Here is a 54,705-nt window from a genome sequence, read left to right as displayed (position 1 = left end):
TACCTCACCGGGGAGGAAGGGCGACCCGTCGGGTCGGCGCAACGCCACCAGTATTCCGGTCACCGACTCCTGCGACCGCAGGGGCACCGCCACGGTCGGGCCGTAGTCCGCCAGCACGCTGCCCGAGCCGCCGAGCAACGTCCCCGAGGTGGGGGCCAGCACCGCTGCTCGGCTGTCCAGCACCTCACGGAGCAACGGGTCGTCACCGCTGATGTGGCGACCGACCAGTCCTGCGCGGTCGGGCCCGCTCTGGCCCCGGATCGTGAAGTCCCCGCTGTCCGGCTCCGGACCGAGCACGATCATCGTGGCATCCGAGCCGGTGAGCTCCAGGGCGCGCTGCGCGATCAGGTGCAGTGCGTCGTCGTCCGTCGCCCCTGACAGCAGCTCACTGCGGATCTCCGCCGAGGCCTCCAGCCACTGCTGGCGCAGCCGGGTCTGCTCGAAGAGGTCCGCGTTCTGCACCGCGATCCCCGCGGCCGCGGCCAGCGCCCGCACGACCGCCTCGTCCGCGGCGGTGAACTCACCGCCCCCGGCCTTCTCGGTGAGGTACAGGTTGCCGTACACCGAGTCACGAACCCGGACGGGAACGCCCAGGAAGGACCGCATCGGCGGATGGTTCGCCGGGAACCCCACCGACGACCGGTGGGTTCCGAGGTCGGCCAGGCGCAGCGGCCGTGGATCGAGGATCAGCTGCCCGAGCAGCCCCTTCCCCTGCGGCAGCGGGCCCATCGCCGCCCGGGTCTCCTCGTCCAGCCCGACGTGCAGGAATCGCGAGAGCCCGCCGCTGGGGCCGAGCACTCCGAGCGCGCCGTAGCGGGCGTCCACCAGGTCGGCCGCCGATTCGACGATCCGCCGCAGCGTCGCGTCGAGTTCCAGCCCTTCCCCGACCGCCATCACCGCGTCGAGCAGCCCCTGCATCCGGTCGCGCGTGGACGCCATCTCCGTCAGCCGGTCCTGCACCTCGCGCAACAGCTCGTCCAGCCGCAGCCCGGACAGCATCTGTGCCATGGCCGGGCGTTCCCCGGCATCCGGGTCGGTGCTGTTCAACGCCGTCCTCCTCGTCTCTCTCCGACGAACGTCACCGGATGGAGGCGTTCCCGCACCCGGCCAGTGTGCCGAGGCCCATGACCCCGGGAGAAGGGTCGTTCGTCCGTATCGATGCCAGAGCTGCACGGGGACAGTCGACGCACACCCGCTGCGACCCGCACGGACTCCTTCCACGACCCGGGGGCGCCACGATCATGACCGACATCCCCTCGACCCTCGGCCTCACCGGTGAGCAGGTCGAGCACGTCCTCGCGACGGCGGGGCGAGCCCCGTCCCTGCACAACGCGCAGCCCTGGCTGTTCCGGTTGCGCACGGACGTCATCGAGCTGCACGCGGATCCGCGGCGTCGTCTCCCGGCCGTCGATCCCGACGACCGGGAGCAGCGCATCGCCTGTGGGGCCGCCCTGTTCACCCTCCGCCTCGCCCTGCACGGCCAGCATGTCCGGCCGATCGTGACCCTGTTCCCCGATCCGGCCCAGCCGGACCTGATCGCCGCCGTCCGCCATGGAGGCACGCGGGCCGCCACACCGGAGCAGCAGCGTCTGCTGCGAGCCGTCCCGCTGCGGCGCACCAACCGCCATCCGTTCACCGACGCCGCGGTCACCCAGCAGGAGCTGTACGCCCTGCGCCGCGCCGCCCTCGACGAGGGAGCGTGGCTGCACGTCGTCGACAGTGCCGGTGACCGCGCCCAGGTGCGGCGGCTCGCCGTCCTCGCCCATCAGCAGCAGGTCGCCGACCCCGCGTTCACCGACGAGCTGGAGAGCTGGACGGGAACCGGGCCCGATCGACGCGACGGCGTCCCCGCCTCGTCGGGCGGCCCCCAGCCCGCCCCGCAGGACCGCTGGGTCCTGCGTGACTTCAGCGCGGGCTCCGCACCCGACCGGGTACCCGGCAAGGACTTCGAGCAGGACCCGATCATCGCCGTCCTCACCTCCCACCTCAGCGGACAACGGGCCGAGGTGCAGGCCGGCCAGGCTCTGCAGCGGGTCCTGCTCGCCGCCACAGCCGACGGGCTCGCCGTGTCGTTCCTCTCGCAGATCGTCGAGGTGCCCGGCCCCCGCGACCAGCTGCGCATGCTCATCGGTGCGACCCGCCCACCGCAGGTCGTGCTGCGCATCGGCCGTGGCTGGCCCGTCATGGCGACGCCACGGCTCCCCGTCGCCGACCTGATCATGAACGAACCGTCCCGCCGGTCCTGAGGAACCGCGGGATGCGGCTCCCCGGGGCGCCGGACGGCCGCGAACCGGCGGCCAGGTCCACGGAGCTCGCAGCGGTGGTCGGTCCGGTGCCGTCGGGCGTCTCCGGCGGCCGTCACCCGGGGTCGGATCGCGGGTCGGCCCCGGCCGGGACGACGACCACCGGGCACGTCGCATCACGCAGGCAGCGCTGGGCGACCGAACCGACCGGAAGGTCCTCCATACGGCCGCGCCCGTCGTGGCCGACCACCAGCATCACCGCCCCCCGCGACCGGACGACGAGGGCGTGTGCCGCCTCACCGGCCACGGCGTCGACGTCGAGCGGGACCAGCCGGGCGGGCGGGTCCATGCCACCCACCACCTCGTCCACGACCCGCCGGGCACCGGCGAGCACGGCGCTGCGCAGGTCGACCGGTGACGTGCCCGCCTGCGCACGGTCCGGCACCGCTGCGCCCGGTGTCGCCGCGTAGGCCGCCACCACTTCCACGCGACCCTCGCGCCGTGCGGCTTCGCGCACAGCACGGGCCAGCGCGGCCCGGGCCCCTGCGGAGCCGTCCATGCCCACCACGATGCGTTCACCCACGCTGTCCACGCTCCTCCTCGTCCCGCGCAGCAACCGGCGTACCCCGGCTCCGGGCCGGTGCGGCGTGCGTCCTGGTGTGACGGTTCCGCGGTACGGGACGTCACGGCCAGTACCGAAGGTCCCGGCTCGGGCGGACCGGGGACACCGCCCGCCACCTCCGTCTCCGCCCGCACCGGGCCGCACGACCCACCGATGCCCCGCAGAACGGCCCGCCCGGGAGGGCGACGGCCCGTGGCCCCGGACGCCCGGTGTGGCGAGGCTGGGTACGGAGGTGCAGAGCATGCCGATCAGGTTGCGGTGCTGGTCGACAGCCGTGTCCTCGATCCCGTCCGGGGCGCCGCGTCTCACGTCGGGAGCGCACGCAGGTAGGGATCCTCGGGTGCTGTGGCAACGACCCGGGCCCGCAGGTCGACCGCGTGCGCCGCGCCCGCCGCCCATACCAGCGGGTTGATCTCCGCCTCGGCCAGCTCGGGCAGCTGCTCGGCGAGCCAGGCCATCCGCGTGACGGCGTCACCGGCGGCCCGGCGCAGCTCGGCGGCGTCGCCGCGGTCGAGCAGGCCGCTCGCCGCGTGGAGCCCGCCGAGCATCTCGTCGAGGTCGGCGGCCGTCGCCGGCACCAGGCAGTGCGCGCGGTCGTCGACGAGGTCGGTGGTGGTTCCGCCGAGCCCCAGCGTCACCAGCGGACCGCACAGCGGGTCGCTGGTGACCCCGACCAGCAGCTCCAGGCCCGGCGCCGCCATCGGCTGCACGACGACGCCGCGCAGCCGGTCGGTGAAGTCCTCCTGGAATCGGGCCATCCCGACCCGGATGCTCCGCGGCGAGTCCAGGCCCAGTCGCACGGCCCCGGCCCGGCTCTTGTGCACGACGCCCGCCACGTCCGCTTTCAGCGCCACCGGCGTGCCGTACGCCTCCCAGCGGCGCACCGCCTCCTCGGAGGTGTGCACCACGGCCGTCGGGACGAGCGGCAGCCCGGCCGCGCGGGCGAGCTCGACCGCGCGTGCCGGGTCGAGCCAACCGCCGTCCGGGTTGTCGGCCAGCACCGCGTCCACGATCTCGCGGGCCCGCCCGGGGTCGACCCCGGACGGCACCGGGGCCGGGGCGTGGCGGCGACCCAGCCACCGCGCCCGCTGCACCGCGCCGGCCAGCGCCCGCACGGCGGTGGAGGGATCGGCGAACGAGGGGGTCCACGCGGCGGGGCGCGGGCCGTCCGGGTGCGGCCGGGCCACGGCCTCGGCCTGCCCCAGCCGGACCGCGACGACGGGGCGGGCCGGACGGCCGTCCAGCACGGCGCCGAGACCGTCGAGCGGATCCCCGAGCGCGGTACCGGCCGAGATCGCGACGACCGCGTCGACCGCGGGGTCGGCGAGCACCGCCTCGATGACGCGGCCGAACGTTCCGGGCGCCACGGTGGCCGTGGTGTCGACCGGATTGGTCACCGCGGCCGTGTGCGGCAGCATCCCGCCCAGCACGGCGCGGGTCGGTTCCCCGAGCGGAACGACGTCGAGGCCGTGGCGGGCGCACGCGTCGGCGGCGAGCACCCCCGCCCCGCCCGCGTTGCTCACCACCGCGACCCGCGGACCGGTGGGCAGGGGCTGCGCCTGCAGCAGCGCGAGGAGGCCCACCAGATCGGTGAGGTCGTCGACGGCCAGCACCCCGGCCTGGGCGAAGAGCGCATCCCGTACGACGCGGGGAGTCGCGGTCGCTGCGCTGTGCGACGCGGCCGCCCGCCGACCGGCGTCCGAGCTGCCCGACCGGACGGTCAGCACCGGTGTGCGCCGGGCCAGCCTGCGGGCGAGCCGGGAGAACTGGCGGGGGCGCCGCATCGACTCCACGTAGAGCACTGCGGCACGGGTGCGCCCGTCCGCGGACCACCACAGGAGCAGGTCGTCGGCGTTGACGTCCGCGCTGTCGCCGGTGGACACCGCCGTCGAGACGCCCAGCCCGAGCCGGTCCAGCGCGGTGGCCAGCGCGATCAGCACCCCGCCCGACTGGACGGCCAGCCCGATCGGCCCGGCGGTCAGGGGTGCGGCGAAGCTCGCCTGCAGCCGCACGGCCGGGTCGGTGTTGACCAGGCCGAGGCAGTTGGGGCCGACCATCCGCATGCCGTGCCGTGCGACCGTGTCGGCGAGGCGCCCGGCGAGCACGGCGTCGTCGGTGACGCCCGCGGTGATCACCAGCAGGGCGCGCACGCCGCGGAGCCCGCACTGCTCGGCGACCTCGGGGACGGCGGCGGCCGGCACGCAGAGGACGGCCAGGTCGACGTCCCGCGGCAGGTCCGCGACCCGGGGCACGCACGGCACGCCCGCCACGGCGGCGGAGTGCGGGTTGACGGCGAACACCGGGCCGGTGAAGGCGCTCTCGACGATCCGGCGCAGCACGAGGCGTCCGACGGACCCCGCCCGGCGCCCGGCCCCGATCACGACGACCGACCGCGGCGCCAGCAGCGGGTGCAGGCTGGCCACATCGGCGCGGGACGCGCGCTCGGACACGGCGTCCAGGTAGCGCTCGACGTCCGGCCCGGACTCCGTCGAGCACGGCAGGTCGAGCTCGACCCGGCACACGTCCCCGTCCCGCTCGGTGTGCATCGGCAGCCCGCTGTCGCGCAGCACACGGAGCATGTCGTCGTTGACCGCGAGGACGTCGGCGACGAGCCGGTCGACGCCCTGCGCCCTGGCCGCGGACACCAGGTGCTCCAACAGCAGCGACGCGACACCGCGGTGCTGCTCGTGGTGCGCGACGGCCACCGCGACCTCGGGCGCGACACCGTCCGGCTCCCGGCGGTAGTGCGCCACACCGACCAGCCGGTCACCGCGGAAGGCGCCGACGGCGGTCGCGTCCCCGGCGACGACGACGTCGGCCACCTGCCCGTCGCCCACCCGGGAGGCGGTGAAGAAGCGCAGGTAGTGGTCGTCGCGCGGGAGGTCGCGGTGCAGGGCCTCGACGGCGTGGTGGTCGGTCGCGTCCAGCCGGCGGATCGCGACGTTCGCGCCGTCGGCGAGCAGGGCGCGGCGCTCGGCCGGTCCGGTCATACCCCCACTCCACCCGGCGCGATCGCGCAGGCGGCAGGGCCGACCGACCCGGTCGGGGGGGACCGTCGACCTCGGATCGACTCCGGAGTCCCGTCGCGGTCGCGGTGTCCTGCGCCCGGCAGAGCCCCCCGCCGGGCACACCGGGACCTCCGGCCCTTCCGGCTCCGGTCGGCGCCGCGGCACGCTCGGTTCCGGGTCGACGGAGGGACGAGGTCATGGACACGACGGCGCTGGTGGAACGGGTCGAGAGCGCACTGCGGGTGAACCGGGTGTTCGGCGAGCCGGTGACGGTGGACGGGGTCACGGTCATCCCGGTGTCCCACGTCGGCGGCGGCGCGGGCGGCGGTGAGGGACGCGAGGTCCGCGCCGACGGGGAGACGGCCCCGGCCCGGCCGTCCGGCGAGGGATCGGGCGGCGGGCTCGGCTGGACCGGCCACCCCTGCGGCGTGGTCGTGCTGCGCGACGGGGAGGCCAGGTGGCTCCCTGCGCTCGATGTGAACCGCCTGGTCAGCGCCGTCGCAGTGGTGCTGGTCGCCGGTGCGCTGGCGGTCCGCGCGTTCGCCCGTCCGCGGAGCTGACCGTCACATGGCGACCACGACGAGCACCCTGGGCGCGCTCACCGTGACGAGCGGCCCGGCCGGGGTGCCCGCCTGGGTCCGACGGTGGTGCCGACGCTGCGGGGTCCCGCTCCGCGGAGCCCCGGAACCCGGCCGGCAGGCGGCCGCACTCGCCGGTGGCGGGGCACTGCTCGTGGCCCGCGGCCACCAGGAGCAGCCCACGCGCCCCGTCGTCGTCGCGGCCGTGCGTGACCTGCCCGCCGACGGCCCGGTGCTCGCCGCCGCCGCGGAGGCGGCCGGCCACCTGGACGGCAGCGTGCTCGCGGTGCACGCCGTGCCGCTGTCGTTCGGGGAGCGCAGCGTGGGGCTGGGCGAGGCCGTACGGCACGGACTGCGCCTGCTCGACGAGTCCGCCGACGTGCTCGGCCGCACGGGGATCCCGGTCGAGGTCCGCCTGGTGCGCCGGTGGCCGCACGAGATCGTCGGCGCGGAGGTCGGTGCGGACCTCGGCGCGGGCCTGCTCGTACTGGGCTGTGCCCGCCGCGACCCGCTGCAGCCCTTCGGCCCGGTCGTCCGCAGCGCCCTGTGCCACGCGCCGTGTCCGGTGCTGGTCGTCCCCGGCCACCCGTGAGCGGTTCCCCTGCGGCCGGTCGTCCCGGGCTCTCCGGACGTGCCCGGTCGGGTCCACCGACCCTGGATCACCGTCGACGCGCCGCGGAGGCTGGCCGGGTGCTGCACCACGACACGCGACCCCACGCCACGCACCTGGACGCACTGCGCACGGTACTGGTGGCCTGGGTCATCGCCGGGCACGCCCTGATGGGTTACTCGGCCGTGGGCGGCTGGGCCTACGACGAGGTCCACGAGGTGACGTTCACCCCCGCGGCCGAGCTGGTGCTGGTCGCGCTGCTCGGCCCGACGGGCCTGTTCGTGATCGGCGTGTTCTTCTTCGTCTCCGGGCTGCTCACCGAGTCGGCGCTCGCCCGGCACGGCGCGGGCGCCTACGTGCGCAGCCGCATGCTGCGGCTGGGCCTGCCGTGGGCCGCGTCCGCGCTGCTCGTCTGGCCCGCCTCGGTCTGGCTGGCCTACACCGCGGCCGGGCGCGACGTGTCCTTCCTCTGGGTCCTCACCCACCGCCAACCGCTGCTGGACTCCGGCTCGCTCTGGTTCGCGCTGGTGCTGCTGGTGTACTCGGTGGCGTTCGCGGCGTGGTACCGCCTGTCCGGGCCGCCGGCCGCCGCGCCGCGCCCGCTCACCGCGGCGCACCTGGGCGGCGCCGCCGTCGCCGTCGCGCTGGTCTCGTTCGTGGTCCGGCTGGTGTTCTCGGCGCGCAGCGGGCAGGTCGGTGACCTGCACCTGTGGCAGTGGCCGCAGTGCGCGGGCATGTTCGTCCTCGGGGTGGCCGCGGCCCGGCGCGGGTGGGTGGCGCAGGTGCCCGACCGGATCCGCCGCGGCTGCGGGGTGGCCGTGCTCGCCGTGCTGGTGCTGCTGCCGGTCGCGGCACTCGCCTCGGGGGTGCGCGACGTCGCGCGCGACGCGGGGCCCTACCTGGGCGGCTGGAACGCGGCGGCGCTCGCGACCGCCGCCGCCGAGGCGGTGCTGGTGGTCGCCGGGTCGGTGTGGCTGGTCGGGCTGGCCGGGCACCACGGCCTCGGGGCCGGTCCGCGCGCCACGGCCCTCGCCAGGGCCGCGTTCCCCGCGTTCGTGGTGCAGGGCCCGGTCCTCATCGGCCTCGCCGTGCTGCTGCGCCCGCTCGACCTGCCGGCGGAGGTGAAGGCGCCCCTGGTCGCGGCGGCGGCCCTGTGGGTGTGCTTCGGGCTCGGCCGGGTCGTCTCCCGGCGGCGGGACCGCGCCCGGCCCCCGGCGCAACGGCCGGTCCCCGGTGCCTGAGCGGCCGGCCGGCGCGATCCACCACGTCGACTTCGGCGGGTCGGGCCCCGACATCGTCCTGGTGCACGGGCTCGGCGGCTCCCACCTGAACTGGGACCTGCTCGCACCCCGGCTCACCGCTCACGGCCACGTCCTCGCCCTGGACCTGCCCGGCTTCGGGCTCAGTGCCCCGAGCGGCCGGGCGGCGACGGTCGACCGCAACGTCGGCGTGCTGGAGGCGTTCGTCCGCACCCGCACCCGCCCGCCGGTCGTGCTCGTCGGCAACTCGATGGGCGGCCTCGTGGCGGTGCTGCTCGCGGCCCGCTCCCCCGGACTGGTGCGCGGCCTCGTGCTGCTCGACCCGGCGCTGCCCGCGCCGTCGCGGGTGCTCCGGTCCCCGGCCGCGGCGGTGGAGCTGCTGCTGCACGCGGTCCCCGGCGTCGGCGAGCGCGTCCGGGCCGCGCGACGGCGCAGGCGGGGGCCGCGCCGGACCGTGCACGACACGCTGCGGCTGTGCGGGGTCGACCCGGCCCGGTTGCCGCCCGACCTCGTCGAGCGGTCGGTCGCCCTCGCCGCCGGCCGGTTCGACGTCGCCGGGATGGACCGGGCGTTCCTCTCCGCGTCGCGGTCGCTGGCCTGGGCCCTGCTGCGGGCGCGCCGGTACCGCACGGCGCGGCGGGCCGTCCGGGTGCCGGTCCTGCTCCTGCACGGCGACCGGGACGCGCTGGTGCCCGTCTCCGCGGCTCGGGCCGTGGCCGCGCAGCACCCGGCGTGGCGCTACGTCGAGCTGCCGGGGGCGGGACACCTGCCCCAGCTCCAGGAGCCGGCGACCGTCGCGCGGCTGGTGGGCGGGTGGCTCGACGGGCTCCCCGGGGAGTCAGCGGCGGCGGACGGCCCGGCCGCTCGAGACGGGACCGGAGAAGGCCACGGCCACGCCGGCGACGAAGCCGAAGTCGTACCAGCCGCCGGAGTTGCGCACCTCGTAGACGCTGACGGCGTCGGTGAACAGCGACACGACGAAGGTGACCGGCAGGATCAGGCCGTGCCACAGGCCGAGCCAGAACCCGGCGGCCTCCGGCACGGCGACGAGCTGCGGATTCGGTCCGGCGGCGCACCCGACCAGTAGTCCGGCCACGGCGAGCAGCACCAGCGACGACACCACCGGCCGTACCGCACCCGAGCTCCGTCCACGCTGCTCCGTCACGACCGTCCTCCCGCTGCGGTTCCCGTGCTGCGATCCCACGCCCCGACGGCGGCCCGCCGCCCGGGCCGGGTGGTCCGACGTGGCGCGCGAACGGACCGCCCGGCAGGGGCCGCCCGGCCCTTGCACCCGGCCGAGCCGGTCCGGCGGACCGCGCCGCGGGCCCACCGGCCCCGGCCTCCCCGGCCGGACGACCCTGCTGCCCGCGACCCGGGCCGCCCACGATGGTCGGGCGGGGCCACCGGGCCCCAGCGGCAGACCGGCGCCTCGGCAGCGCCCGGAGGGAGCACCATGACCGGTCCGGCCCGGCCCGTTGTCGCCGGCGCAGACGGCTCCGCCGCGTCGATGCTCGCCGTCGCCTGGGCGGCCGCGGAGGCGAGCCGGCGCGGCCTCCCGCTCACGATCGCCCACGTCACCGGGACCCGGCCGGACGGGCCGCTGCTCGCCGAGAGCATCGTCGACGACGCCCGCGAGCTCGCGCGGTCGGTGGCGCCCCGTCTGGCCGTGCGCACCGTCGTCCGCGACGGCGACCCGGTCGAGATCCTGACCGACCTCGGGCGCGACTGCGCGCTGCTGGTCGTCGGGCACCGGGGATCCGACGGCCACCCGGGGCCCGGACCGGGTTCGACGTCGGAGGCCGTGGCCCGGACCGCCCCCGTCACGGTGGCCGTCGTCGGCATGGACGAGGACCGCTTCCCGCTGGAGCGGTGCACCGGTCCCGCCCTCCCCCCACCCTCGGCCGTCCGGCTGGACCGGCCGAGCACCGTCCCCGGCCCCGCCCGTACCCGGGTCGAGGCCCCCTGACCGCTCCGAGGAGGAACCGTGACCGCTCCACACGACGAATCGCCCCACCCGCCCGCAGCCGGCCCGGTCGCACCCGTCGACCGGCGGCTGCGCCGCTCCCGCCGCGACCGCATGGTCGGCGGGGTGTGCGGAGGCATCGCCCGCTACCTCGACGTCGACCCCGTGCTGCTGCGCATCGCCGCGGTGGCCCTCGCCCTGTCCGGCGGCGTCGGCGTGCTGGCCTACCTGCTGGCCTGGATCGTCATCCCGGACGCGACGGACGACGAGCCCGAGCGTGCGCCGACCCGGGCGAACCGGCACGACGTGGCGATCACGGTCGGGGCCGCCCTCGTCGGTCTCGGGGCCCTGCTGATACTGCGCCAATGGATGCCCGGCTTCGGCGCCGGGATGTTCTGGCCGCTGGTGGTGGCCGCCGCGGGCGTCCTCGTGCTGATCTCGGCCCGGCGGTGACCGCGATGTCGATGACACCGGCCACCTCCCCGGAGAGCGTGCGGCGGCCCAGCGCGGACCCCGCCGACGACCGCCGCCCCGGTCCGCGCTGGGGCCGGATCGTGCTCGGCCTGCTGCTCACCACGGGAGGCGTGGGCTGGCTGCTCGACGGCGTGTCCGTCCCGGTGCCGTGGAACCTGCTCCCGTCCGCCGGCCTCGTCGTCGTCGGGGTGGTGCTGCTGCTGAGCCTGGCCGGCGGCACCGGCCGCGCCGACGTCGTCGTGATCGGGTTCGTGCTCCTCGTGGCGGCGGTCGCGGTGGGAGCGGGGGCCGGGCGCTTCGCCGGCCCGGTCGGCGACCGCACGATCGTCCCGTCGACGACCGGCTGGCCCGCACCGACCCGGATCTCCGCGGGGACGGTGACCGTCGACCTCACCGGCACGGCGCTGCCCTCGACCGGCCGGCTCGAGGTGGCCGTCGGCGCCGGCCGGGTCGTGCTGCGGCTGCCCGCCGAGACCCCGGTCCGCGTGCACAGCACCGTCGTGATGGGCACGATCGTCGCCGACGGCGTCGCGATCGGGCAGGGCGTCGACCTGGACTGGACGGCCCCGGGCACCGGGGATGCGCCCGTCGCGGTGGAGATCGGCGTCGGTGCGGGCGAGGTGGAGGTGACCCGTGAGCGCTCCTGACCACCCCGCACCCGTCCTCGGCGCGGCGGCCGGCTTCCTGCTCGCCGGCCTCGCCCTGTTCCTGCAGGAGCTCGACCTGCTGTCCCTGCGCTGGTCGATGGTGCTGCCGTCGATCGTGATCACGACCGGCTTGGTGACCCTGTTCGCGGGTGCCGTCGGCGCCCACCGGTCCCGGGGCGCGCGATGAGCGGCGACGCGGCCCCGCCCGCGGTACCGGACCCGCCCAGGCTCCTCCGGATCGGCTCCATGATCAAGCAGATGCTCGAGGAGATCCACGCGATGCCGCTGGACGACCGGGGCAGGCAGCGGCTCGCGGCGGTCTACGGGCGGGCCGTGGCCGAGCTGGAGGAGATCCTGCCCGCAGAGCTGCGCACGGAGTTCGAGGAGATCGTCCCGCCGCTGGTCACCGGGGCCACGGTGTCCGACGCCGAGCTGCGGATCGCCCAGGCCCAGCTCGTCGGCTGGCTCGAGGGCGTGTTCGAGGGCGTCCAGTTCGCGGTGACCGTGCGCAATGCGCCGTCCGCTCCACCGGCCGGGGCACGCGGCGGACACCCGTGGGCCCTGACCCCGTGACGGGCCGGCCCACCCGCCGGCGCCGTCGGACCCGATCCGGCGCGGCTCGCCGCCGCCCGGTGCACCCCTGAGGAGAGGACACCGTCGTGAGCGTCGAACTGGCCACCGTGCCCGGGCGGCGGACCCCCCTCCACGCGCTCGGCGGGCGGCTGGTGGAGATCAGCCCGTACGTGCCGATCGCCTCGTCCGCACGCGTCGGGGTGTCGATCTCCACCTACCTCGACCGGATCGCCTTCGGCGTCACCGGCGACCGCGATGCGGCCTCCGACGTCGACGTGCTGGCCCGCGGCATCGCCGGGAAACCCACCGAGCTGGTGGCCGCCGCCACCGCGGGCAGCCGGACGTGAGCGGCGCGGAGCCGCCCGTCCCGGGAGCGGTGGCCGACGGCCGCGACCGCCGCATCGACGTCGGCGGGCCCGTGCACTACGTCGACTTCGGCGGCCGCCCCGGCGGGCCGACGTTCGTGCTCGTGCACGGCCTCGGCGGGTCGCATCTCAACTGGGAGCTGTTCGCGCCGCTGCTCACCCCGACGGGCCGGGTGCTGGCCGTCGACCTGCCGGGGTTCGGGCTCAGCGAGCCCGGGGAGCGGCCCGCGACGGTGCCGGCCAACGTCCGGGTGCTGGAGAGCTTCGTGCGGCGCGTCGCCGACGGACCGGTGGTGCTGGTCGGCAACTCGATGGGCGGCATGATCTCGATCCTGCTGGCCGTCCGCGCCCCGGAGCTGGTCAGCGGCCTGGTGCTGCTCGACCCGGCGCTGCCGCTGCCGCTACGGGCCTCGGGCCCGCGGGAGGCGGTCGTCGGGGGGGCCTTCCTGACCTACGCGCTGCCCGGGGTGGGCGAGCGGCTCATGCGCGGCAGGCACCGGCGCCTGGGCCCGCGCGAGCTGGTGCACGCGACGCTGCGGCTGTGCGGGCTCGACCCGGCCGCGCTGCCACCCGAGCTCGTCGCGCGGTCGGTCGCGCTGGTCGAGCGGCGGGCCGACGTCGCGGGGATGGACCGCGCGTTCCTCTCGGCGTCCCGGTCGCTGGCCTGGGTGCTGACCTTCGCCCGTCCCTACCGGGCCGCGATGTCCTCGGTCACCGTCCCGGTGCTGCTGGTGCACGGTGACCGGGACCGGCTCGTGCCGGTGGCCGCGGCCCGCGACGCCGCCCGGCGCAACCGCGGCTGGCGCTATGTCGAGCTGCCCGGTGTCGGGCACGTGCCGCAGCTGCAGGTGCCCGACCGGCTGGCCGCTCTCGTGACCGGGTGGCTGGCGGCGACGCGGTCGTGACGCGCGGCGGGTGCCGGACCGGAACGGGACCACCGGCGGCCGCGGAGGGTCTCCCGGCCGGTGGTCGGCGGCGCGGGCCGGCGGGACCATCGGGGCGCACGGAGGGAGCCGAGATGCGAGCACCCGGCACGATCGTCGTCGGCGTGGACGACACGGCGGGCGGGCGGGCCGCGCTGCGCCACGCGGTGGCCGCGGCCGCGCGGACCGGGGCCGCCGTCGAGGTGGTCACCGCCTTCCCGGACCCCGACCTGCCGCCCGGTGTCCTCGGCGGCGCACCGCTCGGCCGGCCCGGCGCGCTCGCGCAGGTGCTGCGGGAGTCGGTGCGGGACCACGTCGCGGCCGTGGTCGAGCAGGTGCTGGCCGACCTGCCCGCCCCCCACCCGCCCGTGACGGTGCGTGCCGTCGCGGGACGACCCGTCGAGGTGCTCCTGCGCGCCGCCGCCGGAGGCGACCTGCTCGTCGTCGGCTCGCACCGGGGGGTCGGCCCGGTCGGGCGGCGCTGCGTCCGGCGGGCCCCCTGCCCCGTGACGGTCGTGCGCGGGTGACGGGCGCGCGGTCAGGAGCGGCGGAACCACCGCCGCCACCCGCCACCCGACCTCGGGGCGGGCGCGCAGCGGCAGCGCTGCGCCGCCGGCACCCCGGTCAGCACCTGCTCGACGTGCTGACCGCACCCGCGGTAGGTGGCCAGTCCGCACGTCCGGCACATCGCCCGCTGACACACGTGGTTCCTCCGTTGCTCGATGATGGCCCAGGAGTGGACGGTCACCGACGCGGCGCCCTCACCGGCACGCCGCAGGACGTCGTGCTCGCCACCGTGGTGGTCGCCCGAGCCGGAGACCACCACGCGGGCCCGGGGTCAGCGGGCCGCCGGGGCCACGGCCGGGCACTCGGTGTAGCGCAGGTACGGGGTGACGACCCGGTGGCCGGGGAACAGCGACGCGGCCTCGATCGCGTCGATGCCCAGCCCGATGATCACGTCCTCACCGGGGCGCCAGTCGGCGGGCGTCGCGACGGGCCACGACTCGGTCAGCCGGAGGCTGTCGACGGCGCGGAGGATCTCGTCGAAGTTGCGTCCGGTGGACATCGGGTAGCTCAGGCTCAGCCGGACCCGTTTGTCCGGGCCGATCACGAAGACCGTCCGCACGGTGGCGACGTCGCTCGCCCCCGGATGGATCATGTCGTAGAGCTCGGACACCCGCCGGTCGACGTCGGCGATCATCGGGAAGTCGATCGGGTTGCCCTGCGTCGCGGCGACGTCGGCCTCCCAGCGCAGGTGGGACTCCACCGGGTCGACGGACAGGCCGATGACCTTGACGCCGCGCGCCGCGAACTCGGGGCCGAGGCGGGCCACCGCACCCAGCTCGGTCGTGCAGACCGGCGTGAAGTCGGCGGGATGGGAGAACAGGATCCCCCACGAGTCGCCGAGCCACTCGTGGAACCGGATCGGGCCGCGGGTGGTGTCCGCGGTGAAGTCGGGGGCGAGGTCGCCCAGGTGCAGGCTCATCGGTGGGTCCTCTCTCGATCATCGGTCGTGCGTTCGGCGTACGGCTGTGCGACCCGGGCGTCGTGGCCGCCCACCAGGTCGACGTCGGTCCAGCCCTCGCACCGGAGCAGCCTGGTCGCGGACGGGTACCCGCCCGCGCAGTAGACGACCGGCCGTCCGGGAGGGATCTCCGCGGACCGGCGGGACAGCTCGGCCGACGGGATGTGACGGGCCTGCACCGTCGCCTCGTCGCCGATCACGTACGACGCCCGCGACAGGCACTCCAGGTAGTGCTGCGTGAAGAACACGTGCCCTCCTCGGCTCGTCCCGCCCCCTGCCAGTGAACCCCCAGGGGTATGCGCCGCGTTCCGGCCGGAGGACCCTCGCCGCCGGGTCGTCCGACCCCTGATCCTCTGCTCCGAAGCCTCGTGCGCCCGCCCCCCCGGGAAGCCGGAGGCTGGCGGAGAAGGGGTTCCGACCCGGGGCCCGTCCTCGAACCGGGCGCGCTGGGCACGAGCACCACGGAGCGCATCGCGCTCACGATCGCCGTGACCAGGGAGTGCGACGGCTGCATCGCCGCCCACGCCGAGGGGGCGGCGAGCAGCGGCGCAACGGCCGGAGAGGTGCCCGAGGCGATGGGCGTCGCCATCCTCATGAACGGCGGACCCGCCACCGTGTTCGGGCCGCGCGCCTTCGCCGCGTTCCGCGAGTTCGCCGCGGAGGCCCCGGTGCACCGGAACGCCACCGGCGCCGGCCCGACGGAGCCGCACCCGCACGACCCCGGGAGCGCCGACGCACCGGCCACCGCCACCGGACGCCCCCTGACGGATGCGCGGCTGGACCGGCTCCTGCACGACCTCGACGTCGCCAACGACGTCCCGGCCGCCAGGGGCGGCCGTCCCCGGCCCTGACGGCCGTCGGCGGCACACCGCCGCCGGGTGGGCCTTCACCCGTCGAGCGCCCCGAGCAGCACCGCGAGCACGTCCCGCTGCGCCACCAGCCCGACAACGGCCTCCCCGTCGCGGACCGGGAGGTGCCGGACACCCGCCTCGTCCATCCGCCGGCCCGCGGACGCGATCGTCTCGTCGATCCCGGCGGTCACCAGGTCGGCCGTCATGACGTCACCGGCCTGCTCGGTACCGAGGTCACCACCGGAGACGAACGCGGTGACGAGGTCGCGCTCGGACAGCAGGCCGACCGGTCCACCCGGCGCCCGCACCAGCACGGCCCCGATCTCGCCCGCCACCAGCTGCTCGGCGACCGCCAGCAGCGAGTCCCCCGGCCCCACGGTCGCCGGGCCCTCGACCATGATCGAGCGGACGGTGTCGGTCGGCCGGGCGCGGCGCGCGGTGCTGGTCATCGGGGCTCCTCGGTGCGGGGGGCAGCGGTCGGTCACCCGGATCGTCATCCCGCCGGACCGGAGGCGGGCAGGGGCGGACGGCCCGGCCCTCCCCGCCGGAGGTCACGGCGCCCGACGTCCGCCCGAGCGGGCGGGGCCGGGAGGGCAGGGCACCGCGGTCCGCCGGCCGGCCGCGAGGTCCAGCCGGGCGCCCCCGGGCCCGGCGGGTCGTCCCGGCGTCCCCGGTCGTCGCGCCGGGCCGCGCCGACGATCGCGAGGCGACCGTCCCCATCCACGACGTGAGCTCGTCGCGGCGCACGGCCGCCCGACGCCCACCGGTCCGCCCCGGGAGGGCGCCGCCCGGCGGGGACGGTCCGCATCCCGCGCAGCAGGCTGGGTCTCCGCTGTCGGAGCAGGAGATGCGGTGCACGCGTGGGACGCCTACGGGCCCGACCCCGTCACCGAGCACCGCCTTCGGCGCGAGATGGACCGGATGCGCAAGCAGCAGTGGCCGCGACCGGCAGGAGGGCGTGCCGCACGCGGTGCAGGACGATCGCCCCCGGTCGCGCGGCACGACGGTTCCGGGCGGCGACCGGAGGGCGCTTGCGCGCACTGCCGCCGCGGTGCGGCCGGTCCGAGGGACGGATGTCCGGACACGGGGGCCGAAGGACCCTGCCGGGGCGGACCGGGCCGGGCTGGGATGAGGCCATGTGCACCGGGAACGGGCGGCCGCAGCCGCCTCCGCCACCGACCCCACGGCCGGGGCGGTGAGGTCCCGGCCCGGCGACGACCACGATGCCCAGCGCACCGTGTGGCGCCGGCCCGGGGACGCCGCGACGACCCCGGTCGCGGCGACCGTGAACGCCGCGTGGCCGGTCCCGCGGTCACCGACGGGACGGGGCATGCGGCCCCGGCCCGGACCCTGGCCGGACCGCCGGCCCGAGGCGGGAGCGCCATGACCGACACCGACCGTCCCGGGCCCCGGCCCGCGGGACCGGACGCCGCGACCCGCGGACCGAACCGCGTCCTGCTGCTCGCGCTGGCCGCGGTCGCCCTCGTCGCGACGCTGGCGGGGGTCGTCATCGCCCAGCGGAGCGGCCCCGGCTACGACCCGGCGACCCCGGAGGGCACCGTCCAGGCCTACCTGGACGCCGTGCTCCACGGTGACGCCGACCGGGCGGCGGGGCTGCTGGCCCCGGGGAGCCCCTGCGCGGTCGCGGACCTGGACCGCGCGGCCCTGCCCGTCGACGTCCGGGTCACCCTCCGGGAGGTCCGGGTCACCGGCGACACGGCCCGGGTCGACGTCGACGCGGCACTGCCGTCGGGCGACCTGTTCGGCGGGACGGAGACCTTCGAGCAGCACGTGCTGCGGCTGGCCCGCCACGACGGGACCTGGCTGCTCACCGGGGAGCCCTGGCCGGCCGCCGGGTGCGGGACGGCGGGCTGAGGTGGCCGGCGCGCTCCTGGTCCCGGTCGTCCTGCTCGTCCTCGTCGCGCTCGCCGCCCACGGCACCGCGACCGGCCGCGACACCCCGTCGGACGGGCACGCGGTGCGCCGGGCCTTCCAGTACCTGCTGCTGTACGGGCTGGCGGTGGTGATCGCGGTCGGCCTCGCCGGCCTGCTCGGCAGGGTGCTGGAGGGCGCCACCCTCGCCCGGTCCGACGGGACGGAGCTGGCCCGCGACCTGGCGTTCACGGCCATCGGCGTCCCGCTGTTCGCGGGCATGGCCCTGTGGTCGCGCCGGACGCTGGCCGCCGACCCGGCCGAGGCCCGGTCGACCGGCTGGGCCGTCTACGTGACGGCCGCGGCCCTGACGGCTCTGGCCATGGCGATGACCGGGGCCGAGTCGGCGCTGCGCTGGGCGGTGGGCCTGCAGGCCCACGGCGGGCCCGCGGTGGCGCAGGTGATCGTGTGGGGCGGGATGTGGGCCGCGCACCGGTGGATCGACCGGCGGCTCGCCCCGGCGCGCACCGCCCGGGTGCACCACCTGGCCGGATCGCTGCTCGGCCTGGCGACGGCCGCGACGGGGCTCGGTGGCGTCCTGGCGGGTGCGTTGCGCGTCCTGTGGGGGCTGGACACCGGCACCCTGCTCGCCGGGGCGGGCAGCCCGATCCTGCAGGGCCTGGCGACCGCCGTCCCGGGCGCGGTGGTGTGGTGGGTGTACTGGGTGCGGACCGCGGCGCGCGACGAGCGCGGGCCGCTGTGGCTCGGCTACGTCCTGCTCGCCGGGGTCGCGGGCGGGCTGGTGGGCGCGATCGTCGCCGCCAGCGCGCTGGCCTGGTCCGGTCTCGTGTGGCTGGTCGGCGAGCCCTCGGCCCGCACCGCCGCCGAGCACTTCTCCGCCGCGCCCACCGAGACCGCGGCGGCGGCCGTCGGGGTGCTCGTCTGGTGGTACCACCAGGCCGTGCTGCGGCGGTCGGGCGCCGGTACCCGGACCGAGGTCACCCGCGTCCACGAGTACCTGATGGCGGGGATCGCCCTGCTGGCGGCCGCCGGCGGGCTGACGACCCTGGTCGCGGTGCTCGTCGACACCCTCGCCGGCTCCGCGTTCGTCGGCGGGAGCACCGTGAACACCCTCCTGGCCGCGGTGACGCTGCTGGCCGTCGGCGGGCCGGTGTGGGGGCTGTACTGGCGCAGGATCCAGGCGGCGGCCCGGTCGGACCCGGCCGGGGAGATCGGGTCCCCGACCCGGCGGGTGTACCTGTCGGTGCTGTTCGGCGTGGGCGCGGTCGCCACCGTCGGCGCGCTCGTCGTGGCGGCCTACCTGCTGTTCTCCGACCTCGTCCCGGGCACCGTCGGGCCGGAGACCGCCCGCAGGATGCGCTTCGCGATCGGGGTCCTGCTGAGCGCACCGGCGATCGCCGGCTACCACTGGACGGTCCGCCGCGACGGCCACCGGCGGCTGCCCGCTCCGGCCGCGGCGACCGGGCCGGCGTTCGTGCTCCTCGTGGGCCCGGCCGACCGGGCGACCGTGCGGGAGGTGGCCCACCGCACCCGGGGCCGGGTCGAGGCCTGGGCCCGCATCGACGACGACGGGCCGGTCTGGACCGCCGAGGACGTCATGGCCGCCCTGGCCGACACCCCGGCCGACGAGGTCGTCGTGCTCTCCGACGCGGGCCGGCTGCACGCCGTGCCGGTCCGCCGCCGGCCGGCGGCTCCGGACCCCGTCCCGCGCAGGGCGTCGGTGCCCGGGTCCGGAGGCCCGGCCTGACGGCCACGGACCGGGACCCGGAGGCGACGGATCCCGCGCGCCGTCACACGACCCGCGCCACCCCGGGCACCCGGACCAGCAGCGCACCGATCCCGAACGACAGCCCGACACCGAGCCCGGCGACGGTGGCGAGCTCGGCCTCCGGCGGCAACGGCACGAACCGGGTGCCGACCACCAGCCCGACGAGCACCACCCCGGTGGACGACGAAGGCCGCGCGCACTCCCGGGCGACGCGGCCGAGGCGCACCGTCCGGTCGGCGACGAACCGCCGCGGGCCATTCCGGGCCGGCGACCCCGGTGAGTCGGACCCGCGAGCAGCGAGAACGCCGCCATCCCGAACAGCGACCCGGTCAGCTCCGCCGTCGCGAGCACCGTCAGCAGCGGCTCGCGCACCGGGGGTCCGGTGGACACCCAGGTGGGCAGCCCGGTCCAGGCCACGTCGCGTGGGCCACGATCACCCCCGCGACGAGCAGCACCTTGAGGGTGTCCACCCCCGCCGGCCGCGACCCGCTCCGGCCGGTGGAGGCGGCCACCGGGCCTGCCCACGACCCGACATCCCGATCTCCCACCGGCCGCGCCGCGCCCGGTCCGCGCACCGTCGACCGGTACTGCTGACCCGTCCGCTGGTGCCCGACCAGGCGCCGAGGACCCGGTGGCCGCGGGTCCGACGGCCCGCCCGGCGGGATCGGGGGGCCGGCATGCGCGCCCCGGGCCGGGCCGGACGGCCCTGGTGGCCGGCGCGGTCCGCGACGACGCTGGCGGACGAGGGGGAACGTCGGGTGGGCGAGCGGGGAACCGCCGCCGCGGGACGGCCCGGGGTTCCCGCGGCCCGGGCCACAGCGCCCGGGGTCACAGCGCCCGGGGTCACAGCGCCCGGGGTCACAGCGCCCGGGGTCACAGCCGAGACGAGGGAGCACGCCATGAACGAGGCCAAGCAATGGACTGTCACGGTCGACATCGACGAGCACGACGGCCGCACCCGCGCCACGGCGCGGCTGCACACCCGCGACGCCCGGCCGTTGACCGCGGTCGGGACGGCCCGGCTCAACCCGGCCGACCGCGACGTCCCGGAGATCGGCGACGAGCTGGCCACCGCGCGGGCGCTGTCCCGCCTCGCCCACACCCTCCTCGACGTCGCCGCGGACGACATCGAGGGACTCACGGCCACCCCACCCACCCGCCTGCACCTCTGACGGCACCGGGCCCGGACGGAGCACCATGATCGAGAGAATGACCGGCCTGCCCGCCGGCGTGCTGGGGCTGCGCGCGGACGGCCGCCTGACCGCGGCCGACTACGAGCAGGTCATCACCCCGATGGTCGACGAGGCCCTGCGGGCCGGGGGCCGCATGCGCTGCCTGATCGAGATCGCACCCGGCTTCGAGGGCCTCACGCCCGACGCCGTCGCCGACGACGTCCGGCTCGGGTTGCACGCCTTCGGCGCCTTCGACGGGGTCGCCGTGGTGACCGGCCCCGGCTGGGTGGCGGAGGCGACGAGGTGGGCGGCCGTCCTCGTGCCGTTCCCGCTGCGCGTGTTCGACCCCGGCGAGGCGGGCGCGGCCGCGCAGTGGCTCGCCGCGCTCCCCGCCGACGCCGGGATCGCCCTCGCGCTCGACCCGGCGACCGGCGTCGTCACCGCCGAGGTCACCCAGTCCCTGCGCATCGAGGACTTCGAGGCGCTCGCCACGACCGTCGACCCCTGGATGCACGAGAAGGGCGACCTGCCCGGCCTCGTGCTGCACCTGCGCGGCCTCCCACGGTGGGCGAGCCTCGGTGCCCTGGTGCGCCACGTCCGGTTCGTCGTCGGCCACCAGGGCCGGATCGGGCGCCTCGCGCTCGTCACCGACACCCCCGTGGCGGGCACGCTCGCCACCGCCGCCGACCACGTGGTGCACCCGCAGGTCCGTGCCTTCCCCTACGCGGAGCTGCCGGCCGCGCAGGCGTGGGCGGCCGGGCCCTGACCGGCCACCCGCATCCCCGCCGGACGGATCACCGATCCGGTTGTGCGCACCGTCGGTCGGGCACAGCGGGGACGGGGATCTCCACGCAGTCGGACGCGCACCCCGCGCCGGGGGACTCCGCAGGCCGCGCCGCCCGGTGGAGGACGGCCCTGCTCGGGCGCACCACCACCACGTCGGCCCGCTGCTCGCCGTCGCCGTCGACGATGAGCGTGTAGCCGGCGGGGTCCGCGGGCGGCCACACGAGTGTCACCACCGGGCTGGCGGCGAGGTTGCGGGTGGTCCTGCGGCCCGGCCGCGGAACGGCCAGCAGGCCGTCGCCGACCGTCGGGGTGACCGCCACGACGTGCGCGCGGTCACCGCCCCCGACGGTCAGCAGGTACGCGAACCCGTAGCGTGCCACGGTCTCGGCCAGCTCGTGCGGGCCCACCTCGACACCCACCGCATCCTCCGTCCCCGGCCGCTGTGTGTCCGGGCGGACGGGCGCCCGCGGGTCGTCCCTCACCGGCCCGCCCCGGCGGGCGCCGCGTCCCCGGACCGGGCCGCGGACGCGGGCCGCCGGAGCAGGACGGCCGCGGTACCGGCCAGCCAGACGACGTAGATCGGGTAGGGCGCGAAGGTGTACCACCCGCCCGGGGCCAGTGGGCCCGTCGTGACGACGACGCCGGCCAGCAGCCCGAGCTGGGCGGCCGCCGCGACCGCCGCGGTCCAGCCCAGCCAGGCCGGCATCGCCGGTGAACCGGCCGTCAGCGCCGCGAACGCCGCCAGCATCACCGCCGCCGGCACCGCTGCGACGGTGAACAGGGCCCACGACAGCGCCCCGACGGCCGCGACCAGCGACGGTGCCGCCGCCCCTGCCACCTGGGCCAGCGCGATCTGCCCGGCCTGGGCGGTCACGCTCAGGGCGACGTAGCCCACGCCGGCCCCGAACACCAGCCCCGCGTACCGGCCGGACCCGCCCTCCACCGCGGTGAGGTGGGTCCGCAGGCACCCGACGAACCACAGGAACACCGCGGAGCTGACCAGGAACAGCAGGCTCTGCATCAGCAGGGCCTGCGCGTGGGCGCCGTGGAACGCCGCCACCTCCACCTCCGATGCGCCCACCGGCGGTGCCCCGCGCTCGAAGACCACCGCGAGGGCGCCCACGGCCAGCGCCGCGAACCCGCTCGCACCACCCCACCGGTCCCGGCCCGTCTCCCTCATGTGGTTCCCCCTCGGGGTGTCGTGGTGCGGACGGAGCCCGCGTCCAGGTGGCGGGCGAAGAACGCGAGGATGCGCGCGCGGGCGTCCCGGGCGGAGGGCTCGTGGTAGGAATCGGCCCCGCCGGACAGGCGGCCGAGCACGGCCATCACCGGCGGCACGTCGGCCGGGTCGTGGTCGTTGAGGAAGGCGTGCCCGGCGTCCGGGTAGGTGCGGATGTCGTGCTCCACCCCGACCGCGGTGAGGATCCCCTCGAGCCGCTCGGCGGTGCCGCGGTTGCTGCGGTCGAGCGCCCCGTAGCTCCCCACGACCGGGCACGACCCGGCCAGCACGTCGGCACGGTAGACGTCCTTCGTCGCGGTGCCGTAGTTGACGCTCGCGACGTCGAACCCGTGGCCGGGCGCCAGCAGCAGCGCGAAGCCGCCGCCCATGCAGAACCCGATCACCCCGATCCGGCCGGTGCAGTCCGGGCGCGCCGCGAGCAGGCCACGGACGGCCTCGATGTCGTCGAAGGTGCGGCCCCGGCGGGCGCGCGCGTCGCGGATCATCCGCACCAGGCAGGTGGTCCGGCGACCGGCGCGGTAGAGGTCCGGGGCGGCGGCGAGGTAGCCGGCCCCGGCCAGCCAGTCGGCCTGGCGGCGCAGGTCGTGGGTCATCCCCAGCATGTCGTGCACGACCACGACACCCGGCCACGGTCCCGGCCCGTCCGGGACGGCCAGGTAGGTCGGCAGCGGTCCCGCCAGGGCCGTCACCACCACGTCGTCCGGGGTCACGGCGGCTTCCCGGCGTCCCGGTCGGCGGCGTCCCGGTCGGCGGCCGGCGACAGCACGGCGTAGCGGGCCTCCGGTGCGGCCCACGCCCCCCGCAGGGCGCCGGGGCGCCCGTCCGCCTCGCCCGCCGCCGGTCCGGTCATCCCCGTCATCCCCGTCATCCCCGTCATCCCCGTCATCCCCGTCATCCCCGTCATCTCCGACCGTCACGGTCCCCGCGGTGGCCCCGCCCCGGGAGCGCCGGAGGTCCCCGGTCCGGTCCTCGGAGGTCCCGGACACGCGGGCCGTTCAGCGGTGGACCGCCGCCCCGGCGCCGTCGGTGTCGCGTCCCGAGCCTGTCGGCCTCCGGGTGCTGGCGGTCGTGGTGTCCGCGTGCTTCCTCCTCGTGGCGGTGACACCGCTCGCGCGGCGCCGCGGTGGCGGACGGCCCTGATCGGGCTGTCGGCCGTGATGCTGCTGGTCGGGGCCGGGTTCGGCCCGCCACTGCTCGGGACCGTGGTCGGGGCGGCCGCGACCCGGATCGGTGCCCGCCCCGCGGGTGGGTCCCCGCCGGGGTGCGGGCCGGGCTCGCCGCGGCGTGGCCGTGGTGCCGCGCGCTCGCGCTCGTCGGGTGGCTGGCGCTGCTGCCGGGCACGGTGCTGGTCGCGCTGGTCACCGGGCGGACAGGGCAGAGTCCGTCGTCACCGGGTCCGTCGTCACCGGGTCCGTCGTCACCGGGTCCGTCGTCACCGGGCTCACGGCGATCGCGTTCGCACTCCTGTTGCCGGCGTTCGTGACGGCGGCCGCGCGCGACGGCCGGCGGGCGGCGGGTGCGGTCCCCGGGCGGGGCGCCGCACCCGCGGCGACCACGCCCCCGGCTGCGCGGCGGGATCGCTGAGGTGGGCCCGCCCCGCGTCGCCGGCCGCGCCACGCGGGGCCGCGGCGGGCCGCGGGCCGACCGCGCCCACCTCCGCGACGACGCGGTCCTGCGGGAGCAGCGCGCCGCGCCGGCCCGGCGCGCGGGCCCGCACCCCGACGTCGACCGGGGCGCCCGCGACGCGCTCACCTGGCTCGTCGAGGGCGGCCCGGCCCGCTCGGCGGGCGGACCCCCGGCCGCCCGCCGACCGCGCGGGCGATCGTCCACGAGCTGGCCGCGGCCGAGGCGGTCCGTGCGACCGGGGGTGACCGCACGGGTTACGCCGCCGGTGTCGAGTACGCCCTCATGTGGGCCGGGGAGGTGACACCGACCCCGCCGACGTCCGTCGTCACCGATCCGGGCGGGCCCGCGTGACCGGCCGGCACCGGTCGGCGCGCCCCGACCGGCCCACCGATGCGGGACGTCCGGCACTTACCGCCTGCCGACCGTCCGCGCAGGATGGGTGCCGATCATCGACCGCTGCGGACGAGGTCGGCAGCAGCACCGCCCGGAGAAACCCATGCTCAGCGAACGCGACCGACGGATCCTGCACGAGATGGAACGACAGCTGTCCGACGAGGACCGGCGGATGGAGTCGGTCACCCACCGCACCCGGCGCCACCAGCGCCGGCTGCGCCGCGGGGTCGACGTCGCGCTGGTCCTCTCCGCCCTCTCCGCCCTCCTGTGCTTCGCGCTGGCCACCCCGGCCACCATCGGCGCGGGCGTGGTCGCCACCGGTCTGGTCGCGGCGCTGCTCCTGATGCGCCGGTCACCCGGCCGGCCGCACGCGGCCGGCCCATCGATGCGGGCACTCCGGCGCTGGTTCACCACACCCCGCGGTCGCGCCCCCCGGCGGTGACCCATCGCCCCGACCGCCGACCGGCCCGGGCCACACGACGACGGATCGGGGACGAACGGCCCTGGTGGGCCCCGTGGGCTGGACCGAAGGTGGGTGCCGGGCGGGAAGGCGCCGGCGAGGCGAGGAGGCAGCGGTGATCGCATCTCAGGGTGACCGGATCGTCGTCGAATCCGTCCACCTGGACTCCGGGCGCCGGTCCGGTGAGGTGCTCGAGGTACTCGGCGACGGCGACACCCGCCACTACCGCATCCGATGGCAGGACGGGCACAAGTCCGTCTACTTCCCCGGCCCGGACGCGCGGCTCGCCGACGGAGGATGACCCCGGCCACCGGCCGGGGCAGGACTCCGCGCGGTCCTGATCCGACGGAGCGGGCTGGAACACGGGAGGGCTGGACACGGGAGGGCTGGACACGGGAGGGCTGGAACATGGAGGAACCACCCGGCGCGCGCGCCGACGGGGTCGACGTCCTCGACCGGGAGACCTGCCTGGCCCTGCTCGGGACCGTCGCCGTCGGCCGGCTCGCCTGGTCCGACACGGACGGGCGGATCCAGCTCAGGCCGGTCACCTTCGGGCTGGACGACGGATGCGTCGCGTTCCGGTGCGGGCCGGGCTCGATGCTCACCGCGATCGGCGAGGGCCGTCCGGTCAGCTTCGAGGCGGACGGCATCGAACCCGCGCTGAGCACCGGGTGGAGCGTGCTGGTGGCGGGGGCCACGGCGGAACTGGTTCCCCCCTCGGCGCCGCGGCCCGGCCCGCGGATCGTCGAACCGTGGGCCCGGGGTGGGCGGCCGCACCTGGTCCGGCTGCGAGCCGGTCAGGTCACCGGCCGGCGCCTGGGGCCGACCGCCGGAGGGGTCAGCGTCGTGCGGGTGGGTCCCGACGACGCGGCGGGCTGAGGGGCTCCCGGCGGCCGGTCAGCCGGCGGCCGGGACGGGCCACAGGACCACCACCGAGGTCTCGGACGATCGGCGGGCCGCGTACGGGTCCAGGTCGGTGTCCAGCTCGCGCAGCGGTCCCACACAGCCGCTCCCCCTCGCGCACGCGTCGCGGCCGTCGGGACCTCCTCGTCACGGTGCCGACCGCCGGTCCCCGGACCGGCGGGATCACGGTCCCGTCGAGCGGTCGGTTCGTGGCGCAGTCTGCGACGGCAGGGCCGGAAGTCCCCGCGGCGGGGCCGGCGGTCACCGCGGCCCCGGCGGGCCACCCGGCCCGGCCGAGACCGGGCCGAGGACCCTGCCCGGGCCCCCGCCGCGGCGCGAAACTGGACCGATGGACACCCTGACCGTCTCCGACGTCATGACCACCCACGTGTTGACCGCCCGGCCCGCGATGCCGCTGAAGGAACTCGCGCGGGTCCTCACCGAGCACCGGGTCGGGGCGCTGCCGGTGCTCGACGCCGACGACCGCGTCATCGGGATGGTCTCCGAACGGGACCTGCTGTCCAAGCAGGCGCAGCCGCTCCCCCGGCCCCGGCGCTGGTGGCAGACCCGCCGGGCCCGTCGGGAGATCCGGCGGGCCGAGGCGGACACCGTCGCCCACCTCATGACCCGGCGACCGGTCACCGTCGGCCCGGCCGCGAAGCTGGCCGAGGCGGCCAGGCGGATGACCGAGCACGAGCTGAAGCACCTCCCCGTCGTCGACGACGGCGGGTCGCTGGTCGGCATCGTCAGCCGGGCCGACCTGATCGGCGCCTACCTGCGCACCGACGAGCAGATCCGGACCGCCGTGCTCGACGACGTGTTCCTGCACGTGCTGTGGACCGACGCGACCCAGGTCGAGGTGTCCGTCACCGACGGGATCGTGACCATCGACGGCACCGTCGAGCAGCGCAGCACGGCCGAGATGGCCGAGCACCTCGTCCGCCGCCTGGACGGTGTCGTCGACGTCGTCTGCACGCTCGCGTACCGCGTCGACGACGGCGGGCTCGACGGCCGCCCGCCGCATCGCCCGCAGGCCAGGCCGACGACGACGACCGACACGGCCGGCATCACGACGTGACCGGGCCGGGGGCGGGCCACCGTCAGCTCCCGGACCCGGTGTCCGCCACCCGCAGCACGGCGAGCCCGAACTCGCGCACCGCCACCTCCAGCTCGGCCGCCGACGGCTCCAGCCCGCCGGGGAAGACCAGCCCGAGCCGCCGCTGCGCCTGCACCGGCCCGTGGCGCACCACGAGCCGGTGCAGCGTGGCCGCGACCGTGGCCGGGTCCTCCTCGAGCCGCACCCGCCGCCGTGCCCGGTGGGCCCGGTGGGTCACCTCGACCTCGGCCACGCCGCGCAGGTTCACCCGCCAGGCGTGCCGGGTGACGACGACGAGCTCGCCGTCGAGCGGCACGTAGCCGACCGGGACGTCGTAGCGCCGCCCGGTGCGCCGCCCGACGACGTGCAGCACCAGCAGTGCGTCGTCGACCAGGCCGTGCAGCGGCGAGCGCGCCACCGCGCGGACGAGCGGGTTGGCCAGCGTCACCAGGCGCTGGGGCGGGACACGGCGGCTGATGGTGGTGGGCATCGGGTTCCTCCCGGGACGTCGACGGCGTCCACGATGCAGCCGGTCCGGACGGTGGGGACCGGGCCGGAAGTCCCCTCTCCCCCCACCCATCGCCCCGTTCCGGCACCGCTCCCGGCGGCCCACGCTGGGGCGATGCAGCCGTACGTGATCCGCCCACCCGACGCCGCGCGGCGCGCGGCCAACGTCCCCGATCCCCGGCGGGCCCGCACGCGGTTCACCTGGGCCGCCGCCCGGGAGGGTCTGGACGGGCTGCCCGGCGGGGCCGGACTGAACATCGCCCACGAGGCGGTCGTCCGGCACACCGCCGACCCCGCCCGGGCGGACCGCGTCGCCCTGCGCTGGCTCGACCGGACCGACGCCGTGCACGACCTGACCTACCGCGACCTGGACGCGCGCACGGCCCGGTTCGCCAACCTGCTCACCCGGCTCGGCGTCGGGCCGGGTGAGCGGGTGTTCACGCTGCTGGGCCGGGTGCCCGCGCTGTACGTGGGCGTGCTGGGCGCACTCCGGGCACGCTGCGTGGTCTCCCCGTTGTTCTCCGCGTTCGGCCCGCAGCCGGTGCGCGAGCGGATGCACCTCGGCGGGGCCGCCGTGCTGGTGACGACGCCCCACCTCTACCGGCGCACCGTCGCCCCGGTCCGCGCCGAGCTGCCCCACCTGCGCCACGTCCTGCTCACCGGTGGCGACCCGGCGGGCGGCGGGGAGCCCGGCACCCTGGACCTGGACGCGCTGCTGGCCGCCGAGGAGCCCGTCCACACGATCGGCCCGACCGACCCGCAGGACCCCGCGCTGCTGCACTTCACCAGCGGCACCACCGGCACGCCGAAGGGCGCGCTGCACGTGCACGAGGCCGTGGTGGCCCACCTGGCCACCGCCCGCGCCGCGCTCGACCTGCGCCCCGACGACCTGTTCTGGTGCACCGCCGACCCCGGCTGGGTGACCGGCACCTCGTACGGGATCGTCGCTCCGCTCGTCGTCGGCGCGACGCTGCTGTCGGACCAGGGCGAGTTCGACGCACTGCGTTGGTACCGCACGCTGGAGCGGGAGGGCGTCACGGTCTGGTACACCGCCCCGACGGCGATCCGGATGCTCATGCGCCGCGGCGAGCGGGGCGTGCCCGCGCTGCCCCACCTGCGGCTGGTGGCCAGCGTGGGTGAGCCGCTCGACCCGGAGGCGGTGCGCTGGACCGCCCGGGTGCTCGGGCGGCCGGCACACGACAACTGGTGGCAGACCGAGACCGGCGCGATCATGATCGCCAACCTGCCCGCGGACGACATCGCGCCGGGCTCGATGGGCCGTCCGCTGCCCGGTGTCACGGCGGCGCTGCTGGCCCGCGGCCCCGACGGCCGGGCCGCGGTCGGCACGCACGGTGCCGTGCACGTCCTGCACGGCGTCGCCGAGGGCGAGCTGGCCCTGCGCGCCGGCTGGCCGTCGATGTTCCGCAGCTACCTGGGCGCGCCGGAGCGCTACGCGGCGTGCTTCGCCGACGGCTGGTACCTCACCGGCGACATCGCCCGGCGCGACCTCGACGGGCGCTACTGGTTCGTGGCCCGCGCCGACGACGTCATCAAGTCCGCGGGCCACCTCGTCGGCCCGTTCGAGGTGGAGAGCGTGCTGACCGCCCACCCCGCCGTCGCCGAGGCCGGCGTGATCGGCACGCCCGACCCGGTGGCCGGCGAGCTGGTGAAGGCGTTCGTGACGCTGAGCGCCGGTGAGGCGCCGACCGAGGAGCTGCGGGCGGAGCTGCTGACCTTCGCCCGCCGCGCGCTCGGCGCGGTCGCCCCCAAGGAGATCGAGTTCGCCGACACGCTCCCGCACACGCGCAGCGGGAAGGTCATGCGGCGGCTGCTGAAGGCCCGCGAGCTGGGCCTGCCCGAAGGGGACCTGTCGATGCTGGAGGTGGCGCGGTGACCGACCCGAAGGACGCGCTCGCGCTGCACACCGCGATGACGCGCATCCGCCGCTTCGAGGAGCGCTGCGTCGAGCTCTACAGCGCCGGCGACATCCGCGGCTTCATGCACCTGTGCATCGGGGAGGAGGCGGTGGCCGTCGGCGTGACGGCCGCGCTCGGCGCGGACGACGCGGTCGTGTCCACCTACCGCGAGCACGGGCACGCGCTCGCCCGCGGCATCCCGATGGAGGCGCTGTTCGCCGAGATGTTCGGCCGCACCACCGGCTGCAGCGGCGGGCGCGGCGGCTCGATGCACCTGTTCGACGCCGCCCGCCGCTTCTACGGCGGCAACGCGATCGTCGCCGGGGGCATCCCGCTCGCCGTCGGGCTGGCACTGGCCGACTCCTACACCGCCCGGCCACAGGTCACCGCGTGCCTGTTCGGCGACGGCGCGTTCGCCGAGGGCGAGTTCCACGAGTCGCTCAACCTGGCCGCGCTGTGGGGGCTGCCGGTGGTGTTGTGCTGCGAGAACAACCGGTACGCGATGGGCACGTCGCTGGCGCGGAGCCACGCCCAGACCGACCTGGCGCTGCGGGCCGCCTCCTACGGGGTGCGGTCGTGGGCGGTCGACGGCATGGACGCACCCGCGGTGCGCGACGCCGTGCGGCTGGCCGTCGACACCGCCCGCGCCGGGGGCGGGCCCTGCTTCCTGGAGCTGCGCACCTACCGGTTCCGGGCGCACTCGATGTACGACGCCGACCGCTACCGCGAGCGGTCGGAGATCGCGGGCTGGCAGGAACACGACCCGCTCGGCGCCCTGGTCGCCGACCTGGACCCGGACGACGTCGCCGCGGCCGAGGCCGCGATCGCGGAGGAGATCGACGCGGCGGTCGCGGCGGCGCAGGCGGCGCCGCGCGAACCGGTCGCCGACCTGACCCGGCACGTGCTGGCGGAGCGGTGATGGCCACCACCACGTTCCGCGAGGCCTTCCGGGCCGGTCTGCGCGAGGCGCTCGCCGCCGACGACCGGGTGTTCCTCATGGGCGAGGACGTCGGCCGCTACGGCGGCTGCTTCGCCGTGAGCCAGGGCCTGCTCGAGGAGTTCGGCGAGCGGCGGGTGCGCGACACCCCGCTCTCGGAGTCGGCGTTCGTCGGTGCCGGGATCGGCGCGGCACTCGGCGGGGCCCGGCCGGTCGTCGAGATCATGACGGTGAACTTCAGCCTGCTCGCGCTCGACCAGATCCTCAACAACGCCGCGACCCTGCGGCACATGTCCGGCGGGCAGCTCGGGGTGCCGCTGGTCATCCGCGTCCCGACCGGGCCGGGCCGCCAGCTCGCCGCGCAGCACTCGCACACCCTGGAGGGGATCTACGCGCACATCCCGGGTCTGCGGGTGCTCACCCCCGCCACCCTGGCCGACGCCCGGGGCATGCTCGCGCCCGCGCTGGCCGATCCCGATCCGGTGCTGGTCTTCGAGCAGATCGCGCTCTACGGGACCTCCGGCGAGCTGCCCGACGACGCCGGCCCGGTCGACATCTCCCGCGCCGCCGTGCGCCGCCCCGGCACCGACGTCACGCTCGTCGCCTACGGCGGCTCGCTGGCCCCGACCGAGGCCGCCGCCGAGCAGCTCGCCACCGACGGCGTGTCCGCCGAGGTCGTGGACCTGCGGGTGCTGCGCCCGCTGGACGAGGCCACGGTGCTGGCGTCGGTCGCCCGCACCCACCGCCTCGTCGTCGTCGACAACGCCTGGCGCAGCGGCAGCCCGTCGGCCGAGATCGCCGCGCGCGTCGCCGAGCACGCGCTCTACGAGCTCGACGCGCCGATCGAGCGGGTCTGCGGCGTCGAGGTGCCGCTGCCCTACCCGCACCACCTGGAGGAGGCGGCGCTGCCCGGCGTCGCCGACGTGGTGGCGGCGGCCCGGCGGGCGGTGGGCTGAGGTGGGCGAGTTCCGGATGCCCTCCCTCGGCGCCGACATGGCCGAGGGCACGGTCGTCGAATGGCTGATCGGCCCGGGCGACGAGGTGCGCCGCGGGGACGTCGTCGCGACCGTGGACACCGAGAAGGCGCTGATCGACGTCGAGTGCTTCGAGTCCGGCACCGTGGACCGGCTGCTCGTCGACGTGGGGACGAAGGTGCCGGTGGGCGCGCCGCTGGCCCTGATCGCCACCGCGGCGCCGGGCGGGCCGCCACCCGCCGGGCCGCGACCGTCCGGTGCCCCCGCGCCGGCCGAGCCGCCGCCACCCGCCGCGCCGCCCCAGCCCGCCGAGCCGCCGCCACCCACCGCGCCGCCGCAGCCCGCTGCACCGCCGGGCACCGGACCACCGCGGCCGCGGACGGCCCCGCACCCGGCGGGCCGGTCGCCGCTGACCCGCAGGCGGGCCGCCGCGGCGGGGCTGGACCTCGCGGCCCTGCCGGGCACCGGGCCGGACGGTGAGGTCACCCGCGCCGACGTGGACCAGGCCCTGCGCTCCGGCCCGCCGCACCGCCCCCGCATCTCCCCCTACGCCCGGCGCCTGGCCCGCGAACGCGGGCTCGACCCGACCGCGTTGGCGGCCGGCACGACCGGGCCGCTGCGGGCCCGGGACGTCGTCGCGGCACCCGCGGCACCGGTGGCTCCCGCGCCCCCGCCGCCCCGGCCGCGGTCGGTCACCGCCGCCCTGATGGCCCGCTCCAAGCGGGAGATCCCGCACTACTACCTGAGCACCGAGATCGAGCTCGGCGCCGCGCTGGAACGGCTGCGCCGGCACAACCTCGCGATCCCGGTCGCCGACCGGGTCCTCCCGGCGGCGCAGCTGCTGCACGCCGTCGTCCGGGCCGCGGGCGCGGTGCCCGAACTCAACGGGCACTGGATCGAGGACCGCTTCGTGCCCGGAGACGGCGTCCACCTGGGCGTCGCCGTCGCCCTGCGCGGCGGCGGACTGTCCGTGCCCGTGCTGCACCACGCGGACGCCCTGGACCTCGACGCACTCATGGCCGCCCTGCTGGGCGCGGCCGGGCGGGCGCGCAGCGGGCGCCTGCGCTCGTCCGAGGCGGACGGCGCCACCCTGACCGTCACCAACCTGGGCGAGCTCGGGGTCGACGCGGTCACCGGGGTGATCTTCCCGCCCCAGGTGGCGCTGGTCGGCTTCGGTGCGGTCCGGCCGCGGGCCTGGCCGGAGGGGGACGCGCTCGTCGTCCGGCCCGTCGTCACCGCGACCCTGTCCGGTGACCACCGCGCCACCGACGGCGCCACCGGCGCCCGACTGCTGCACGAGATCGACCGCCAGCTGCACCGACCGGAGGACACCGCATGACCACCCGCACCGCCGACGACGCCCGCGCGCTCGTCCTCGACGCCCTGCGCGCCGTCGCCCCGGGACCCGAGCTGGACGCGCTCGGCCCGCACGACGACCTGCGCGACACCCTCGGCCTGGACTCGCTGGACTTCCTCGCGGTCGTCCGCCGCGTCAGCGACGGGACCGGCATCCGCATCGACGAGGACGACTACGGGCGGCTGTCGGACCTCGACGGCTGGGTCGCCCTGCTGACCCGGCCGTCGTGACCGGCCGCACGCGGGCGGGCCGGGGAGGGGCGGTGCACCCGGAGACGGACGGCGGGGGCACGGCACCGCCCGGGTGACGGTCGGGGCGGGCCGCCCGGACCCCGGACCGGTCGACACGATCGCCCGGCGGCGGGCCGACCGGTCGCGGCGGCCCGCTCGGCCGTGGCGTGCCCGACCGGGTGGCTCAGCCGTCCTCCCGGGCGGGCTCGACCAGGTCCCGGCGCCGGTGCACCTCGGCCGAGGTCAGCTCGCGGCGGGCGACGCAGCGCAGGACGTCGCGGCGGCTGAGGATGCCGACGAGGTCGCCGTCCTCCACGACCGGGACCGAGCCGACGCCGCGATCGAGCATCGTGGCCACGACGTCGGCGAGGTCGTCATCGGGACGGGCCGTGGTCGGGTCCGGGGTCATGACCGCCGCCACGGCCGGTTCCGGCCCGGGCTGCACGGTCCAGCCGTCGGGGACGACCCGGCCGCGCACCAGGTCGGCCTCGGTGGCGATGCCCAGCAGCCGCCGGTGCGGGCCGACCACCGGTGCCGCGGTGAAGCCGTGGGCGATCAGCAGCGCCGCCGCGGCGTGCACCGGGGTGTCGGGCCGCAGGGTGATCACCGGGCTGGTCATGACGTCACGCGCCTTCATAGCGGCTCCTCCTCCGGAACGGCCCCCGCAGGGACGGGGACCCTCGTGTGCCCCGCCGCGGTCGGCGGTCGGGGTCGGACGGCCCGCTGCTCACCCGACGGTCGCGCGGACCCAGCCGAGCAGCCGCTCCGCGGGCAGCGCACCGACCTGCCGGGCGATCTCGACGCCGTCGCGCAGCACCAGCAGGGTCGGGATGCTGCGGGCGCCGAAGCGGGCGGCCACCCCGGGTGCCTCGTCGACGTTCACCTGGACGGCCTTGACGTGCCCCGCGAGCTCCCGCGCGACCCGCGCGACCGCCGGGGCCACCGCGCGGCAGGGACCGCACCACGGCGCCCACAGGTCGAGCAGGACCGGCAGGGGTGACCGGTCCACGACGTCGACCACGTCGGCGTCGCCCGCCGCGACCAGCCAGGGCAGCGGGGCGCGGCACGACCCGCAGTGCGGGGTCCCGCTTGCCACCGCGGGCACCCGGTTGCGGCGCCCGCAGGCCGGGCAGGCCACCGGGCCCGCGTCGACGGCGCTCATCGCCCGTCCGACGGGAGCACGGGCCGGTGCCGGCAGGTGGCCACGGCGAGCAGCACGACGGCCAGGCCGCAGGCCAGGATGATCGGCTGCTGCACGTTGTAACGCTGCATGATCGCCAGCTGCGCCCCGATCCAGGCGATCTGGGCCGCGCCTGCGGTGATCGACGCCGCGGCCGCCCACGGCGAGCGGAGCAGCTCGAGTACCGCGGCGGTCGCCATGGGGACGGCGACGACGAGCAGCAGCAGGATGCCGGGGACGAACCACGAGGTGAACGGCGTCCCCTCCAGCCACTCGTCGAGCATGCCGATGGTGTTGCCCCGGGCCAGGCCGACCCCGCCGTAGACCGCCCCGGCGGCGACGAACAGCTCGATGGCGACGACCGGCCAGTTCCGCCGGCGCGGGCGGGCGGGCGCCGTGGTGAGCGTGGACATCGGGTGCCTCTCTCTCCTGGTGCGGGTCGTGGCGTCCATCGTCGGTCGCCGGCCCGCAGGGCGACGAGGGTCGAAGGCCGCGGCCCCCCGGACCGGAGGTCCCGCGTCGCCGGGGGCACGTGCCCGGGTCGGTCAGGGGGCGGCGACGCGCGGGTCCGCCACCGGGTGCCCGACCGCGGTCGGGCCACGGCCCGCCGCGGGCCCCCACAGGAGCACCGCGGTGGCCCCGGCCGCCGGCACCAGCAGCCCGGCCCACACCGGGAGCTCACCGGGTGCGGCCACCGACCCGCTCAACACCGCTGCCGCCGAGTTCACCGCCAGGACCAGCAGGTACAGCGACGCCTGCACCCCGGCGAGCACGGCGACCCGCCGGCCCCACGGGTGCCGACGCCACAGCAGCACCCCGCCGCTCACGAGCAGCGGCACCATGACGGTCAGGTCCAGCGCCGCCACCAGCCGGAACGCGTCCGGCCCGGCCGGGACGGGCCGGTCCGCGACGACGTGACCGGCCCACAGCGCGAGCCAGACCAGCGCGAGCCCGGCCCCGATACCGGTCAGCAAGAGCCCCGCGACCCGGATCCCGGACGGTTCGTCCCCGGACCCGGTGTCCCCGGCCGGTGCCCCGATCAGGGCCGTCACCGACAGGACCACCAGCGCGGCGTACACCGGGAACATCGCGTTGAGCGTGGCGCCGAACAGGTAGAACGCGTAGTTGTACCCCGCGTAGCCGAGCAGACCGGCCTGCGCCAGCGCCGCCCGCCCGCTGCCGCGACGCACCCCCACCACGGTGACGACCAGCAGCGGGACCGCGACCAGCAGGGTGACCGCGTCGTTGCCCACCCACCCCGCCCGGATCCACCCGGCGTCGCGGTACAGGCCCGGCACCGCGAGGCCCGTGGCGGCCTGGGCCGCCATCAGCAGGGCGAGGACCGCCGGGAGCCGCCCCGTCGTGGCCCGGACGGCGCCGGTCACCGCGGCCCCACCCGGTCGGCGGAGCGGAGCCGCTGCAGCCGGCGCACGACCGCCGGGACGGCCGCCGTCCAGATCGGGACCAGCACCCAGATCCGGCCGGCGGTGACGTCGTAGTCGGCCAGCATCGTCGACAGCGGCAGGCCCTCGACGAGCCCGCCCCAGCCGAACTCGAAGGCCAGCGTCAGGCCGGTCCAGGTCAGCCCGACCGCCCACGCCTGCCGCGCGGTCGGGATCGGCCGCCGCCGGTGCAGCCACCAGACGTAGCCGGTGAGCGCGGCGAGCAGCACCGCGGTGGCGACCCGGCGGGCCGCCTCCTCGCCGATCGCCGGCTGGACGACCAGCGCACGCAGGGTGCCGTTGGCCAGCGCCAGCACGAGCATCCCCGTCCAGCCGGCGATCCAGGTCGTCCAGAGGCGTCGGGGGGCCCGGTCGGAGTCCATGGCGCCATGCTGCGGGGCGGTGCCGCCACGACGGCAGGGTCGGCCGGACCGGTCCGGCCGGGACCATCGTCGCCCGCGGGCCGCAACGGGACGTTCGCCCGCGCCGAGGAGCCCGGAGGGCGTCGTCCGCGCCCGGCACCCGCCGAGGAGGCCTCGATGACCCGCCGCACGATCCCGCCGCAGGACCGGCTGTGGCTCGAGCTCGACCGCCCGACGAACCTGCTGGTGATCACCTGACAGCCGGGCCGGGCGGTGTGGCAGGTGGTCGCCGTCGGCGCGGCGGCCGGGGTCGTCATGGCCGCGGTCGCCGCGGCGGTCACGGGCGCGGCGGTCACGGGCGCGGCGGTCACGGGCGCGGCGGTCACGGGCGTGGCGGTCCTCCGGCTCGTCGGGGCCCGCCCCGCGGCGGGGTGCGGCGGGCGGGGCCCTGCGACCCGCGAAGCCGTGCCGTCCGGCCGTGGGCCCACCGCGTCCGCATGTCCGACGATCGAGGCGACCGCGCGGCCACCCGGCCCGCGCCGCGACGATCACGGACGGCACATGCCCACCACCACGACCCCCGTACCGGCCGGGCTGAGCTCCGCCGTGGCCCGGCGCAGGTTGGAGCTCGACGGACCCAACAGCCTCCCCGCACCCAGGCCCCCCGCACCGCTGCTGCTGCTCCTGCTCCAGCTGACGCATTTCTTCGCGCTGATGCTGTGGGTCGCCGCCGGGCTCGCCGTGGTGGGCGGCATGCCGGCGCTGGGGGTCGCGATCGCGGTGGTGATCGTCGTCAACGGGGTCTTCGCGTTCGTGCAGGAGTACCGCGCCGACCGGGCGGGCCAGCGCCTGCAGGAGCTCCTCCCGCTGTACGCGACCGTCCTGCGCGACGGCCACCGCGTCGAGGTACCGGCCGCGGAGCTCGTCCGGGGCGATGTCGTGCTGCTCGCCGCGGGCGACCGGATCTGCGCCGATCTGGCGCTGCACCACGTCGACGGGCTCGCCGTCGACGAGTCGATGCTGTCCGGGGAGAGCGCCCCGGTCCGTCCCGCGGACGGCGCGACGGCGTATGCGGGCACGTTCGTCGTGCAGGGTGAGGCCGCGGCCGTGGTCTCCGCGACCGGGACCGGGACCCGCCTGGCCGGTATCGCGGCGATGACCCGCCAGGCGAGGCGCCCGCCGGGCCCGCTCGCGGTGCGGCTGAGCCAGGTCGTGCGGATCGTCGCCGTCATCGCCGTACTGGTCGGCGGCGTGTTCTTCGGCATCGCGCTGTGGCTGGGGATGGACCTCACGCAGGGCTTCCTGCTCGCCGTCGGTGTGACGGTCGCGCTCGTGCCGGAGGGCCTGCTGCCCACCGTGACGCTGTCGCTGGCCAGGGCCGCGCACACGATGGCGGGCCGGCACGCGCTGGTCCGCAGGTTGGAGTCGGTGGAGACGCTCGGCTCGACGACCGTGATCTGCACGGACAAGACCGGGACGCTGACGGCGGGCGAGATGTCGGCCGTGCGCGTCTGGACGCCCGGCGGGGCGGTGACGGTCCGGGGCTCGGGCTACGAGCCCGCCGGGGTGGTGGAGCCCGAGGACCCGGTCTCCGGCGCGGGACGCGCGACGGCGGAGCTCGCCATGGCCGCGGTCCGCTGCTCGACGGGGCGGATCGTGTCCCGGGACGGGCGCTGGGTGCCGCTGGGCGACCCCATGGAGGTCGCGCTGCACGTGCTGGCGCTGCGCTGCGGCCTCGACCCCGACGCGGACGGGTCGGACCGGCCCGAGCTGCGCCGGGTCGCGTTCGACCCGGTCCGCAGGCGCAGCCTCGTGGTGGTCGGGCCGCCGGGATCGGAGACCGTCCTGGTGACCGGGGCCCCTGACGCCGTCGTGCCGCTCGACCCGGCCGCGGCCGCCGCCGGCCCCGAGACCGACCGGATGGGGCGCCGGGGGCTGCGGGTGCTGGCCGTCGCCGCGGGCCCGCTGCCGCCCGGAGCCGCCGTCGACGCCGACCCGGCCGCGCTGGAGGGGCGGGTGCGACTGCTCGGCCTCGTGGGGCTGCAGGACCCGCCGCGCGAGGGCGTCACGGGCGCGGTGCGCGCCTGCCGGGACGCGCACATCGCCCTCATGATGATCACCGGCGACCACCCGCTGACCGCGCGGGCGATCGCCGAGCAGGTCGGGCTCGCCCTTCCCGGCAGCCCGGTGCTCGTCGCGGCCGAGCTCCCGCCGGACGAGGCCGGGCTGGCGGCGGCCGTCGACGTCGACGGCGCCGTGGTGGCCCGGGCCACCCCCGAGGACAAGCTGCGCATCGCCCGCGCCCTGCGCTCGCGCGGCCACATCGTGGCGATGACCGGGGACGGGGTGAACGACGGCCCCGCCCTGCGGGAGGCCGACATCGGCATCGCCATGGGGCGCAGCGGCACCGACGTCGCCCGGGAGGCCGCCGACCTCGTGCTGCTCGACGACCACTTCGCCACCATCGTCACCGCGGTCCGCTACGGCCGCGCGACGTTCACCAACATCCGCCGGTTCCTCACCTACCACCTCACCGACAACGTCGCCGAGCTCGCCCCGTTCCTGGTCTGGGGGCTCAGCGCGGGCGGTGTCCCGCTGGCACTGGGGGTCCTGCAGATCCTGGCCATCGACATCGGCACCGACCTGCTGCCCGCGCTCGCGCTGGGTGCCGAACCGCCGTCGGACACGGCGCTGCGGGGCCCCGCCCGCACCGGCCGGCTCCTGGACCGGCGCGTGCTCGGCCGGGCGTTCGGCGTCATCGGGCCGACGGAGGCCGCGGTGCAGCTGGCGGCGTTCGTCGCCGTGCTCGTGGCCGGGGGCTGGACCTGGGGCGCCGACGCCCCGGCGCCGCTGCTGGCCGCCGCCTCCGGCACCGCGTTCACGGTGGTCGTGCTCGGCCAGCTCGCGAACGCGTTCGCCTGCCGCAGCGAGCGCCGGGCGGTGGGACCGTGGTCGCTGCGGGGCAACCCGCTGCTGCTGGGCGCGGTGGCGGTGGAGCTGGCCCTGCTCGCGGTGTTCCTCCTGGTGCCCCCGGTACCCGGAGTCCTCGGCCACGCCGCGCCCCCGCCGCTGGGGTGGGCGCTGGCCGCGCTCGCGATCCCGGCCGTGTTCGCCGCCGACGCGGTCCAGAAGGCCGTGCAGCGCAGGGGACGGCCCCCCGGTGCGGAGCTCTGAGCCACCGGGACGCGCCCGGGAAGTCCGTCGGCGGCACCCCGATCCCCGTCGCCGCGCTCCGCGACCGGAGGCCGATCGTCCCACCGCTGTGCGGCCCGACGGCCCGCACATCCGGACCGGTGGCCCGTGCCCGTGCGCGCCCCGACGGAGGCGCAATGGCTGCAGCCGAGGACGTCGGCCGCGGCGCACACGGGCCGATCGCGCTCACGCCGCCGCGCAACGGGAGGAGGAGCCGTGCAACCGGTTCGGGTGTGGATGGGGATCGTGCTGATCGGGCTCGGGGTCGTCGGGCTGCTCGGGGCGGCCGGTGTGATCGACGCGGGCACGGTCACGGCCCGGTGGTGGCCGCTCGTGGTGATCGGCCTCGGGCTGGCGGCGATGGTCGCCCAGCGGAGCCCGTCGTTCGGCCCGCTCGTGGTGACCACCATCGGGGTCGCGCTGCTCGCCGACGTGCAGGACTGGCCGTTGCGCGACCTGCTCTGGCCCGCTCTGCTGATCGTCGTCGGGCTGCTGGTGCTCTCCGGGCCGGCCCGCAGGCGCTCGACCGGGAACGAGGCCGCCGCGCTGGCGGTCCTCGGCGGATCGACGGTCCGCAGCACCTCCGCGCACCTCGACCACGCCGAGGTCTCCGCGATGTTCGGCGGCGCCACGCTCGACCTGCGCGACGCGCACATCGACCGGGCCGCGCGGGTGGACGCGCTCGCGCTGTTCGGGGGCGTCGACGTGCTCGTGCCGCCGGGCTGGCGGATCGTGCTGCGCGGGCTGCCGGTCTTCGGCGGCTACGAGGACAAGACGCGGGGCCACGGGCCTCTTCCGGCCGACGCGCCCGTCCTCACCGTCAACGCGACGGCGGTGTTCGGGGGTGTGTCGGTGACCGACAAGCCGGCGCACGGCACGACCGCGCCGGCCCCGTCGTCCGAGTCCGCCGACCGGCCGGATGCCGTACGACCCTGAGCCGGGCCGCGTCGGTGCACGACGGTGGCTCAGTGCCACCGACCCCGACGCCGTGACCTCCTCCTGCTGCGGCGCCACGCTGCACCACGCGCGCGTCGCCCTCGCCGCGGCCGGGTTCGGTGCGGCCGTCGTCCGCTTCCCGGACCCGGCCGACCCCGACCACCTGGCCGTGCTCGAGCCCTACCCGGCGCTGCCCGGTGACGACGACACCGCGGCGGCGGCGATCGCGCACCGCACCACCGACCGGCGCCGGTTCCGCGACCGCCGGGTGCCCGACGCGCTGCTGGGCAGGCTGATGGACCGCGCGGCCGCCCAGGGCGCGAGGCTGCACCCGGTCCCGAACCGCACACCCGCAGGGCGCTGCTCACCGCGATCGCCGACGCCGCGCGGTCCCCCGACCGGCCGGGGCGACGGATCGAGTCGGCGCTGTGGGCCGGGCGGTCCGACGGCAGGGACGGCATCCCGGCCCGCAACCGCCTGCACACCCCGGCCAGCACGCCCGGGGCGCGCCGGTACGCCGAGGGGACCATCGAGCAGCCGTTCCCCGTCGAACCCGACGGGGCGCTGTTCGCCGTCCTCGGCACCACGGGGGACGACCCACCGTCGCGGCTGCGGGCCGGGGAGGCGCTCAGCGCGGTGGTGCTGCTCGCCACGCAGGTGGGGATGGCCGGCTGCCCGCTCAGCGAGCCGCTGGAGGTGCCGGAGACCCGGGCCGCGCTGCGCGACCGGGCACTGCGCGGGTGCCGGCTCCGTCGTGCCGGTCCATGCACCTCCGAGGACGCGGCCACAGGGGTCGGGGTGACGAGAGCCGGGGTGACAGGGGCCGGAACCACCGGCGGGTAACCGCCGTCCGATGCGGCGCGGCGCGGCGCCGAGGTCCGACCCGCCTGGCCGACGTCGGGACGGTCACCTCCGTTCACCGCTCCACTCGGGTCCGACCCGGGCCCACTCGCGCTCCCAGCGCGCCGCGTTGACCCGGCCGGTGACCAGCCGGACACCGGCCCAGCACGAGCCGAGCACGAGTCCCCCGATCAGCAGCAGACCTCCCGCCACGATCCCGCCGACAGCCATGGCGCCCGCCTCGTCGGCGGGCGGGGCCACGGTGCGACCGTCGCGGTCGACCCAGACGGTCACGGGGCTACCCGCCGGCGCGCCCGCCGCCGCCGACACCTGCCCGGTGCGGAGGGACCCGTCGGGGGCGGTCCAGCGGGCCTCGACCCGGACCCGGCCGGGAGCCGAGCCCTTCGCCCCTCTGACGACCGGGGCGTCGGTGAGCAGGACCGCCTCGGCGGTCGTGCGGGTCGCCCGCTCCTCGCGGACGCGCAGGGCCGCGTCCGCATGCGCTGCGAACCCGCTGAGGATCGCCGCCACCAGCACGAACGCCCCCGCCGAGGTCAGTATCCATGCGGCCAGGTCCTCCAGGACATCGGTGAACCGCCGACCCGCTCTGGCCGTCCGCCCGTCGGCGGGACGCTGTCGCCGCGTCATCCCGTCCTCCACACCGCACCCACCGTCGACCGTCGACCGTCGGACGATGATGGCCGCGACGGCCCGTCCGGCGGCAGCGGCGACCGTCCCGGCGGCGGGGGCCGTCCGGCCCGTCGCGCGGGTGACACCCGGCCGGCGGCGCCGACACCGCCGTGGGTCGTCCGGTCCTCAGACCCGGACGGTCCAGCACAGGCGGGTGCCGCTGGGCCGGCCGGGGGTCACCGTGAGGGTGCCGCCGTGGCGCTCCGCCCGGCGTCGCATGTTGGCCAGGCCGCTGCACCGCCCCGTGTCACCGACCCCGACACCGTCGTCACGGACCTCCAGACACAGGCGACCCGCCTCGGCCGTCACCTCGACCTCGCTGGAGCGGGCCCGGGCGTGCCGGGCGACGTTGCTCAACGCCTCGCGCAACACCGCCAGCAGGTCCTCCACCACCTCGTCGGGCAGCGTGTCCAGCAGCCCACCGAACCGCACCTCCGGATCACGGCCCAGCGCCGGCGCCACCTCCGCGACCACCCCCAGCAGCCGACCCCGCACCCCGTCCGACGCAGCGTCACCCGAGCGCTGGAGCTGGAAGATGGTGGTGCGGATCTGCCGGATCGTCGCGTCCAGGTCACCGATCGTCCCGGTGATGCGCTCGTTGTGCCGGCCGGGCCCGAGCGCGGCTGCGATGCTCTGCAATGACAACCCGGACGCGAACAGCCGCTGGATCACGTGGTCGTGCAGGTCCGCCGCGATCCGGTCCCGGTCGTCGAACACCGCCGCACGCTGCTGCTCAGCGCGTGCCTCGGCCAGCTCCACCGCCACCGATGCCTGGCTGGCGAACCCCGCCGCCATGTCGGAGTCCTCGGCGCTGAACTCGACCCTGCCCGACATCCGCGCCAGCGTCAGCACCCCGTGCGTCCGGCGCGACCCCCGCAGCGGCACCACGACCACCGGGCCGACGTCGAGGTCGTGGACGGTCAGCGCGTCCAGACCGGGGAGCTCCTGCGGCCCGGCCACCCGCAACGGCTCACCGGTGTCGAGCACCCGCCCGGCCAGCGACCCCTCCGCCGCCACCAACGTACCCCGCAGCGTCTCCGCGCCATCCCCGTCGGCGATCTCCACCCGCAGCCGGTCCCCGTCCGGAAGCGCCACGGTGGCCAGGTCGGCCCCCGCCACCTCCCTGCTGTTGCGCGCGATCAGCTGCAGCGGCTGCAGCGCGTCGACATCCGGGGACAGCAACCGTTGCGTCACCGCCGCGGTCGCCCGCAACCACTCCTGCCGGGCCCGGGCGGCCTCGAAGAGCCGCGCGTTGTCGATGGCCATCCCGGCGGTGGCCGCCAGTGCCGTGGCGAGCTGCTCGTCATCGGCGCTGAACCCGCCCCGGGTGCTCTCGGCCAGGTAGAGGTTGCCGAACACCTCCCCGCGCACCCGGATCGGCACACCCAGGAACGTGTCCATCGGTGGATGCCCGGCCGGGAACCCGGCCGAACGCGGGTCGTCGGCGATCCGGTCCAGCCGGATCGGACGCGGGTCATCGATCAACGCACCCAACAGCCCCTTCCCCTGCGGCAGGTGCCCGATCCGCTCGACCTCCCCGTCCGCCATCCCGACGTGCACGAACTCGGCCAACCCCCCGTCGGCCGCGATCACCCCCAGCGCCGCGTAGCGGGCCCCGACCAGGTCCCGTGCCGCCCCCGCGATCCGGCGCAGCACCACCGGCAGCGACAGGTCCTGGGTGATCAGCTGGGTGGCGCGCAGCAGACCGCGCAGGCGGCCCTGGGTGGCCATCACCTCCTGGGCGCGGGCCACCAGCTGCTCGAGCAGCTGATCCAGCTCCAGACGCGGCACGTCCAGCAGTCCCAGACCCGGCTCCACGCCCGGCGGATCCGCGACGGGCGCCGACGGCGCCGGCTCGGGGACCGGGTGGCGCGGGGCATCGAACGGCACAGGAACGCAACCTCACCTCGGGCTCGACGAGGGGCCCGCCCATCCACGCGAGCCGGATCGGACGCGCGCGGCCCCGGAGGCCCGCGGCTGTCACTCCAACCGTGCCGCCAGTCAACCACCCACCCGGCACCGGTGCATCGTCCGGACGGGCACACCTCACGTCGGCCGCACCGTGATCACCGGCTGCTCATCACGTCCTTCGCTCGCATCCGGTAGCTCCGCCGCGTCGGGCCCGGATCAGTCGGTCGGACCGGGCCGGGCGCCGGCCGGGCCGAGGACCGCGGCCGCCAGGCGCAGCGCCGACCGGAACGGCTCGTCGTCCAGGGACCCACCGGCGTCCACGGCTGCGACCACCTGCGGCGCCAGCGCGTCGAGAAGGTCGGCCAGCGGCCGGGCGATCCCCGACGCCACCCGCGCGGCACCGCACGACGCCGACCGGGGTGCGGGGACCTCGGGCCACCGGACCGCGTCGTCCACGAGTGCGGCGTCGGCCCGGCCGGGTCCGCGGTGCGGGTCGGGGTGCACGGGGAAGGCCGGGAGGTCCTTCGGGCTCGTCGGGCGCCCCGTCCGCTCCCCCGCCCCCGCCTCCGGGTCCGGGTCCGCCCACAGCCACGGACCGCGGGCGGCGCCGAGACCACCGCACCGGAGCAGGTCGGCCGCCCGGCGCAGTTGCCCGCCGACACGTCGTGGATCGGTCATCGGGTGTCACTCCTGCACCGGCGTCGGGACGGGGGAACGGTGGAGCCGTGGCCGCAGGCCGGTGACGGCCACGGCTCCTGTGTGTCAGACGTGCTGGCGCACGTGCCCGGCGGTCCTCGCGGGCGGCAGGGCGCGGGTGTGGATCAGGGTGCCGAGTGCCCACGTCACGACGATCGCGATCACGAACGCCGCCAGCAGGTACCCGTACCCGGTCCACGCCGCGGCGACACCGAGACCGAGCGCGGGCACGCCCGTGCCCAGTGCCGTCCGGATCAGCGCGCCCGGGTCGAACGCCGCGCGCCCGGCGAGCAGAGCCGCGACCAGACCGAACGCGATACCGGTGGCAGCCATGCCGCGCGGGTCCTGGACGAAGGGCATCTCGCCCCGCACCAGGTAGCCGACGTACGGGACCACGATCGCCGCGACCAGAACCGCGGCCACCGCGTCCTTCCAGGTGAACCTCATCTCCAGCTCCTCTGACGCGGTCGATGCTGCTCCCCCGCGCGGCTCGGCGGCAGGACCGGAAGCCACCGGTCGCCCGGTCCGTTCGTCCCGTCCCCGGCCACCCGACCGGGGTCCGGCGACCCTGGCCGGGGGCGCCGCACGCCGGGGAGGCTGGTCCGGCGACGTGATGTCCGGGTCGCGACCGGTCGGGACGGTGATGGAGGCGGCGATGCGGTTCGGCGGCGGAAGGACCCTGGTGGAGGGCGGCCTGTTGCTCGCCACGTTCGGCGGGCTGCTCGCCGGCCTGGTCGCGACGGCCGCCGGCCGCCCGGCCGTCGCCGCCGCGTGCTGGGCCGCCGGGACCGTCGTGGCGCTCGTCCCGAGCGTGGGGTGGGTCGTGGTGGCGCTGCGCCGGGGCCGCGCCGGGGTCGACCTGCTCGCGGTGCTGTCGCTGGTGGGCACCCTCGTCGTCGGCGAGTACCTGGCCGGGGCGCTGATCGCGGTCATGGTCGCGACCGGCCGGACCCTGGAGGGCGCGGCCGAGCGCCGGGCGTCGAAGGACCTGCGCGCGTTGCTCGAGCACGCCCCGCGCTCGGCGCGCCGGCGGGTCGGGGACGTGCTGGAGACCGTCGCGCTGGACGCGGTCCGCCCCGGGGACCTGCTGGTCGTCGGGCCCGGCGAGGTGGTGCCCGTCGACGGGCGGGTCGCCGACGTCGCGGCCGCGCTGGACGAGTCGGTCCTCACCGGGGAGTCGCGGCTCGTCGAGCGCGCCGTCGGGGAGGCGGTCCGCAGCGGGGTGGTCAACGCCGGCGCGGCCTTCGGGCTCCGCGCCGAGGCCACCGCGGACGACAGCACCTACGCCGGGATCGTCCGGCTCGCGCAGGAGGCGGGAGCCGACACCGCGCCGGTGGTCCGCCTCGCCGACCGCTACGCGGCCTGGTTCCTGCCCCTGTCACTGGCCGTCGCGGGAGCGGCGTGGCTGGTCAGCGGGTCGGCGGTGCGGGCGGTCGCCGTGCTGGTGGTCGCGACGCCCTGCCCGCTGCTGCTCGCCGCCCCGGTCGCGATCGTGTCCGGGCTGTCCCGGGCGTCGCGCCGTGGCGTGGTGGTCCGCAGCGGCGGGGCGCTGGAGAACCTGGGCCGCGCCCGCACCCTGATGCTGGACAAGACCGGGACGCTGACGGCCGGGCGACCCGTCGTGGTGGAGGTCGCCGCGGCGCCCGCGTGGCGTCCGGACGACGTGCTCGCCGTCGCCGCGTCGGCCGACCAGCTCTCCCCGCACGTGCTGGCCAGGGCCGTCCTGGCCGCGGCCCGCCGCCGGGGCCTGCCGCTGTCGATGCCCGTGGACGTGACCGAGCGGCCCGGCCGGGGGGTCTCCGCACACGTGGACGGGCGGGCCGTCGAGGTCGGGAAGCGCCCGGGCCCGGCACCGGAGGAGGGCTGGGCCCGCACCGCGCTCGGCCGCGCCGTGCTCGACGGGACCGCCGTCTCCTGGGTCACCGTCGACGGGCAGGTCGTCGGCGCGGTGCTGCTGCGCGACCCGCTGCGCCGCGACGCCCCGCGCACCCTGCGCCGGCTGCGTGCAGCCGGGTTCCGCCGGCTCGTGCTGCTCACCGGCGACCGCGCCGAACCGGCCCGCGAGATCGGCACCGTGCTGGGGCTCGACGAGGTCCGGGCCGGGCAGTCCCCCGCCGACAAGGTCGCGGCGGTCCGCGCCGAGCGCGAGCGGGACGTCACCGTCATGGTCGGGGACGGCGTCAACGACGCCCCCGCACTCGCCGCGGCCACCGTGGGGGTGGCGATGGGCGCCCGCGGCGCGTCCGCGTCGTCCGAGGCGGCCGACGTCGTGCTCACCGTCGACCGGCTCGACCACCTCGCCGACGCCATGGAGATCGCCCGGCGGGCGCGGCGGATCGCGGTGCAGAGCGCCGCGGTCGGGATGGGGCTCTCGCTCGTGGCGATGGCGTTCGCCGCGGCCGGGCTGCTGCCGCCGGCCGCGGGAGCGCTGCTGCAGGAGGGCATCGACGTCGCGGTGATCCTCAACGCGCTGCGTGCACTCCGTCCCGGACGCGACGAGACCCCGCCGCTGACCCCGCGCACCGAGGAGCTGCTGCACCGCTTCTCCGCCGAGCACGACACGCTGTCCGCCGTGCTACCCCTGCTGCGCGACGCGGCTAGCCGGCTGGCCATCGGCCCATCCGGGGACGCGCTCGACGCCGTGCGGCGGGCGCACACCGCGCTGGTCGAGGACATCCTGCCGCACGAGCGCGCTGAGGAGACCGAGCTGTACCCCGCACTCGCCGCGCCGCTCGGCGGCCCCGAGGCGACCGCCACGATGAGCCGCACCCACGCCGAGATCGAGCGGCTCACCGCCCGGCTCGGGGTGCACCTCGCACTGGCCGGCGACGCCCCGCTGCCCGAGGACCGGGTCGAGGACGTCCTGGCGACCCTGTACGGCCTCGACACCATCCTCCGGCTGCACTTCGCCCAGGAGGAGGAGAGCTACTTCACGCTGGCCGCGCCGGGCACGTCCCGCTCGACCCGGACGGGCGACGCGGACCTCCGTCGACCGGCGCACCGGAGGTACCGGCCGTGACCAGCCGGTGGGCCCACCGGCACCGCGGATCCCGCGTCCGGGGCGGCCGGTGGCCTGCCGCGGGCGGTGCATCGCCGGCGCCGCCTCACGACTGCGCGAACACACCGACCGGGTTGCCGTCGGGATCGGCGAACATCCCCATCTCGCCCACGCCCTCGACGAGGACCGGGCCCATGAGCCGCCGGCCGCCCAGCTCCTCGGCGCGGGCGAGCGACTTCTCCACGTCGGCCACGCCGACGTAGAAGGTGGCCCACGGCGGCACCTCGGGCGGCGTCTGCATGATCCCCCCGGCGATACCGACGTCGGAGCCCGTGGCGACCAGCCCGTAGCCGCGGTCATCGGTGCGCACCGACCACCCGAACAGGCCGCCGTAGAACGCGCGGGAACGCTCGGCGTCGCTGCCGCCGATCTCGAAGTGCACGACCGGGTCACCCACGACGGACCTCCTGTGGGGTTCGCGGCGGGCCGGTCGCCCACCGCCCGACACGAGCATGCCGCCGCCGCCGCCCGGTGCGGGAGGGGCCGGTGGGCCCCGTCCGGTCGTCCGGAGTATCCGGGCCCCGGGTGCGTGTGGGCGGGACCGGACCGGGGCTCCGCACCCGCGGCCTGGTCACCTTCGGCCGTGGGTGCGGGCGGGGACCGGTGCCACGACGGGCACCACGGCCTGGTCACCCCGGCCCGCTGACGACCGCCGGCCGGTCGCCATCACGACGCCGACGGCCTGGTCGGCGGACCGGTAAGCCCGGTCGCGGTCGGCCGGGAACCCGCCGCGGGTGCGTAGAGGTTCACGGCGCCGACCGCGCTGCCGTCGACGATCATCGGCACCGACAGCGACACGCCGACCCGGTGCTGCACCGCCCGCCGGGCGGTGGCCGGCCATCCACGCTTCCCATCCGGCCCGGCCTCCACAGTCGCGTCCGACCTGCGGATGTCGCAGGTCGTGCGCCGCGCTGTCGGACACCGGGCCGGGACCGTCAGGACTTGATGTCGATCTTCTTGGGCTCAGCCTTCGCCTGCGGCTCCGCGAACGGGACCCGGACCTCCAGGATCCCGTCCCGGTAGGTGGCCGAGATGTCGGACTCCTGCACACCCTCGGGCAGGGGCAGCGTGCGGGTGAGGCTGCCGTAGCGCATCTCGTGCCGGGTGTAGCCCTTGTCCTCGGTCTTCTCGTCGGTCCGGCGCTCGGCCCGGATCCGCAGGATCCCGTCCGCCACGGTCAGCTCCACGTCCTTCGCCGGGTCGATCCCGGGCAGCTCGGCCCGGATGACCTCCGTGGAACCGTCGCAGAACTCGTCCACGCGGATCAGCTCCTCGCCCGGCCAGTCCCACCCGAGCCCGAACGGCCGGCGCATGGGCAGCGACCGCATCCACTCCTCGAAGACCCCGTCCATCATGGAGAAGCGGCGGGCCAGGTCAGCGCCGCGCTCGCGGCGGGTCAGCGTGCTCATTCGAATCCTCCTCGTACCGGTGTCACGGACATCCCCAGACTCCCCCCGGGCCCCCTGCGGCGCCTCCGCCTTCCGACCCCCCGCGGGGGGTCGAAGGGCCGGAGAAGCCACCTCACACCGGCACCGCGGCCGCCTCGGGCCGGGCGACCGCCTCCGCCACCCGGGTCGACCGGACGATCGTCACCGGGCACGACGCGTGCAGCACGCAGTGCAGACCGACCGAGCCGAGCATGGCGCTGCTCATGGCGCCGCGTCCGCGGTGGCCGATCACCAGCACGTCCGCGCCGTCCGCAGCGTCGAGCAGGACCCGTCCGGCTGCCCCGGCCCGCGCCTCCACCGACACCTCCACCCGCGCCGCCAGGTCGGGCCGGGCTGCGAGCACCTCGTCCACCATCTCCTGGCCGGCGTCCCGCGCACTCGCGAGGACCTCCGAGATCGGCGGCGGCGCCACCATCCCGTAGGCCGTCGCCCAGTACTCCGGCAGCTGGGCCGCCACCACCGCCCGCAGCCGCGCCCCGCGGCGGGCAGCGTCCTCCAGTGCGTGCTCGACAGCCGCCCGCGATCCCGGGGAACCGTCCACCCCCACCACGACCGTCCCGGTGCCCTCGCCGTCCATGTGTCCTCCTCGTCCGATCCGGCCGGGACCGTTCGGGCCCGGTGGTCCCACCGTTCCCCCAGGTGCGCGGCGGGCACCACGGTCGCAAGTCCCCACCGCACCTGGAGGGAGTCCCTGTCAGCGGGTGCAGGATCGCGATCACCGGCCACCCGCCACCCGCAGCGATCCCTGTCCACAACGGCCCTGTCCACAGTGGTCCTGTCCACAGTGGTCCGGGTCCGACGCCGGGATCACGACGCCGCCGAGTGCCGCAGTCCGTCGCGGACGCACGCGGTGAGGACCCCGAGGACCGAGACCGCGGCGCCGACGGTGGCCGCGGTGACGGTGGCCGAACGGGGTGACCTACGGCGGTTCGCGGGGGACCTCCGGCCCGGTCGGCGGGCCCGGTGCCGATGCGATCCTCGACTCCGGGCCACGGATCGCCCTCGGACATCCACTCGTCGCTGGGGAGCAGACGAGTGGCGCGAGCCGGGGGCCGGGCACCTTGCCGACGGACGGGTGCCCGGTCTCCGGCACATCCCTGCCGTCCACCCGATCCCGAGACCCCGACGAGCTCGGGCGCGACGGGACACCCCGGCCCGTCCACGCCTCGACGATCGCGGTGGCTCACCGAGCCGACCGCGGCGGAGTCACGGGTTGCCGGTCGTGACCGCCCCCGTCACGGCGTCCCAGCGCAGCCAGCCGCCCCGGAAGTCGCTGCGGCGCCCGCCGGGCACCGTGTACTCGTCGGACACCGGCAGGCCCAACCGGCCCGCCGTGCCGCCCTGGGCCAGGTAGCGGCCCAGGATCGCGCCGTGCACCTCGTGCGCCCCGGTGGCGGCCGACCAGTACACGCTGCCGCCCTGGAACTGCGAGGCCCGCCCGCCGGTGACCCCGACCTCGTCGCCCACCGGGTAGCCCAGGAACCCGCGTTCCCAGCCCAGCGACGCCCACTTCGCCCGGATCGCGCCGTACACCAGCCGCGCACCCGTCGCGGGCGTCCAGTACAGCGACCCACCGTGCTCGAAGTGGTTGAAGCGACCCGTGCCGTCCGGGGTGGGCGTCTCGTCGGTGACCGGGAACCCCAGCAGCGACGTCACCGACCCCAGCCCGGCGAACCGGGCGCCGATCGCCCCGTGCACCTCGTGGGCGCCCAGGGCGTCGCGCCAGTAGACGCGGCCCCCCTCGAACCACTGCACGGCCGTGCCGGCGGTCGTCGCGACCATCTCGGCCGTGCGCGGGTCGCCCAGCACCGAGCGCTGCGCGCCCAGCCCGGCGTAGTGCCAGCCGATCGCCCCGCGCGTGACGCTGCGGTAGGGGTCGGTGAAGCCGTACCCCATCCCCCGCAACGTCGCGATCACGGCCGGCAACGCCGCCGTGTCCGTGGAGTCCGAGCTCAGGTGCATCAGCACGATCCCGCCCGGCACGGTGTAGCGGCGCACCCGGTCCAGGATCACCTCACTGGGGACGCCGAGGTAACCGGTCGTGTCGAACGTCCAGTCGTAGCTGATCCAGTCCCCGCGCGCGGCCAGGTCGGCGCGCACCCCGTCGTCGAGGTAGCCGTCCCGGTAGGGCGCCCGGAACCACCCGGCCGTGGTCAGGCCCAGCCGCCGGAACGCCGCCTCGGCGCGGTCGAGCTGGTCGGCACGCTGCGCGGTGGTCAGACCGGTGAACGCCGGGTGGTCGTAGCTGTGGTTGATCAGCTTGTGCCCCGCGGCGGCGATCGCCCGGACCTGGTCCGGATAGCGCTCCACGTAGCGGCCGGTGAGGGCGAACCCGGCGGTGATCCCGTTGTCCCGCAGGATCTGCAGCACCCGCGGCACGTCACCGGGGGTGTACCAGTCGGCGTCCAGCGTCAGGGTGACGACGCGGGGGCCGGGGTCCGCGCCCCGGGTGAACACCGCGGCCCGGGCGGGAGGGGCGTCGTCGGCCGCCGCCACCGGCGCCGTGAGAAGCGCGCCCGTCACCGCCAGCAGCGCACCGAGCGCAACCGTCAGCGCCCGGCCCGCCCTGCTTCTCACCGTCGCAGCCGTCGTCATGCCGTCCACCTCCCCGCCACGAGCACGGCACTGTCCCCGCCGCACACGTCCACCCGCCCCGTGTCCCCGCCCAGGGTCGACCGGTTCATCCCCGGCCGGCAGGGCCGGTCGACCCGCACCCGGGGGACCCCCGGTCCGCATGATCAGCCGTTCGACGCGCGGGCCGCATCCCTGCGTACCCCGGTCCGGGGGCCTCGACGGCGCTGCGGCGGCACACCCGCCGCGGGGGCGTCCCGTCCACCGGCCGCCTCCTCGCCGGCCCCGTCGCCGTCGCCGCAGAGCGCGGCCCACTCGTCGTCGTCGAAGTCACCGTGCAGCGAGAGCACGGCGAGCCACGCCTCCGCGGCCCCCTCGCCGGGGTCCTCGTCGGCCCCATCGGCGGTGCTGGAGGGCGGGGTGCCGATCGCGGCGGTGACGACCGGGTCTCGGCCGGTCCCGGTCCTGCGGCCGCGGACGGCGGCAGGGCCCGGACCGGGACCCCGTCCGGTGATCGGACCCCGGAGCGGGTCACCGGGCGTCGGGGCCGGCTCCCCGGGTCGGTTCCCGGCCGCCGCGCGCGACGCGTCCCGCCCGGCGGCCCGCGCGGTCACCACCGTCAGCTCCGGGCCGTCACGGCACGAACCGGACGCGGACGACGCTCGCCTGCCACACCTGACCGTCCTCCCCGCTCGCCGTGCTCAGCACGACCGCACCGTGGGCGGCGACCGGCGCGCGGTCGAGCGCGACCGTGACGGCGAACGGGCGCAGCACGTCCCCGCCCGCGGTGGCGAAGCCGACGGCGAGCGGCGCGGTGCCACCGTCCTCGACGATGCGCACGTCGACGTGGCCCTCGAACGCCACGGCCCGGCCCTGCAGCAGGACCGGCGACCCGACGAGGTCACCGGCGCCGGGGACGTCGAGCAGCAGGTCTCCGCTCGCCGAGCCGAGCACCCACCACGTCCCGTCCTCCAGGATGCGGACGAACACGGTCGTGACCGGGCCGCCCGCGCGGGGGCGCACCTCCACCTCCCCGGAACGGCCGTCCCCGGGCAGGAACGGACCGGGCACCGGGTCGCGGAAACCCGCCAGCCCCCTGGCGAACCCGGTGGCAGCGGCGACCGGATCGGTGTAGCGGACGCCTGCTGCGGCGTCGGGCCACACGGCCGTCACCGCACTGACCGGTCCGGGGGTCGGAGCTGGTCCTGCGCCGGTCGGGACCGGCGTGGCCGGCGCCGAGGCCGTCGGCTGCTCCGCCGACGGCCGGGCGTCCGCCCCTGTGGTGATCGGCGGCGCGGCGGTGGCGGTGGGCACGGACGGACCGGGTTGCGGCGGACCGGACGGGGACGGGCCGCCGACCAGCGTCGCGACCGTGACGACCACGCCCGTCACGGCGACGGCGACGGCGACGGCGAGCAGCAGGGGTCGCGGATGGCGACGGCGGGGTCGGGCCGGGTCCGGCCCGGGGCTGCGGTCGAGATCGGTCGTGGTCATGCGTCGACGGTCCCGCTGATCCGGAATCCGCGACAGGGCCGTCGGACCCACCTCACGATGCCCCAGGTGCACCGTCGTCCCGGCGACCGGACCGCGGCCCCGGGACGAAAGGCCCCTGCTCCACCGGCCCGGCGCGGCGCACCCTGGACGACCGGACCCGATCGGGTCCGGACCCGCGACCGAGGGGGCAACCCGTGCTGTGCGACACCTGCTGGGGATACGACCACTGGCACCCCTGCCTCTGCGCGGCCGACGGCGAGGCCGGATCCCCCGGCCGCACCCCTCAGGAGGGCTCGGGCGACCGGATCGACGAGCCCCGGCGCGGAGACCTCGAGTTCGCCGCCTGAACAGCGTCCGGTGGCGCGGCGTCCGGGTCCCCGGAGCTCCCGGAGGCCGAGAAGACCACCGCCTCGCCCGGTCGCAGCTCGCTCAGCCGGTCGCCGCTGCCGACCCGGATCGGCGACCCGGGTCCGGGCTCGGACACCACCCGGACGGTGCGGTCGCCGACGCTCACCGTCAGCTGGTGGTGGCGGTACTGCACGGAGAAGTCGAGCCGGCCGAAGCGCCGCGGCCAGTGCGGGTCGAACCACAGCGCGTCCTCCCGGGTCTCCAGGCCGGCGAAGCAGCGCTGCAGGAGGTCGACGCACCCGGCCATCGCCCCGAGGTGCACGCCTTCAGCGGTCGTCCCGCGCTGGATGTCGGCCACGTCGCTGGACAAGGCGCGCTCGAAGTACTCGACGGCGTGCTCCCGGTGCCCGCGCGCCAGGACCCAGGCGTGCACCAGGGCGCTGAGCGTGGAGCCGTGCACGGTCCGGGACAGGTGGTACTCGATCGTCGCCGGGATGGCCTCGGGCGGCAGGCCGTAGCCGAGCCCGCCGAGCAGGGCGCGCAGCTCGTCGGCGGAGAGCAGGTAGAACAGCATGAGCACGTCGGCCTGCTTGGAGACCTGGTAGTCGTCGACCGACCGGCCCTCCGCCTCCAGGATGCGGTCGAGCCGGGACAGGTCGCCGTAGCGGGCGCGGTAGCCGGCCCAGTCGAGATCGGGCAGGTCGTGGGCGCCCGCGTACTGGCTGATCACCCCGTCGGCGGCGATCGGCACGAACATCCGGCGGCTGACGTCGCGCCAGCGCAGCTGCTCGGCGGGGCCCAGGTCCAGCGACTCGACGAGCTCGGTGCGTCGGATCGGTTCCAGCGCGGCGAGGACGTCCTCGGCGCGGCGCAGCAGCCACACGGTCATGACGTTGGTGTAGGCGTTGTCGTCGATGCCCGGCCGGTCGGAGCCGGGGTAGCGGGTCGTGTACTCGTCGGGCCCCATCACACCGCGGATGCGGAAGCGGTCGGTCACCGGATCGTGGCGGGCGAGGCCGGCGAAAAACCGCGCCACCTCCAGCAGCACCTCGGCCCCGTGGTCGGAGAGGAACTCGCGGTCGCCGGTGGCCTGGTAGTACTGCCAGATGCTGTAGGCGACGGCCAGGCCGACGTGCCGCTGCAGGTGCGAGGTGTCGGGGAGCCAGTGGCCGGACCGCGGGTTGAGGTGGCGGCGCTGGCTCTCCTCCCGGCCGTCGCTGCCGGACTGCCACGGGTACATCGCGCCGGTGTGGCCCGCGGCCCGCGCCGCGCGCCGGGCCGCGTCGAGGCGCCGCACGCGGTACCGCAGCAGCGCCCGGGTCACCGCGGGCGTGCGCAGGGTGAGCATCGGGTAGACGAACAGCTCGTCCCAGAAGACGTGGCCGCGGTAGGCCTCGCCGTGCAGGCCGCGGGCCGGGACGCCCGCGTCGAGGTCCTGGTTGTGCTCGGAGACCGCCTGCAGCACGTGGAACGTGCACAGCCGCAGGGTGCGCAGCGTCTCCGTGGCGAGCGCGGCCGGATGGCGGACCAGGTCGAGTCGGTAACGCCGCCAGAGCTGCTGCCAGGCCAGCTCGTGACCGGCCAGCAGCTCCTCGAAGCCCGCCGTGCCGGCCAGCACCTCCACGGCCGCCACGGCCG

The 54,705-nt window shown here is 76.9% G+C and carries 60 protein-coding genes (2 of these 60 cut by a window edge); 31 read left to right on the top strand and 29 right to left on the bottom strand.

Going from position 1 to position 54,705, the window contains the following annotated elements:
• A protein-coding gene (locus tag I4I81_RS06285; RefSeq protein ID WP_308187738.1) for a sensor histidine kinase crosses the window boundary here: on the bottom strand, positions 1-1,047 show its 5' portion. It extends 672 nt beyond the left edge of the window; the window shows 1,047 of its 1,719 coding nt (coding positions 1-1,047); the start codon lies at positions 1,045-1,047; its stop codon lies off the left edge, out of view.
• A 194-nt stretch (positions 1,048-1,241) separates the two neighbouring features.
• On the opposite strand from I4I81_RS06285, the gene I4I81_RS06280 reads away from it, so the two are divergent.
• Positions 1,242-2,246, top strand: coding sequence for an Acg family FMN-binding oxidoreductase (locus I4I81_RS06280; protein ID WP_218615880.1), 1,005 nt, complete (start codon positions 1,242-1,244; stop codon positions 2,244-2,246).
• Positions 2,247-2,358: 112 nt separating this feature from the next.
• On the opposite strand, the gene I4I81_RS06275 is transcribed toward I4I81_RS06280, so the two are convergent.
• Positions 2,359-2,826: a universal stress protein gene (locus I4I81_RS06275; RefSeq protein WP_218603233.1), complete on the bottom strand. Its 468-nt coding sequence runs from the start codon at positions 2,824-2,826 to the stop codon at positions 2,359-2,361.
• Between the two features lie 344 nt (positions 2,827-3,170).
• Positions 3,171-5,855, bottom strand: a complete 2,685-nt coding sequence (locus I4I81_RS06270) for a bifunctional acetate--CoA ligase family protein/GNAT family N-acetyltransferase (RefSeq protein WP_218603232.1) — start codon at positions 5,853-5,855, stop codon at positions 3,171-3,173.
• Positions 5,856-6,070: 215 nt separating this feature from the next.
• Here I4I81_RS06270 and I4I81_RS06265 point away from each other — a divergent pair, with 215 nt between their 5' ends.
• The 12 genes from I4I81_RS06265 to I4I81_RS06210 all read left to right on the top strand — a co-directional run bounded on the left by I4I81_RS06265 (position 6,071) and on the right by I4I81_RS06210 (position 13,792).
• Positions 6,071-6,433 carry a spore germination protein GerW family protein gene (locus tag I4I81_RS06265; RefSeq protein ID WP_218603231.1) on the top strand — a complete coding sequence of 121 codons (363 nt, stop codon included), beginning with the start codon at positions 6,071-6,073 and terminating at the stop codon, positions 6,431-6,433.
• Between the two features lie 7 nt (positions 6,434-6,440).
• Positions 6,441-7,043, top strand: coding sequence for a universal stress protein (locus I4I81_RS06260; RefSeq protein WP_218603230.1), 603 nt, complete (start codon positions 6,441-6,443; stop codon positions 7,041-7,043).
• A gap of 98 nt (positions 7,044-7,141) precedes the next feature.
• The gene (locus I4I81_RS06255; protein ID WP_218603229.1) at positions 7,142-8,302 is read left to right on the top strand and encodes an acyltransferase family protein; all 1,161 of its coding nucleotides are present in this window, start codon (positions 7,142-7,144) and stop codon (positions 8,300-8,302) included.
• Complete coding sequence (locus I4I81_RS06250) at positions 8,295-9,407, top strand: alpha/beta fold hydrolase (protein WP_218603228.1); 1,113 nt, start codon at positions 8,295-8,297, stop codon at positions 9,405-9,407. Before I4I81_RS06255 ends, I4I81_RS06250 begins: the two co-directional genes overlap by 8 nt.
• 366 nt (positions 9,408-9,773) lie before the next feature.
• On the top strand, positions 9,774-10,286 hold the full coding sequence (locus I4I81_RS06245; protein WP_218615879.1) for a universal stress protein: 513 nt from the start codon (positions 9,774-9,776) through the stop codon (positions 10,284-10,286).
• Positions 10,287-10,304: 18 nt separating this feature from the next.
• Positions 10,305-10,736 carry a PspC domain-containing protein gene (locus tag I4I81_RS06240; RefSeq protein ID WP_226363782.1) on the top strand — a complete coding sequence of 144 codons (432 nt, stop codon included), beginning with the start codon at positions 10,305-10,307 and terminating at the stop codon, positions 10,734-10,736.
• A 5-nt stretch (positions 10,737-10,741) separates the two neighbouring features.
• Entirely contained in the window at positions 10,742-11,404 is a 663-nt protein-coding gene (locus tag I4I81_RS06235) for a cell wall-active antibiotics response protein (RefSeq protein ID WP_218606116.1), read from the top strand.
• Positions 11,391-11,591 (top strand): hypothetical protein, encoded by a 201-nt coding sequence (locus I4I81_RS06230; RefSeq protein WP_218606115.1) that lies wholly within the window; start codon positions 11,391-11,393, stop codon positions 11,589-11,591. The genes I4I81_RS06235 and I4I81_RS06230 overlap by 14 nt, the downstream gene beginning before the upstream one ends.
• A complete protein-coding gene (locus I4I81_RS06225; RefSeq protein ID WP_218606114.1) occupies positions 11,588-11,977 on the top strand; it encodes a proteasome activator in 390 nt (129 codons plus the stop codon). The genes I4I81_RS06230 and I4I81_RS06225 overlap by 4 nt, the downstream gene beginning before the upstream one ends.
• Positions 11,978-12,063: 86 nt before the next feature.
• Positions 12,064-12,324 carry a WS/DGAT domain-containing protein gene (locus I4I81_RS06220; protein WP_218606113.1) on the top strand — a complete coding sequence of 87 codons (261 nt, stop codon included), beginning with the start codon at positions 12,064-12,066 and terminating at the stop codon, positions 12,322-12,324.
• Entirely contained in the window at positions 12,321-13,247 is a 927-nt protein-coding gene (locus I4I81_RS06215) for an alpha/beta fold hydrolase (protein ID WP_218606112.1), read from the top strand. Before I4I81_RS06220 ends, I4I81_RS06215 begins: the two co-directional genes overlap by 4 nt.
• A 113-nt stretch (positions 13,248-13,360) precedes the next feature.
• Positions 13,361-13,792: a universal stress protein gene (locus tag I4I81_RS06210; RefSeq protein WP_218615878.1), complete on the top strand. Its 432-nt coding sequence runs from the start codon at positions 13,361-13,363 to the stop codon at positions 13,790-13,792.
• 11 nt (positions 13,793-13,803) lie between these two features.
• On the opposite strand, the gene I4I81_RS06205 is transcribed toward I4I81_RS06210, so the two are convergent.
• From I4I81_RS06205 to I4I81_RS06195, 3 genes are read right to left on the bottom strand one after another with little or no spacing between them, the layout of a single operon-like run.
• The gene (locus tag I4I81_RS06205; RefSeq protein WP_218606270.1) at positions 13,804-14,091 is read right to left on the bottom strand and encodes a DUF8730 family Cys-rich protein; all 288 of its coding nucleotides are present in this window, start codon (positions 14,089-14,091) and stop codon (positions 13,804-13,806) included.
• A 12-nt stretch (positions 14,092-14,103) separates the two neighbouring features.
• The gene (locus I4I81_RS06200; RefSeq protein ID WP_218606268.1) at positions 14,104-14,751 is read right to left on the bottom strand and encodes a peroxiredoxin; all 648 of its coding nucleotides are present in this window, start codon (positions 14,749-14,751) and stop codon (positions 14,104-14,106) included.
• A complete protein-coding gene (locus I4I81_RS06195; RefSeq protein WP_218606267.1) occupies positions 14,748-15,038 on the bottom strand; it encodes a rhodanese-like domain-containing protein in 291 nt (96 codons plus the stop codon). The genes I4I81_RS06200 and I4I81_RS06195 overlap by 4 nt, the downstream gene beginning before the upstream one ends.
• A gap of 120 nt (positions 15,039-15,158) precedes the next feature.
• On the opposite strand from I4I81_RS06195, the gene I4I81_RS06190 reads away from it, so the two are divergent.
• Positions 15,159-15,641 (top strand): carboxymuconolactone decarboxylase family protein, encoded by a 483-nt coding sequence (locus I4I81_RS06190; RefSeq protein WP_226363781.1) that lies wholly within the window; start codon positions 15,159-15,161, stop codon positions 15,639-15,641.
• A gap of 35 nt (positions 15,642-15,676) precedes the next feature.
• Here the strand turns inward: I4I81_RS06190 and I4I81_RS06185 are convergent, their stop codons facing one another.
• Positions 15,677-16,090: a CBS domain-containing protein gene (locus tag I4I81_RS06185; RefSeq protein ID WP_218606265.1), complete on the bottom strand. Its 414-nt coding sequence runs from the start codon at positions 16,088-16,090 to the stop codon at positions 15,677-15,679.
• A gap of 934 nt (positions 16,091-17,024) precedes the next feature.
• On the opposite strand from I4I81_RS06185, the gene I4I81_RS06180 reads away from it, so the two are divergent.
• Both I4I81_RS06180 and I4I81_RS06175 read left to right on the top strand, forming a co-directional pair.
• Entirely contained in the window at positions 17,025-17,516 is a 492-nt protein-coding gene (locus I4I81_RS06180; RefSeq protein WP_218605155.1) for a hypothetical protein, read from the top strand.
• A gap of 1 nt (position 17,517) precedes the next feature.
• Positions 17,518-19,281 carry a DUF5671 domain-containing protein gene (locus I4I81_RS06175; protein ID WP_218605156.1) on the top strand — a complete coding sequence of 588 codons (1,764 nt, stop codon included), beginning with the start codon at positions 17,518-17,520 and terminating at the stop codon, positions 19,279-19,281.
• Positions 19,282-19,324: 43 nt separating this feature from the next.
• Here I4I81_RS06175 and I4I81_RS06170 read toward each other — a convergent pair whose 3' ends face one another.
• Positions 19,325-19,528, bottom strand: a complete 204-nt coding sequence (locus I4I81_RS06170; RefSeq protein WP_218605157.1) for a hypothetical protein — start codon at positions 19,526-19,528, stop codon at positions 19,325-19,327.
• A gap of 673 nt (positions 19,529-20,201) precedes the next feature.
• On the opposite strand from I4I81_RS06170, the gene I4I81_RS06165 reads away from it, so the two are divergent.
• On the top strand, positions 20,202-20,474 hold the full coding sequence (locus I4I81_RS06165) for a DUF1876 domain-containing protein (RefSeq protein WP_218605158.1): 273 nt from the start codon (positions 20,202-20,204) through the stop codon (positions 20,472-20,474).
• Positions 20,475-20,499: 25 nt separating this feature from the next.
• On the top strand, positions 20,500-21,240 hold the full coding sequence (locus tag I4I81_RS06160; RefSeq protein ID WP_218605159.1) for a SpoIIAA family protein: 741 nt from the start codon (positions 20,500-20,502) through the stop codon (positions 21,238-21,240).
• A 28-nt stretch (positions 21,241-21,268) separates the two neighbouring features.
• On the opposite strand, the gene I4I81_RS06155 is transcribed toward I4I81_RS06160, so the two are convergent.
• The 4 genes from I4I81_RS06155 to I4I81_RS06140 are packed head-to-tail and all read right to left on the bottom strand — an operon-like array spanning position 21,269 to position 23,395.
• Positions 21,269-21,679, bottom strand: coding sequence for a hypothetical protein (locus I4I81_RS06155; RefSeq protein ID WP_218605160.1), 411 nt, complete (start codon positions 21,677-21,679; stop codon positions 21,269-21,271).
• Positions 21,680-21,738: 59 nt separating this feature from the next.
• Entirely contained in the window at positions 21,739-22,440 is a 702-nt protein-coding gene (locus tag I4I81_RS06150) for a hypothetical protein (protein ID WP_218605161.1), read from the bottom strand.
• A complete protein-coding gene (locus I4I81_RS06145) occupies positions 22,437-23,210 on the bottom strand; it encodes a dienelactone hydrolase family protein (RefSeq protein WP_226363780.1) in 774 nt (257 codons plus the stop codon). The genes I4I81_RS06150 and I4I81_RS06145 overlap by 4 nt, the downstream gene beginning before the upstream one ends.
• On the bottom strand, positions 23,207-23,395 hold the full coding sequence (locus I4I81_RS06140; RefSeq protein ID WP_218615877.1) for a hypothetical protein: 189 nt from the start codon (positions 23,393-23,395) through the stop codon (positions 23,207-23,209). The genes I4I81_RS06145 and I4I81_RS06140 overlap by 4 nt, the downstream gene beginning before the upstream one ends.
• A gap of 1,227 nt (positions 23,396-24,622) precedes the next feature.
• On the opposite strand from I4I81_RS06140, the gene I4I81_RS06135 reads away from it, so the two are divergent.
• From I4I81_RS06135 to I4I81_RS06120, 4 genes are all read left to right on the top strand, one after another.
• Complete coding sequence (locus I4I81_RS06135; RefSeq protein WP_218605881.1) at positions 24,623-24,961, top strand: DUF3040 domain-containing protein; 339 nt, start codon at positions 24,623-24,625, stop codon at positions 24,959-24,961.
• A 133-nt stretch (positions 24,962-25,094) separates the two neighbouring features.
• A complete protein-coding gene (locus I4I81_RS06130) occupies positions 25,095-25,280 on the top strand; it encodes a DUF1918 domain-containing protein (protein ID WP_218605882.1) in 186 nt (61 codons plus the stop codon).
• A 107-nt stretch (positions 25,281-25,387) separates the two neighbouring features.
• Positions 25,388-25,858: a pyridoxamine 5'-phosphate oxidase family protein gene (locus I4I81_RS06125; RefSeq protein ID WP_218605883.1), complete on the top strand. Its 471-nt coding sequence runs from the start codon at positions 25,388-25,390 to the stop codon at positions 25,856-25,858.
• Between the two features lie 373 nt (positions 25,859-26,231).
• Positions 26,232-26,960, top strand: a complete 729-nt coding sequence (locus I4I81_RS06120; protein ID WP_218605884.1) for a CBS domain-containing protein — start codon at positions 26,232-26,234, stop codon at positions 26,958-26,960.
• Positions 26,961-26,982: 22 nt separating this feature from the next.
• On the opposite strand, the gene I4I81_RS06115 is transcribed toward I4I81_RS06120, so the two are convergent.
• Complete coding sequence (locus I4I81_RS06115; protein WP_218605885.1) at positions 26,983-27,468, bottom strand: nitroreductase/quinone reductase family protein; 486 nt, start codon at positions 27,466-27,468, stop codon at positions 26,983-26,985.
• A gap of 132 nt (positions 27,469-27,600) precedes the next feature.
• On the opposite strand from I4I81_RS06115, the gene acsA reads away from it, so the two are divergent.
• From acsA to I4I81_RS06090, 5 genes are read left to right on the top strand one after another with little or no spacing between them, the layout of a single operon-like run.
• Complete coding sequence (acsA, locus tag I4I81_RS06110) at positions 27,601-29,379, top strand: acetate--CoA ligase (protein WP_218615876.1); 1,779 nt, start codon at positions 27,601-27,603, stop codon at positions 29,377-29,379.
• Complete coding sequence (gene pdhA / locus I4I81_RS06105; protein ID WP_226363779.1) at positions 29,376-30,320, top strand: pyruvate dehydrogenase (acetyl-transferring) E1 component subunit alpha; 945 nt, start codon at positions 29,376-29,378, stop codon at positions 30,318-30,320. The genes acsA and pdhA overlap by 4 nt, the downstream gene beginning before the upstream one ends.
• Complete coding sequence (locus tag I4I81_RS06100) at positions 30,320-31,294, top strand: alpha-ketoacid dehydrogenase subunit beta (protein ID WP_218605909.1); 975 nt, start codon at positions 30,320-30,322, stop codon at positions 31,292-31,294. The genes pdhA and I4I81_RS06100 overlap by 1 nt, the downstream gene beginning before the upstream one ends.
• Positions 31,295-31,310: 16 nt before the next feature.
• On the top strand, positions 31,311-32,651 hold the full coding sequence (locus tag I4I81_RS06095) for a 2-oxo acid dehydrogenase subunit E2 (RefSeq protein ID WP_225924501.1): 1,341 nt from the start codon (positions 31,311-31,313) through the stop codon (positions 32,649-32,651).
• Entirely contained in the window at positions 32,648-32,899 is a 252-nt protein-coding gene (locus I4I81_RS06090) for an acyl carrier protein (RefSeq protein ID WP_218615874.1), read from the top strand. Before I4I81_RS06095 ends, I4I81_RS06090 begins: the two co-directional genes overlap by 4 nt.
• 184 nt (positions 32,900-33,083) lie before the next feature.
• On the opposite strand, the gene I4I81_RS06085 is transcribed toward I4I81_RS06090, so the two are convergent.
• The 5 genes from I4I81_RS06085 to I4I81_RS06065 all read right to left on the bottom strand — a co-directional run bounded on the left by I4I81_RS06085 (position 33,084) and on the right by I4I81_RS06065 (position 35,904).
• On the bottom strand, positions 33,084-33,536 hold the full coding sequence (locus tag I4I81_RS06085; protein WP_218606296.1) for a CBS domain-containing protein: 453 nt from the start codon (positions 33,534-33,536) through the stop codon (positions 33,084-33,086).
• 90 nt (positions 33,537-33,626) lie between these two features.
• Positions 33,627-34,061, bottom strand: a complete 435-nt coding sequence (locus I4I81_RS06080; RefSeq protein WP_225924500.1) for a thioredoxin family protein — start codon at positions 34,059-34,061, stop codon at positions 33,627-33,629.
• On the bottom strand, positions 34,058-34,492 hold the full coding sequence (locus I4I81_RS06075) for a hypothetical protein (RefSeq protein WP_218606295.1): 435 nt from the start codon (positions 34,490-34,492) through the stop codon (positions 34,058-34,060). The genes I4I81_RS06080 and I4I81_RS06075 overlap by 4 nt, the downstream gene beginning before the upstream one ends.
• Before the next feature lie 132 nt (positions 34,493-34,624).
• Complete coding sequence (locus I4I81_RS06070) at positions 34,625-35,464, bottom strand: hypothetical protein (protein WP_218615873.1); 840 nt, start codon at positions 35,462-35,464, stop codon at positions 34,625-34,627.
• Positions 35,461-35,904 (bottom strand): hypothetical protein, encoded by a 444-nt coding sequence (locus I4I81_RS06065; RefSeq protein ID WP_218615872.1) that lies wholly within the window; start codon positions 35,902-35,904, stop codon positions 35,461-35,463. The genes I4I81_RS06070 and I4I81_RS06065 overlap by 4 nt, the downstream gene beginning before the upstream one ends.
• Before the next feature lie 6 nt (positions 35,905-35,910).
• Between I4I81_RS06065 and I4I81_RS06060 the strand changes: the two genes are divergently transcribed.
• From I4I81_RS06060 to I4I81_RS06050, 3 genes are all read left to right on the top strand, one after another.
• A complete protein-coding gene (locus tag I4I81_RS06060; RefSeq protein ID WP_218615871.1) occupies positions 35,911-36,141 on the top strand; it encodes a hypothetical protein in 231 nt (76 codons plus the stop codon).
• Between the two features lie 303 nt (positions 36,142-36,444).
• Positions 36,445-39,057 carry a cation-translocating P-type ATPase gene (locus I4I81_RS06055; RefSeq protein WP_218605474.1) on the top strand — a complete coding sequence of 871 codons (2,613 nt, stop codon included), beginning with the start codon at positions 36,445-36,447 and terminating at the stop codon, positions 39,055-39,057.
• A gap of 234 nt (positions 39,058-39,291) precedes the next feature.
• Positions 39,292-40,011 carry a LiaF transmembrane domain-containing protein gene (locus tag I4I81_RS06050; RefSeq protein ID WP_218605473.1) on the top strand — a complete coding sequence of 240 codons (720 nt, stop codon included), beginning with the start codon at positions 39,292-39,294 and terminating at the stop codon, positions 40,009-40,011.
• Between the two features lie 906 nt (positions 40,012-40,917).
• On the opposite strand, the gene I4I81_RS06040 is transcribed toward I4I81_RS06050, so the two are convergent.
• From I4I81_RS06040 to I4I81_RS06025, 4 genes are all read right to left on the bottom strand, one after another.
• The gene (locus I4I81_RS06040; RefSeq protein WP_218605472.1) at positions 40,918-41,499 is read right to left on the bottom strand and encodes an Rv1733c family protein; all 582 of its coding nucleotides are present in this window, start codon (positions 41,497-41,499) and stop codon (positions 40,918-40,920) included.
• Between the two features lie 168 nt (positions 41,500-41,667).
• Entirely contained in the window at positions 41,668-43,359 is a 1,692-nt protein-coding gene (locus tag I4I81_RS06035) for a sensor histidine kinase (RefSeq protein WP_218615870.1), read from the bottom strand.
• A gap of 309 nt (positions 43,360-43,668) precedes the next feature.
• Positions 43,669-44,130 carry a hypothetical protein gene (locus I4I81_RS06030; RefSeq protein ID WP_218615869.1) on the bottom strand — a complete coding sequence of 154 codons (462 nt, stop codon included), beginning with the start codon at positions 44,128-44,130 and terminating at the stop codon, positions 43,669-43,671.
• 84 nt (positions 44,131-44,214) lie between these two features.
• Positions 44,215-44,595: a hypothetical protein gene (locus I4I81_RS06025; RefSeq protein ID WP_218605693.1), complete on the bottom strand. Its 381-nt coding sequence runs from the start codon at positions 44,593-44,595 to the stop codon at positions 44,215-44,217.
• 166 nt (positions 44,596-44,761) lie between these two features.
• Here I4I81_RS06025 and I4I81_RS06020 point away from each other — a divergent pair, with 166 nt between their 5' ends.
• Positions 44,762-47,167, top strand: coding sequence for a heavy metal translocating P-type ATPase (locus I4I81_RS06020; RefSeq protein ID WP_225924499.1), 2,406 nt, complete (start codon positions 44,762-44,764; stop codon positions 47,165-47,167).
• 85 nt (positions 47,168-47,252) lie between these two features.
• Here I4I81_RS06020 and I4I81_RS06015 read toward each other — a convergent pair whose 3' ends face one another.
• From I4I81_RS06015 to I4I81_RS05985, 7 genes are all read right to left on the bottom strand, one after another.
• The gene (locus tag I4I81_RS06015) at positions 47,253-47,603 is read right to left on the bottom strand and encodes a VOC family protein (protein WP_218605692.1); all 351 of its coding nucleotides are present in this window, start codon (positions 47,601-47,603) and stop codon (positions 47,253-47,255) included.
• A gap of 538 nt (positions 47,604-48,141) precedes the next feature.
• Entirely contained in the window at positions 48,142-48,615 is a 474-nt protein-coding gene (locus I4I81_RS06010) for an Hsp20/alpha crystallin family protein (RefSeq protein WP_218605691.1), read from the bottom strand.
• 112 nt (positions 48,616-48,727) lie between these two features.
• Complete coding sequence (locus I4I81_RS06005; RefSeq protein ID WP_218606289.1) at positions 48,728-49,231, bottom strand: universal stress protein; 504 nt, start codon at positions 49,229-49,231, stop codon at positions 48,728-48,730.
• A gap of 629 nt (positions 49,232-49,860) precedes the next feature.
• A complete protein-coding gene (locus I4I81_RS06000; RefSeq protein ID WP_218615868.1) occupies positions 49,861-51,249 on the bottom strand; it encodes a polysaccharide deacetylase family protein in 1,389 nt (462 codons plus the stop codon).
• A gap of 143 nt (positions 51,250-51,392) precedes the next feature.
• Positions 51,393-51,839: a hypothetical protein gene (locus I4I81_RS05995; RefSeq protein ID WP_218605641.1), complete on the bottom strand. Its 447-nt coding sequence runs from the start codon at positions 51,837-51,839 to the stop codon at positions 51,393-51,395.
• Positions 51,840-51,858: 19 nt separating this feature from the next.
• A complete protein-coding gene (locus I4I81_RS05990; RefSeq protein WP_218605640.1) occupies positions 51,859-52,719 on the bottom strand; it encodes a Gmad2 immunoglobulin-like domain-containing protein in 861 nt (286 codons plus the stop codon).
• A gap of 283 nt (positions 52,720-53,002) precedes the next feature.
• Positions 53,003-54,705 carry the 3' portion of a glycoside hydrolase family 65 protein gene (locus I4I81_RS05985; protein WP_226363778.1) on the bottom strand. Its footprint extends 802 nt past the window's final position, so 1,703 of the gene's 2,505 nt are visible here — the last part of the coding sequence; its start codon lies beyond the right edge, outside the window; it ends in the stop codon at positions 53,003-53,005.

This window comes from Pseudonocardia abyssalis (assembly GCF_019263705.2).
GTDB lineage: Bacteria > Actinomycetota > Actinomycetes > Mycobacteriales > Pseudonocardiaceae > Pseudonocardia > Pseudonocardia abyssalis.
This window is presented reverse-complemented; position numbering and strand designations above follow the sequence as displayed.

What these genes read in the sequence shown, in the direction of transcription:
- I4I81_RS06280 (WP_218615880.1), top strand. Translation starts at nt 1,242, where the DNA reads ATGACCGACATCCCCTCGACCCTCGGCCTCACCGGTGAGCAGGTCGAG.
- I4I81_RS06270 (WP_218603232.1), bottom strand. Translation starts at nt 5,855, where the DNA reads ATGACCGGACCGGCCGAGCGCCGCGCCCTGCTCGCCGACGGCGCGAAC.
- I4I81_RS06265 (WP_218603231.1), top strand. Translation starts at nt 6,071, where the DNA reads ATGGACACGACGGCGCTGGTGGAACGGGTCGAGAGCGCACTGCGGGTG.
- I4I81_RS06260 (WP_218603230.1), top strand. Translation starts at nt 6,441, where the DNA reads ATGGCGACCACGACGAGCACCCTGGGCGCGCTCACCGTGACGAGCGGC.
- I4I81_RS06245 (WP_218615879.1), top strand. Translation starts at nt 9,774, where the DNA reads ATGACCGGTCCGGCCCGGCCCGTTGTCGCCGGCGCAGACGGCTCCGCC.
- I4I81_RS06235 (WP_218606116.1), top strand. Translation starts at nt 10,742, where the DNA reads ATGTCGATGACACCGGCCACCTCCCCGGAGAGCGTGCGGCGGCCCAGC.
- I4I81_RS06225 (WP_218606114.1), top strand. Translation starts at nt 11,588, where the DNA reads ATGAGCGGCGACGCGGCCCCGCCCGCGGTACCGGACCCGCCCAGGCTC.
- I4I81_RS06210 (WP_218615878.1), top strand. Translation starts at nt 13,361, where the DNA reads ATGCGAGCACCCGGCACGATCGTCGTCGGCGTGGACGACACGGCGGGC.
- I4I81_RS06200 (WP_218606268.1), bottom strand. Translation starts at nt 14,751, where the DNA reads ATGAGCCTGCACCTGGGCGACCTCGCCCCCGACTTCACCGCGGACACC.
- I4I81_RS06185 (WP_218606265.1), bottom strand. Translation starts at nt 16,090, where the DNA reads ATGACCAGCACCGCGCGCCGCGCCCGGCCGACCGACACCGTCCGCTCG.
- I4I81_RS06180 (WP_218605155.1), top strand. Translation starts at nt 17,025, where the DNA reads ATGACCGACACCGACCGTCCCGGGCCCCGGCCCGCGGGACCGGACGCC.
- I4I81_RS06165 (WP_218605158.1), top strand. Translation starts at nt 20,202, where the DNA reads ATGAACGAGGCCAAGCAATGGACTGTCACGGTCGACATCGACGAGCAC.
- I4I81_RS06160 (WP_218605159.1), top strand. Translation starts at nt 20,500, where the DNA reads ATGATCGAGAGAATGACCGGCCTGCCCGCCGGCGTGCTGGGGCTGCGC.
- I4I81_RS06150 (WP_218605161.1), bottom strand. Translation starts at nt 22,440, where the DNA reads ATGAGGGAGACGGGCCGGGACCGGTGGGGTGGTGCGAGCGGGTTCGCG.
- I4I81_RS06140 (WP_218615877.1), bottom strand. Translation starts at nt 23,395, where the DNA reads ATGACGGGGATGACGGGGATGACGGGGATGACGGGGATGACGGGGATG.
- I4I81_RS06135 (WP_218605881.1), top strand. Translation starts at nt 24,623, where the DNA reads ATGCTCAGCGAACGCGACCGACGGATCCTGCACGAGATGGAACGACAG.
- I4I81_RS06125 (WP_218605883.1), top strand. Translation starts at nt 25,388, where the DNA reads ATGGAGGAACCACCCGGCGCGCGCGCCGACGGGGTCGACGTCCTCGAC.
- I4I81_RS06120 (WP_218605884.1), top strand. Translation starts at nt 26,232, where the DNA reads ATGGACACCCTGACCGTCTCCGACGTCATGACCACCCACGTGTTGACC.
- I4I81_RS06115 (WP_218605885.1), bottom strand. Translation starts at nt 27,468, where the DNA reads ATGCCCACCACCATCAGCCGCCGTGTCCCGCCCCAGCGCCTGGTGACG.
- acsA (WP_218615876.1), top strand. Translation starts at nt 27,601, where the DNA reads ATGCAGCCGTACGTGATCCGCCCACCCGACGCCGCGCGGCGCGCGGCC.
- I4I81_RS06100 (WP_218605909.1), top strand. Translation starts at nt 30,320, where the DNA reads ATGGCCACCACCACGTTCCGCGAGGCCTTCCGGGCCGGTCTGCGCGAG.
- I4I81_RS06095 (WP_225924501.1), top strand. Translation starts at nt 31,311, where the DNA reads ATGCCCTCCCTCGGCGCCGACATGGCCGAGGGCACGGTCGTCGAATGG.
- I4I81_RS06090 (WP_218615874.1), top strand. Translation starts at nt 32,648, where the DNA reads ATGACCACCCGCACCGCCGACGACGCCCGCGCGCTCGTCCTCGACGCC.
- I4I81_RS06085 (WP_218606296.1), bottom strand. Translation starts at nt 33,536, where the DNA reads ATGAAGGCGCGTGACGTCATGACCAGCCCGGTGATCACCCTGCGGCCC.
- I4I81_RS06080 (WP_225924500.1), bottom strand. Translation starts at nt 34,061, where the DNA reads ATGAGCGCCGTCGACGCGGGCCCGGTGGCCTGCCCGGCCTGCGGGCGC.
- I4I81_RS06075 (WP_218606295.1), bottom strand. Translation starts at nt 34,492, where the DNA reads ATGTCCACGCTCACCACGGCGCCCGCCCGCCCGCGCCGGCGGAACTGG.
- I4I81_RS06065 (WP_218615872.1), bottom strand. Translation starts at nt 35,904, where the DNA reads ATGGACTCCGACCGGGCCCCCCGACGCCTCTGGACGACCTGGATCGCC.
- I4I81_RS06060 (WP_218615871.1), top strand. Translation starts at nt 35,911, where the DNA reads ATGCTGCGGGGCGGTGCCGCCACGACGGCAGGGTCGGCCGGACCGGTC.
- I4I81_RS06055 (WP_218605474.1), top strand. Translation starts at nt 36,445, where the DNA reads ATGCCCACCACCACGACCCCCGTACCGGCCGGGCTGAGCTCCGCCGTG.
- I4I81_RS06040 (WP_218605472.1), bottom strand. Translation starts at nt 41,499, where the DNA reads ATGACGCGGCGACAGCGTCCCGCCGACGGGCGGACGGCCAGAGCGGGT.
- I4I81_RS06030 (WP_218615869.1), bottom strand. Translation starts at nt 44,130, where the DNA reads ATGACCGATCCACGACGTGTCGGCGGGCAACTGCGCCGGGCGGCCGAC.
- I4I81_RS06025 (WP_218605693.1), bottom strand. Translation starts at nt 44,595, where the DNA reads ATGAGGTTCACCTGGAAGGACGCGGTGGCCGCGGTTCTGGTCGCGGCG.
- I4I81_RS06020 (WP_225924499.1), top strand. Translation starts at nt 44,762, where the DNA reads ATGTCCGGGTCGCGACCGGTCGGGACGGTGATGGAGGCGGCGATGCGG.
- I4I81_RS06010 (WP_218605691.1), bottom strand. Translation starts at nt 48,615, where the DNA reads ATGAGCACGCTGACCCGCCGCGAGCGCGGCGCTGACCTGGCCCGCCGC.
- I4I81_RS06005 (WP_218606289.1), bottom strand. Translation starts at nt 49,231, where the DNA reads ATGGACGGCGAGGGCACCGGGACGGTCGTGGTGGGGGTGGACGGTTCC.
- I4I81_RS06000 (WP_218615868.1), bottom strand. Translation starts at nt 51,249, where the DNA reads ATGACGACGGCTGCGACGGTGAGAAGCAGGGCGGGCCGGGCGCTGACG.
- I4I81_RS05990 (WP_218605640.1), bottom strand. Translation starts at nt 52,719, where the DNA reads ATGACCACGACCGATCTCGACCGCAGCCCCGGGCCGGACCCGGCCCGA.